Raw genomic sequence first — 49749 nt, 5'->3', positions numbered from 1 at the left:
CGCCTGATCATCGACGCGCTGCGGACCCCCGTCGTCGTCACGCGCACCAACGCCAGACGATCTTCGGCACTCAACGCAACCGGATACTTCTTCTGTGAGGACACGGCACCCCTGCCCGGTCGAACGGAAACGACAAAGGGAGCTTGCCCGACCCCAACTCCACCAACCAGAACAATCCTTAGCCGCGACGATCTACTAGTGCCGCGGCAGGCAACGTTTGCCCGTTGAGGAGCGGCGTCATGGGGGTCCCCCCTGCTCGAGCGGAGCCGAGAGCTTGGGGGCGCGTGCTCTCGGCGTGCCGGCCGGAAGCCCTCGTACTGGATGTACTTGGGCTTTCGGCCGGTGCGGCGAGTGGGGGTACCCCCTGCTCGAAGAGCTTGGGGGAGCGTGCCGGGCGTCGCGACGGGGCGAACGTTGCCTGGTGCGGCACTAGTGTTGCCTGCCGCAGCACCAGGGTCCTTCGTTCGGATCAGGCCGGATCAGGGCCCTTGAGCCGCGCGCTCTTCAGCGCCATGTGCAGCAGCAGGCGGGCCTCGCCGTCGTCCAGGTCCAGGCCGGTCAGCTGCTCGACGCGCGACAGACGGTAGTACAGCGTCTGCCGATGGATGCCCAGCGCGGCGGCCGTGCGCCCGGCCTGCCCCGCGCAGTCCAGGAACACCTCCGCCGTGTGGGCGAGTTCGCGGTGGGCGGGGGAGAGCAGCGCGCGTACGGCCGGGTCCTGGCCGGCGTCGGGAGGGAGCGCGGTCAGCAGACGGTACGGCCCGATGGACGTCCACTCGGCCACCGGGCCCAGCCGGGGCTCCGCCAGCGCCGCACGGGCCGCCCCCGACGCCTCCTGCCAGGCGGCGCCCAGCTCGGCCAGGCCGAGGCGCGCATCGGCAACCCCGGCAGCGGCACGGGGACCCTCAGCCTCCCGCAGCAGCCGGGCGGCGGCGCCCAGCGCCGGAGTCAGCACCTGGGCCGAGCGAAGCCGCACCAGCACGGCCAGGCACTGGCCCTGCCCGTCCCACGGCACCGCGCACAGCGCGGTCGCGGCCGGCAGCGTACGGACGGAAGGCGCCTCGTCGGGGTCGTCCGAGGGCCAGGGGGCGACACAGACCACCGTGTGCAGCCCGTCGGCGCGTGTGCCGAGCGCGGTCCGCAGTTCCGCGAGCGCCATCTCCTGCTGCCAGCCCCGCTCCGCCGTGAGCACCGCGCGCAGCTCGCGCGTAAGATCCGCGCCGGCCTGCGCCTCGTCCGCGAGCAGCGCGCCGATTCGGGAGGCGATCTCCATGGCCGCCGACAGCTGCCGCTCGGAGGGTCCGGGCTCGTCGGCCAGCAGCCAGACATAGCCGAGGACGACACCCCGATGGCGTACCGGCAGACAGATTCTTCCCCGGTAGACCCCCGCCTCCGGAGTGGGCGGAATGCGCACGGGACCGGTGGCCCGCGCGATGCCGAAGCCCTCGAACCAGCGGCGCACCGCCGCCGTGGAGCGGCGGGTGAGGATCGAGCGGGTGCGCACCGGGTCGAGGGACGCGGCGTCGAACTCCCCGTCGCTGTCGTAGGCGGCGAAGGCGATCAGCTCGAAGTCGCGGTTCTCGAGGGTCGCGGGCGCGCCGAGCAGCGCCGAGATCTCGTCCACGAGCTCCTGGTAGTCGCCCCGGCCCGCCTTGAAAACATCCGCCACACGGGCATTCTCCCGCATTGTCCCACCGCTCTCATACAGATGTCTGAGATCCAGGGCACGGATGCGTGACAGCTGTCGGTGGCAGACCATCGGAGGGATCCTTAGGTTTCACGGTGGTTCTCCGTGCCGTACCCGAATCGTCGGGATTCGGCCTCCTGTTGCCCTTGTGGAGGTGCCCCGTGCTGGGTCCCGTGATTCTCGCCGCGTCGCGCAGCGACCGGATGCGCCGACTGATCTCGGCGGCGCCGGTGACCAAGCAGGTCGTAGACCGCTTCATCCCCGGCGAGACCGTGGACGAGATCGTCCCGATCATCGAGGACCTCACCGGCAAGGGCCTCGAACTCACGATGGACGTCGTCGGTGAGGACATCACGACCCCGGAGCAGGCCACGACGGCCCGCGACGCCTACCTGAAGCTGATCGGCCGTCTCGGGCAGCTGGACCTCGGCACGAAGGCCGAGATGTCGGTCAAGCTCTCCATGTTCGGACAGGCGCTGGAGGGCGGCCATGAGCTGGCCCTCGCCAACGTCCGCCCCGTCGTGGAGGCCGCCGCCGCCATCGGGACGACGGTCACGCTCGACGCCGAGGACCACACCACCCTCGACTCGATGTTCGCCATCCACGAGGAGCTGCGGAAGGACTTCCCGCAGACGGGCTGCGTGATCCAGGCCTACCTCTACCGCACCGAGGAGGACGCCCGCCGCCTTGCCGCGAGCGGCAGCCGCGTGCGTATCGTGAAGGGGGCGTACAAGGAGCCCGCGTCGGTCGCGTACCAGCAGAAGTCCGAGATCGACAAGGCGTACGTCCGCATCCTGAAGACCCTCATGGAGGGCGAGGGATACCCGATGATCGGTTCCCACGACCCCCGGCTGATCTCCATCGCACAGGAGCTCGCCCGGCGCGCCGGGCGCAAGCCGTCCGAGTACGAGTTCCAGATGCTGTACGGCATCCGCAGCGACGAGCACCTCCGGCTCGCCGCCGAGGGCCACCGCATGCGCGTGTACACCGCCTACGGCACCGACTGGTACGGCTACTTCATGCGCCGCCTCGCCGAGAAGCCGGCGAACCTCCGGTTCTTTGTCCGCTCGATGGTCAGCAAGGGCTGAGCCTCACACACACCGCTCAATCAAGGAGAGTTACGGATCTCATGGACGCTGTGACCCAGGTCCCCACGCCCGTCAACGAGCCGGTGCACGGCTACGCCCCCGGTTCGCCCGAGCGCGCCCGGCTGGAGGCCAAGCTCAAGGAGCTGGCCGAGAACCCCGTCGACCTGCCGATGACCATCGGCGGCGAGAAGCGCATGGGCGGCGGCGAGCCGTTCCAGGTCGTGCAGCCGCACAACCACAAGGCCGTCCTCGGCACGCTGCGCAACGCCACCCAGCAGGACGCCCAGGACGCCATCGACGCCGCCCTGGCCGCCGCCCCGGCATGGCGCGCGATGTCCTTCGACGACCGCGCCGCGATCATCCTGCGCGCCGCCGAGCTGCTCGCCGGCCCCTGGCGCGAGACCATCGCGGCCTCCACCATGCTCGGCCAGTCGAAGACCGCCCAGCAGGCCGAGATCGACAGCCCCTGCGAGCTGGTCGACTTCTGGCGCTTCAACGTCCACTACGCCCGCCAGATCCTGGCCGAGCAGCCCCCGGCCAACTCCCCGGGTGTGTGGAACCGCCTCGACCACCGCCCGCTGGAGGGCTTCGTCTACGCGATCACGCCGTTCAACTTCAGCGCGATCGCGGCCAACCTGCCCACCGCTCCGGCCCTGATGGGCAATGTCGTGGTCTGGAAGCCGTCCCCGACGCAGACCCACGCCGCCGTGCTGCTGATGCAGCTCCTGGAGGAGGCCGGCCTGCCCAAGGGCGTCATCAACCTCGTCACCGGCGACGGCGTCGAGGTCTCCAAGGTCGCCTTGGAGCACCGCGACCTGGCCGGTATCCACTTCACCGGCTCGACCAAGACCTTCCAGTACCTGTGGAAGACGATCGGCAACAACATCGAGAAGTACCGTTCCTATCCGCGTCTGGTCGGCGAGACCGGTGGCAAGGACTTCCTGGTCGCCCACCCGAGCGCCGACCGCGCGGTCCTCAAGACGGCGCTGACGCGCGGCGCCTTCGAGTACCAGGGCCAGAAGTGCAGCGCCACCTCGCGCGCCTACGTCCCGGCCTCCATCTGGAACTCGGGCTTCAAGGAGGAGTTCGCCGCCGAGGTCGACTACCTCACCATGGGTGATGTCACCGACCTGTCGAACTTCATCGGCGCCGTCATCGACGACCGTGCGTTCGCCAAGAACAAGGCAGCGATCGACCGTGCCAAGGAGGACCCGACCTGCACGATCGTCGCGGGCGGCTCCTACGACGACTCGGTGGGCTACTTCGTCCGCCCGACCGTCGTCGAGTGCACCGACCCCGAGAACGAGGTCTTCCGTACGGAGTACTTCGGCCCCTTCCTCGCCGTGCACGTCTACGAAGACGAGAAGTACGACGAGATGCTGACCCAGATGGAGTCGGTGTCGGACTACGCGCTCACCGGCTCGGTCGTCTCGAACGACCGCGCGGCGGCCGCGTACACGATGGAGAAGCTCCGCTACGCGGCCGGCAACTTCTACATCAACGACAAGTCGACCGGCGCCGTCGTCGGCCAGCAGCCCTTCGGCGGCGGCCGTTCCTCCGGCACCAACGACAAGGCGGGCGCCCCGCAGAACCTGCTGCGCTGGACCCTCACCCGCGCCATCAAGGAGACGCTGGTCCCGCCGACGGACTACACGTACCCGCACATGGGCTGACGCCCCACTCCGAGTACTGCCCACCGCCCCCGCCCCGGGTCCCGACACCCGGGCCGGGGGCGGTCGCATATGTGTCCGATATGTCCGGCTGTCTCAGATAGTAGGAAGTCCGAGTAACTGTGGAGACAGATGCGCGCTCCTGTCTTAGCGTTGTAGGAGCCGAACGTTTCGCTCGATCAAGCGAATGGCGGTCATGAGCCGGGCCCTGTGCAGGTAACCCCTGCGGCACCGCTCCCCGCCCACCGGCGTCTCCCCCTTTCCGTGCTCCCTGGTTCTTCGAAGGAGTCGATTTCCCATGGCCGAGACGACCGCCAGCCGCCGAGTCCGTCACGTTTCCCGTACCGCCGACACCGACCGCCGCAAGGCCGCCGCCGCACTCCAGCGCGCCCTCGACCGCCGTGACAACGGCGGCGAGACCGGCCACTGAGCGACACCCTGACGACGGCACGGCATGTCCGTATGGCGGACGTGCCGTGTCATCCCATGGGACAAGGAGTACGGTGCCGTCATGTCGCGCAGCATCAACCTCGCAGTGATTCCCGGTGACGGCATCGGCCAGGAGGTCGTGGCCCAGGGACTCAAGGTCCTCTCCGCCGCTCTCCCGCAGGATGTGAAGCTGGAGACCAAGGAGTACGACTTCGGCGCCCGGCGCTACCAGGCCACCGGTGAGACCCTCACCGACGCCGACCTGGAGCAGCTGCGGCAGCACGACGCGATCCTGCTCGGCGCGATCGGTGACCCGTCCGTGCCCTCCGGTGTCCTGGAACGCGGCTTCCTGCTCAAGCTCCGTTTCGCCTTCGACCACCACGTCAACCTGCGCCCCTCGAAGCTGCTGCCGGGCGTCCAGACCCCCCTGGCGGGTCAGCCCGAGATCGACTTCGTCGTGGTCCGTGAGGGCACCGAGGGCCCGTATACGGGCAACGGCGGCACCATCCGCACGGGCACGCCCCACGCGGTCGCGACCGAGGTCTCCCTCAACACCGCCTTCGGCATCGAGCGCGTCGTGCGCGACGCCTACGCCCGCGCACAGGACCGCCCCCGCAAGAAGCTGGCCCTCGTCCACAAGAACAATGTGCTGGTGCACGCCGGTCACCTGTGGACGGACATCTTCAACCGGGTGGGCGAGGAGTTCCCCGAGGTCACCACCGAGTACATGCACGTGGACGCGGCGACCATCTACCTCGTCACCCAGCCCGAGCGCTTCGACGTGATCGTCACCGACAACCTCTTCGGCGACATCATCACCGACCTGGCCGCCGCCATCTCCGGCGGAATCGGCGTCGCCGCCTCCGGCAACATCAACCCGTCCGGCGAGTTCCCGTCGATGTTCGAGCCCGTGCACGGCTCCGCGCCCGACATCGCGGGCCAGGGCAAGGCCGACCCGTCGGCCACGGTCCTGTCGGTCGCCCTCCTGCTGCGCCACCTCGGCCATGAGTCCGAGGCCGCCCGTATCGAGGAGGCCGTCTCCGCCGACCTCGCGGAGCGCGTGGGCAAGCCCGCCCGCACCACCGACGAGATCGGCGACGCGCTCGCCGCACGAGTAGCCGGCTGACCCGGCCGCGCTCACATCCACTGAGAACGCCGCCGGGTCGTACGACACCCGGCGGCTTTCGTGTGCCTTCGCCGGGTGGTGACTCTCTTCCCATCTCTGGCAATCCAAAAGGACCGCATTCGCTGCGTTTTCTCCCTTAAATCCCGGCGCGGTATGCCGCACGGGGGACCTCCGATCGGTTCCCCGCTTGCGATAATCGAACGAGGAGCCGCGATATGAGGGAATGCTCGGACGTCCATGCACCCGCCACGGGCGATACGGACGTGAGCGCGGCCCGTCTCCACAACCGGTGAAGGACAACCACACATGACGACGCCCACGATCGAGCTGAAGCCCTCCGCCAACCCGCTCTCCGACGCGGAGCGGAAGGCGATCCTGGCCAACCCCGGGTTCGGCCGCCACTTCACCGACCACATGGTGACGATCAAGTGGACCGAGGGCCGGGGCTGGCACGACGGCCAGCTCGTCCCGTACGGCCCGCTCTCCCTCGACCCCGCCAACATGACCCTGCACTACGCGCAGGAGATCTTCGAGGGTCTCAAGGCGTACCGCCAGCCCGACGGCTCGGTCGCGACCTTCCGCCCCGAGATGAACGCCCGGCGCTTCCAGCGCTCCGCCCATCGCCTCGGCATGCCCGAGCTGCCGGTCGAGATGTTCATCGAGGCGTGTGACGCCATCGTCCAGCAGGACCAGGAATGGGTGCCCGCGCACGGCGGCGAGCAGTCCCTCTATCTGCGCCCGTTCATGATCGCCACCGAGGTCGGCCTCGGTGTGAAGCCCGCCAACGAGTACCTCTTCCTGGTGATCGCCTCCCCGGCGGGCGCGTACTTCGCGGGCGGGGTCAAGCCGGTCTCCATCTGGATCTCCGAGGACCGTGTCCGCGCCGTCCCCGGAGGCATGGGTGACGCCAAGACCGGCGGCAACTACGCGGCATCCCTGCTCGCCCAGGCCGAGGCCGCGGCCAAGGGCTGCGACCAGGTCTGCTACCTCGACGCCGTGGAGCACAAGTGGGTCGAGGAACTGGGCGGCATGAACCTGTTCTTCGTGTACGGCAACAAGATCGTGACCCCGGCGCTGACCGGCTCGCTCCTGGAGGGTGTCACCCGTGACTCCCTTCTCACCGTGGCCCGGGACCTCGGTTACGAGGCCGAGGAGGCCCGGGTCTCCGTCGACCAGTGGCAGGCCGACTCCGAGAACGGCACGCTCACGGAGGTCTTCGCCTGCGGCACCGCGGCGGTCATCACCCCGGTCGGCACCGTTGCCCGTACGGGGGCGGAGTGGAAGCAGTCGGGGGGTGAGCCCGGGGAGGTCACCCTGCGGCTGCGGGAGGCTCTGCTGGACCTCCAGCGGGGTGTCCGTCCGGACGAGCACGGCTGGATGCACCCGCTGTCGTAACACGCCGCGCCGGGCGAGCGCGCGTCGTCACCTGCGGGTGTGTTGTGGTTGCTCGCGCAGTTCCCCGCGCCCCTTGAGAGCGCGCTTCGCGCGCATCCAGCGGGTGCCCTGCGGATTCTGCACGCGAAGCGAGCTGACAGGTTCGCGGGCAACCGCGCGACAGCCACGACGCACCCGCACTTTGCGACGCGCAGAAGCCCGGCATTCGGGGGCGCGGGGAACTGCGCAAAACCCCCACGCACCCGCGGGTGAGGACGGGCGGAGGCCGGTGATCGGGGGCGCGGGGAACTGCGCAAACCCTCCACGCACCCGCGGGTGACGACGGGCGGAAGCCGGCAGACAGGGGCGCGGGGAACTGCGCAACCCCCCAACGCACCCGCAGGTGCCAAGGGGCCGGACCGGGGGCAACCCCGGGCGTGGTCATGGGCGCCCGCATCCTGAGACACCGGTGAGCGCGGCAAGCGCCATGTGCCAAACTTCCCCCGTGCTCTCGTTCGCCATGATTATTGGCAGCAGGCGCGCCGGTCCGCAGTGACCGCCACGTACGACCACGTACGGGCGGCCACCGTCGTCCTCGACCCGCGCGCAGACCTCTCGCACCCGCGAGAGGTTTTTCGTTTTCTGGCCCACCTTCAGCCAGAAGGCTCGCGCGAGGGACCATGGGGGGATGGTGGAGCCGGTCATTCCGGTAGACCGAGATCCAACACAGGAGCCTTGAGACCATGACGGCAACCAGCGAGCTAGACGATTCCTTCCACGTCTTCGACACGACGCTGCGCGACGGCGCGCAGCGCGAGGGCATCAACCTCACCGTCGCGGACAAGCTGGCCATCGCACGGTACCTGGACGACTTCGGCGTGGGCTTCATCGAGGGCGGCTGGCCCGGCGCCAACCCGCGGGACACCGAGTTCTTCGCCCGCGCCCAGGAGGAGATCGACTTCCGGCACGCGCGGCTCGTAGCCTTCGGCGCGACCCGCCGCGCCGGCGGAAGCGCGGCGGAGGACCCGCAGGTCAAGGCGCTGCTGGACTCGGGCGCGCCGGTGATCACCCTGGTCGCGAAGTCCCACGACCGCCATGTCGAGCTGGCCCTGCGCACCACTCTGGACGAGAACCTGGAGATGATCCGCGACACGGTCGGCCATCTCACGGCGCGGGGCCGCCGCGTCTTCGTGGACTGCGAGCACTTCTTCGACGGCTACCGGGCCAACCCGGAGTACGCGAAGGCGGTGGTCCGCGCCGCATCCGAGGCGGGCGCGGACGTGGTCATCCTCTGTGACACGAACGGCGGCATGCTCCCCGCCCAGATCCACGCCGTCGTGTCGACGGTCCTGGCCGACACGGGCGCCCGGCTCGGTATCCACGCCCAGGACGACACGGGGTGCGCGGTGGCGAACACGCTGGCCGCGGTGGACGCGGGCGCCACGCATGTCCAGTGCACGGCGAACGGCTACGGCGAGCGGGTCGGCAACGCGAACCTGTTCCCGGTGGTCGCGTCCCTGGAGCTGAAGTACGGCAAGAAGGTGCTGCCCGAGGGCAGGCTCCGCGACATGACGCGCATCTCGCACGCCATCGCAGAGGTGGTCAACCTGACCCCCTCCACCCATCAGCCGTACGTGGGCCTGTCGGCCTTCGCGCACAAGGCGGGCCTGCACGCCTCCGCGATCAAGGTCGACCCGGACCTCTACCAGCACATCGACCCCGAGCTCGTCGGCAACACCATGCGGATGCTGGTCTCCGACATGGCCGGCCGCGCGTCCATCGAGCTCAAGGGCAAGGAGCTGGGCGTCGACCTCGGCGGCGACCGGGAGCTGATCGGCCGGGTCGTGGAGCGGGTGAAGGAGCGCGAGCTCCGGGGCTACACCTATGAGGCGGCCGACGCCTCCTTCGAACTGCTGCTGCGCGCCGAGGTCGCGGGCCGCCCCCTCAGCTACTTCCGTACGGAGTCGTGGCGGGCCATCGTCGAGGACCGCCCCGACGGCACCCACGCCAACGAGGCGACGGTCAAGCTCTGGGCGAAGAGCGAGCGCATCGTCGCGACGGCGGAGGGAAACGGCCCGGTGCACGCACTGGACCGCGCGCTGCGGGTCGCCCTGGAGGCGATCTACCCCCAGCTGGCCACCTTCGACCTGGTCGACTACAAGGTCCGCATCCTGGAGGGCAAGCACGGCACACAGTCCACGACCCGGGTGCTGATCTCGACCTCGGACGGCAAGGGTGAGTGGTCCACGGTCGGTGTGGCGGACAACGTGATCGCGGCGTCCTGGCAGGCGCTGGAGGACGCGTACACCTACGGTCTGCTGCGGGCCGGGGCCGAACCGGCGAAGTAGGCGCCGGGCAGCGGTCCGTGGCGGGATCCCGGAACCCGCCACGGGCCGTGCGTCCGGGCCCGACGGCCGCCGTCCCGGCCACCGCGCTACCGCATCTGCCACTTCTGGTTCGCCGCTCCCGTGCACGACCAGATCTGGGCCCGCGCCCCGTTCACGGTCGACTGGTCCGTCACGTCCAGGCACTTGTCCGCCGCGACGTCGACCACATCGCTCGTCGACGGGTCGTACGACCATCGCTGCGCCCCCGTCCCATTGCAGTCGTACAACTGGACCTTCGCCCCGTCCGCCGTGGAACCCCCGGACACGTCCAGGCACTTGCCCAGGGCCTGCACCGATCCGCCCCCCTTCACCGTCCACCGCTGGGCGGTCGTCCCGTTGCAGTCGTAGAGCTGTACCGCGGTTCCATCGGCGTTCGACGCCCCCGCCACGTCCAGGCACTTGCCCGCGAGACCCACGAACTCACCGGACCGGTCGCCGGCACCCGACTGCGTACCCGACCACGTGAACGTCGCGGACGTCCTGCCCGGCAGCGAGTACGTCGCATGCTGCGTCCCCCAGTCGATCGTCACCGTCCTCGCCGACGCCGAGCCGTTGTACGCGATCAGCGCCTTCGAGCCGTCCGGATTGCGCCAGGCCACGTTCGGCACGGTCGAACTCGGCGTCGAGGCGATGCGCTGCGCGCCCGGCCGCACGAACTTCGTCAGATGGCCCATCGTGTAGTACTCGATCGTGTAATCCACCGTCCCGCTGTGCGCGTCCCCGTTGTGCACGGTGATCAGCCCGCTGCACGTGCCGCAGCCGCCGTTGTGCGGGCCCCGGTTCTGGTCCACGGCGAGCGACCACTTCGTCACCGACTTCGCCCAGTTGCGCGTGTAGTCCACGATGTCGAGCATGTCCTCGCGTTGCTGGTCGGCGATCCAGGTGCCGCCCGAGTGTTCCGTGCCGAAGGCGTCCAGCTGTGGGTACTGGTTGTGGACGGTGGTCTGCTCGGCCACGTCACCGCCGTAGCCGTGCCAGGCGATCCCCCCGAAGTTCGGGTGGGAACGGATCGCCGCGTCGTCCACCGTCTGCGCCGCGTAGCCGCCGTACATGTCCCAGTTCCAGTCGTGCGCCAGCACCTTCGTGGACAGGCCCGCCGCCTGGAGCCCGGGCAGCAGGTCGTTCTTGGTGAAGTACGCGAGCCCGGAGGCGTTCCAGCTCATCGAGGGATAGCCCGAACAGCAGGTCGGCTCGTTCTGGGCCGAGACGTACGAGACGGGGATGCCCTGGTCCCGGTACGCCTGGAGGTATTTCACGAAGTAGGACGCGTACACCCCGTAGTCCTCGGCCTTGAGCCGGCCGCCGTCGAGCCGGCCGCTGTCCTTCATCCAGGCGGGCGCCGTCCAGGGCGTGGCCATGACCGTCAGCGAGGGATCGAGCCGGAGCGCCTGCTTCGTCAGCGGGGCGACGTCCGCGAGGTCATGCGCGATCGAGAACCGTGTCAGGTCCGGGTCGCTCTGCCCGGCCGGCATGTCGTCGTAGGTGTAGCCGTAGCGCGCCAGGTCCGAGGCGCCCATCGGGTTGCGCAGGAACGACAGCCCGATCCCCTCCGCAGGCGAGAACAGCTTGCGCATCGTGGCGTCCCGGGTCTGCTGTGAGAGCGCCCCGCTGCTGTTCATCAGCCAGGCGGCGGAGTCCGTGAAGGACGCCCCGCCGCCGGTGAACGTCTGGTACCCGGTGTTCTCGTCGACGGTGATGTTCTCGCCTGCCCCGCTGCCGCCCGGCTGGAAGGCGAACGGGGTCTGCGCCTGGAGCCCCCGCACGACATGGCGTCCGCCGGTGTCGTCGGTCGTGGTCAGCCAGGCCGTGATCTGCTCCTGGGCGGCATGCGCGGCGGGCGCGGTGCCCGTGAGGGTCAGTCCGGCGGTGGCCAGCAGTCCGGCGAGAAGCATGCGTGTCGCGCGTGGGGGAGTTCTCATGGAGCGCCGCCCTTCTGGGGGTGGGGGATGGGGAGGGAGGCGTGCGAGGCGTGAGTAAATGACGGCGGCCGGGGCCCGTCAAGGGGGCGTGCGTTCAGATTCTGAAGAGACAACGCCCTTGACTCAGACGGGACTTGTGTCTGTACCTGTTCTGACGTGAAGTCTTGACGGTTCGAGGGCACCCCAGTTAACTCACGCCGTGATCTAAGTCGTAAGTCAATTGAGCCGATCACGGAGACCGCTGAATCCAGGAGACCGCTGAATCCAGAGGGAAGGTCCATGCGAAGAACCGCCCTGCTCGCCTCCGCCGCCCTGCTCACCGCCCTGATCCCGCTGACCGCCGTCGGCACGGCGTCAGGTGCCGGCGAGCCGCCCCCGGTGCCCGTCGACCGCTTCGAGGGCGAGGTGCCCTTCGCGGGCCAGCCCGCCGACGGCATCTTCACCTGGGGCAGCGACGCCGACGACCCGCCCACGCTGCATCTGGCCGACCGCGCGGACGCCCCGGAGGGCGCGAAGGTGCTCACCGGCACCTACGACATCAGCGGCTACGGCGGCTTCACCCACGACTTCGCCGCGGGCGTGCCCGCCCATGACTGGTCGGCCCACAAGGGCATCCGCTTCTGGTGGGACGGCCAGGACAACGGCAAGAAGGTCGCCTTCGAGATCAAGGACGGCGGAGCGAACGGCGAGGCGTCGGAGCTGTGGACGACCTCCTTCACCGACGACTTCACCGGCTGGAAGCAGATCGAGATCCCCTTCGCCGACTTCGTGTACCGCACGGACTACCAGCCCGTCGGCGGCATCGACCACGTCCTCGGCCTGACCCGGATGTGGGGATACGCCGTCACCCTCCCGGTCGGGGTCAAGGGGCAGTTCGCCATGGACGACGTCGAGCTGTACGGCGCGGCCGACCAGTCCCTGCGGGCCTCCGTCACCACCGACGCCGCCGTGTACCCGGTCAAGGGCGGCGGCACGGCCCGGGTGAAGGTCTCCGTGGCCACCACGGGCTCCGCCCCCATCGACGACCCTGTGACCGTCACCTACGAGACGGTCGGCGGCACGGCAGCGCCGGGCAAGGACTACACCCCGGTCACCGGCACCCTCACCTTTCCCGCCGGAACGGCCTCCGGGGACACCCGCACGATTGAGATCCCCACCCTCAGGGACAAGGCCGCCGCGCCCGCCCGGACGATTCCGCTGAAGCTGACCGTCACCGGCGCCAAGGCCCCGGCCGAGAACCCCCAGGTCGTCATCGACGCCCACGGGCTGCCGTATCTGGACAGCCGGCTGCCGGTGAAGAAGCGCGTCGCTGACCTCGTCTCCCGGATGTCCCTGGAGGAGAAGGCCGGTCAGATGACCCAGGCCGAGCGCGCCGGGCTCACCTCGGGGGGTGACATCGCGGGCTACGCCCTCGGCTCGCTCCTGTCCGGCGGCGGTTCGACCCCGACGCCCAACACCCCCGATGCCTGGGCGCGGATGATCGACTCCTTCCAGCTGAGGGCGCAGGCGACACGGTTCCAGATCCCGCTCATCTACGGCGTCGACGCTGTCCACGGCCACAACAACCTCGCCGGCGCGACGATCATGCCGCACAACATCGGCATCGGGGCGACACGAGATCCCCGACTCGCCGAGAACGCAGGTGCGGTGACGGCCAGTGAGGTCCGCGCCACCGGCATCCCCTGGGACTTCGCCCCCTGCCTGTGCGTCTCCCGTGACGAGCGCTGGGGCCGCAGCTACGAGTCCTTCGGCGAGGATCCGGCGCTCGTCCAGTCGATGGAGACGGTCATCCAGGGTCTCCAAGGACGCTCCGACGGACGGGACCTGAGCCGGAACGACAAGGTCCTCGCCACCGCCAAGCACTTCGTCGGCGACGGCGGCACGGAGTACGGCTCGTCCACCACCGGCTCCTACACCATCGACCAGGGAGTCACCAAGGTCACCAGGCAGCAGCTGGAGGCCGTCCACATTGCCCCGTTCCGGACCGCCGTCGACCGTGGAATCGGCTCGGTCATGCCCTCGTACTCCTCGCTCGACATCATCGGCGACGGACAGGGGCCCGTGAAGATGCACGCCCGCGCCGACATGATCAATGGGGTCCTGAAGGGCCGTATGGGCTTCGGCGGCTTCGTCATCAGCGACTGGAACGCCATCGACCAGCTCCCCGGCGACTACGCGTCCCATGTCCGCACGGCGGTCAACGCGGGCGTGGACATGATGATGGTGCCGTACTCCTACAAGGACTTCACCTCGACGCTGATCAGCGAGGTGAAGGCGGGCCGCGTCAGCGAGCAGCGGATCGACGACGCGGTCTCCCGCATCCTCACCCAGAAGTTCAAGCTGGGACTGTTCGAGCACCCGTACGCCGACACGAGCGGTGCCGCGCGGATCGGCTCCGCCGCACACCGGACCGTGGCGCGCCAGGCGGCGGCCGAGTCCCAGGTGCTGCTGAAGAACGCGAACGGTGTCCTGCCGCTGAGGAAGACCCAGAAGGTGTACGTCGCGGGGTCCAACGCCGACGACCTCGGCAACCAGACCGGCGGCTGGACCATCACCTGGCAGGGCGCGTCCGGCACCCACACCCAGGGCACGACCATCCTCCAGGGCATGCGCAGGGCCGCCCCGGACGCGACGATCACCTACTCCAAGGACGCCTCCGCCCCCACGTCCGGCTACGACGTCGGAGTGGTCGTCGTCGGCGAGACTCCTTACGCCGAGGGCGTCGGCGACGTCGGCAACGGCCATGACCTCCGGCTGTCCGCCGCCGACCAGGCCGCGGTGGACAAGGTGTGTGCCGCCATGAAGTGCGCGGTACTGATCGTCTCCGGCCGTCCGCAGCTCATCGGTGACCGGCTCGGCTCGATCGACGCGCTGGTGGCCTCCTGGCTGCCGGGCACCGAGGGCGACGGCGTGGCCGACGTCCTCTACGGCAAGCGCCCCTTCACCGGCCGGCTCCCGGTCACCTGGCCCAGGTCCGAGACCCAGCTGCCGATCAACGTCGGCGACACCTCGTACGATCCGCAGTTCCCCTTCGGCTGGGGCCTGACCACGCTCACCCACGTGCCGCAAGGAGGTACGGCGACCCTGATGGCCCTCGGCCGCGCCGCGGCCGTGGCCGAGAGGACACACTCGGCACGGGCGGGAGAGGAGATCGTCGCCAGGGCCCGGCTCCTCGTCCAGCAGAAGGCGGGATCGGGTCCGGGACCGGGGATCACGGAGGCGTTCGCCAAGCCGTTCGCGGACGCGGACCATCTCCTCCTGACCGCAAAGTACGCGGCAGCGGTGGAGATGCTGACCGAGGCGTACCGGGCGGCGTAGGGCGCGAGTAAGACGCCGGGCGCCATTGGACCGGGGCCACTGGGACTGTCCAGTGGCCCCGGTCGATCGGCTCGGCGACCAGCCTCACCGACGCGGCGCGTCTCAGTTGACGCAGCCGGTGACGGGTTGGGGGCTGAGGAGGCAGTTGGTGGGAATGTTGCTGTCGAACAGGTTGAAGCCGTTCGGGTCGCGGCGGATGGTCGCGTTGTTGCCGTGGATGATCAGCGGCTGCCTGATCGTCGGCAGTGAGCCGTCGGCGTCGGTGAGGGTGTAGACGCAGTACGACGTCAGGACCAGGGTGTCGCCCGAGCCCGCGTTGGCGTTGTTGATCGCCGTGATCAGGTCCCCGTCGAACAGGCCACATTCGTCACCGCATACGCCGGGGCCGTCGCCGCCCCCGCGAGCAGTACCCCCGCGGCCACGGCCGCCCCGACATGCTCGCCTCGCCGCCTCATCCCGCTCTTTCGGTGCCCCGTGCTGCCCGGCTCCGACTCGCACGGATCGCGCATGCGGATCGGCGGCGTAAATATAAACGGGATATATCGGAAGCGGGGCTGACATTCCGGCCTCACCGTCGGATCGTCATCCGGTCGGCCCACACCGGTGACGGGGATCCACCGGCTCAAGGCCGGTGCCGCCCGGCCGCGAGGGGCCGGGCGGGCGGTCGAGGGGAGCCCTCGGGTAGCGTCGAACATATGAGGGCAGTACTGATCCGCATCTTCGCCGTACCGCTGATGGCCCTGGTCATGGCGGCACTGACGGTCCTGTCCACCGGCGCGCCCAGCGCGCACGCGGACACCGGTGTCTCGGCCGTCGCCGCGGCACTGCGCAAGAGTCCGGTGTACGTCGATCCGGCCGCCTCCGGGCAGCTGTCCACCGCGGACGCCGATGCGCTCGCGAACAAGATCAAGAACGCGGACAAGCCGGTCTTCATCGCTGTCCTGCCCGCCGGCTACCCGACGCAGAACCTGTTCGCCGACCTGCGCACGGCCACCGGCATCACCGGCCTTTACGGCGTCCGCCTCGGTGACCGCTTCGACGCGCGGGCCGACTCCTCGGTCATGCCGCGCACAGCGGTGCGGAACCTGGTCGCCAGTGTGCGGGGCGAGTCCGCCAAGGCGCAGCTGAACGACTTCACCGACCGAGCCCTCGCCAATCTCCGGGGCCACGCCCCGTCCAGCTGGGGCGGCTCCGGCGGGGGCCATGGGGTCTCCTCCGCCGGGCTGATCACCGCCGCCGTCGTGCTCGTGGCCGCCGGAGCGGGCGGCTACGCGCTCGTACGCCGCTCCCGGCGCCGGCGTGAAGAGGAGGAGCGGGCGGCGCTGGAACGGCTGCGCGTGGTGGTCGACGAGGACATCACCGCGTTCGGAGAGGAACTGGACCGGCTGGACTTCCACCCGGCGGAGCCGGGCGCGGACGACGCGATGCGCGCGGACTACGAGCGGGCCCTGGACTCGTACGAGCGGGCGAAGTCGTTCATGACCTCGGCGCAGCGTCCCGAGGACGTCAAGGCCGTGACCCAGGCCCTGGAGGACGGACGCTTCTCCCTGGCGCTGCTGGCCGCCCGCCGCGAGGGCAGGCCGCTGCCGGAGCGCCGGGCTCCCTGCTTCTTCGACCCGCGCCATGGACCGTCCGTCGCCGACGCGACCTGGACGCCCCCGGGCGGCGCCCCGCGCCAAGTGCCGGTCTGCGCGGCGGACCAGGCTCGGCTTGCCGACGGCCGTGACCCGATGATCCGCGAGGTGGACACGGACTACGGCCGCCGCCCGTACTGGGACGCGGGCCCTGCGTACGCCCCCTGGGCGGGCGGCTACTTCGGTGGAGGCATGCTGCCCGGGCTGCTGGTCGGCACCCTGCTGGGCAGCGCGCTGTCCACCCCGGCGTACGCCGCCGACTACGGGTCCGGCTACGGCGACTTCGGCGGTGGCATGGACGGAGGTACGGGCGGCGATCAGTCCGGTGCGAATTTCGACCCCGGTGACTTCGGCGGCGGCTTCGGTGACGGGGGAGGGGACTTCGGCGGGGGCGACAGCGGCGACTTCGGCGGAGGCTTCTGACCCGCCGCCTCACCGGGCCGGACGGCAAGCGCCCGCCCTTCGCACAGGGGTGGCGGGGGGCGGGCGTGTTCCGGGCCGTGCGGGACGGGGGCGCACGGTCGGGTGAGCGGGCTGCGTCAGGCCTGCTTGATCGCGGAGATGTCGAAGACGAGCTTGATCTTGTCGGAGACCAGCACGCCACCCGTCTCCAGGGCCGCGTTCCAGGTCAGGCCCCACTCCGAGCGCAGCAGCTCCGCCTTGCCCTCGAAGCCGGCGCGCTCGTTGCCGAACGGGTCCTTGGCGACGCCGTTGAACTCCAGGTCGATGGTGAGCGGCTTGGTGGTGCCGAGGATCGTGAGGTCGCCGGTGATCCGGTAGTTGTCGCCGCCGAGGGCCTCGGTCCTGGTGGAGCGGAACGACATCTTCGGGTGCTCTTCGGTCTTGAAGAAGTCGGCGCTCTTCAGGTGGCCGTCGCGGTCGGCGGAGCCCGTGTCGATGCTGTCCATCGTGACGTCGATCGAGGCATTGGACTTCGCGGGGTCGGCGCCGTCCAGGTGCAGGCTGCCCTCGAAGTCGAGGAAGCTGCCCTTGACGTTCGTGACCATGGCGTGGCGGGCAACGAAACCGATCGTGGTGTGCGACGGGTCGACCGTGTAGACACCGGAGAGCGCGGCGAGCTCAGGGTTCACCGTCGCGACGGAGACGCCGGCGGTGTCGTTGTTGTTCTTGCGGCCGAAGATTCCCATGAGGTGCTCCTTGAGGGGACGGGTGCGGGCTATAGATGTTCAATGTTCAACGACATCAACACGACCGACCGTAGAGGCATTCCATTCAAGTTTCAACATTTTTGGGAGGGTGTCGTCCGCGTCACGTGATCCCGTGAGGGTGTGGAAGCATGGGGCGGTGGCCGTCCGGGCCGGTGCCGTGAAGCCGCCGTTCGGGGTTCCGTGTCACTCCGGGGAAGGCATGTGCGCCCCGGGAATGCGAGGCGTCTTCCCGCCGGGTGCGTTGTAGGGCCTCCACAACGCGCGGGCCCCCTGAGCAGTCAGATCGGCTGCATCCGGGTTGGGTTCTGTTCAGTGGTACCAGGAAAACGGGCCGGAGACTGTACGGAGTCGACGGCCCGCTTTGCTCGGCTGACTTCGTAAGGTCGCTACATGACCGTTTTGGATGAGGCTGTAGGTTCCGGGAGTGAGCCCACGGATGCGCGCGGGCGGGTCGCCGAACTGCACGAGATCCGTGCGCGGGCCCTGGCCGGGCCCAGCGAGAAGGCGACCGAGGCGCAGCACGCCAAGGGCAAGCTGACGGCGCGGGAGCGGATCGAGCTGCTCCTGGACCCGGGATCCTTCCAGGAGGTCGAGCAGCTGCGCCGCCACAGGGCGACCGGCTTCGGCCTGGAAGCCAAGAAGCCTTACACGGACGGTGTGATCACCGGCTGGGGCACGGTGGAGGGCCGTACGGTCTTCGTCTACGCCCATGACTTCCGCATCTTCGGTGGCGCGCTGGGCGAGGCCCACGCCACGAAGATCCACAAGATCATGGACATGGCCATCGCGGCCGGGGCGCCGCTGGTGTCCCTGAACGACGGCGCGGGCGCCCGTATCCAGGAGGGCGTCAGCGCGCTCGCGGGTTACGGCGGCATCTTCCAGCGCAACACCAAGGCGTCCGGTGTCATCCCGCAGATCAGCGTGATGCTCGGCCCGTGCGCGGGCGGCGCGGCCTACAGCCCCGCCCTCACCGACTTCGTCTTCATGGTCCGTGAGACCTCGCAGATGTTCATCACCGGCCCGGACGTGGTCAAGGCCGTGACCGGTGAGGAGATCACCCAGAACGGGCTGGGCGGTGCCGATGTGCACGCCGAGACCTCGGGCGTCTGTCACTTCGCGTACGACGACGAGGAGACCTGCATCGCCGAGGTGCGTTACCTGCTGTCGCTGCTTCCGCAGAACAACCGGGAGAACCCGCCCCGGGCGGAGTCCGCGGACCCCGTCGACCGGCGTGGCGACGCCCTGCTTGACCTGGTCCCGTCGGACGGCAACCGGCCCTACGACATGGCCAAGGTCATCGAGGAGATCGTCGACGACGGCGAGTACCTGGAGATCCACGAGCGCTGGGCGCGCAACATCATCTGCGCCCTGGCCCGTCTGGACGGCCAGGTGGTGGGCATCATCGCCAACCAGCCGCAGACCCTCGCCGGAGTCCTGGACATCGAGGCGTCGGAAAAAGCTGCGCGCTTTGTTCAGATGTGTGACGCTTTCAATATCCCGCTGATGACCTTCCTTGACGTCCCGGGCTTCCTTCCCGGTGTCGACCAGGAGCACGGCGGGATCATCCGCCACGGTGCGAAGCTCCTCTACGCCTACTGCAACGCGACCGTGCCCCGGATCTCCCTGATCCTGCGCAAGGCGTACGGAGGTGCCTACATCGTCATGGACAGCCAGTCCATCGGGGCGGACCTCACCTACGCGTGGCCCACCAACGAGATCGCCGTGATGGGCGCCGAGGGCGCGGCCAACGTGATCTTCCGCCGTCAGATCGCCGGCGCGGAGGACCCCGAGGTCATGCGGGCGCGGATGGTCAAGGAGTACAAGTCCGAGCTCATGCACCCGTACTACGCGGCGGAGCGCGGCCTGGTGGACGACGTCATCGATCCCGCCGAGACGCGCGAGGTCCTGATCAAGTCGCTGGCGATGCTGCAGTCCAAGCACGCCGACCTGCCCTCGCGCAAGCACGGCAACCCCCCGCAGTAACCGAGCGGACCCAACGCGGCAACCCCGCGGACCTCTTCCTCACGGAGACTGACATCCATGAACACCCCTGATATTCGCGTCGAGAAGGGCCACGCCGAGCCCGAGGAAGTCGCCGCCATCACGGCGATCCTTCTGGCGCGTGCCGCCGCGCAGGCGCCTGCCGCTCAGATCCACCGTGGTCGTGCGAAGGCCGGCTGGCGGCGGCTGGAGCGGGAGCCCGGGTTCCGGGCGCCGCACAGCTGGCACGGCTAGGCTCCGCCTGGGGCCGTTGATCGACTGCCGGTTCGTCGTGGCTTGTCGCGCAGTTCCCCGCGCCCCCAGGAGATGCGCAGTTCCCCGCGCCCCTTGGAGACGCGCCGGTCCCAGCTCCCTGAAGCAAGCCGTTCGTGCCCCTGAAGGCAAGTTGAAGGGCAAGGCCCCCTCCGCCTACGGAGGGGGCGTTGCCCTTTAGGGACGGCGATTGTGCGCCAAAGGGGCCCCTCCCGGCGGGAGGGGCCCCTTTGCGACAAACCTGGCCTACGCTACCGGAGCCGGGCCATCAGGGCGTGCTCCACCAGCGTGATCAGGGCGCTCTTGGCGTCCGCGCGGTGGCGGGCGTCCGTGGTGATGATCGGGGTGTCCGGTCCGATCTGCAAGGCCTCGCGTACCTCGTCGGGGTTGTACGGCTGGTTTCCGTCGAAGCCGTTGAGGGCGATGACGAAGGGGAGTCCCGAATTTTCGAAGTAGTCGACGGCCGGGAAGCAGTCGGCGAGACGGCGGGTGTCCACCAGGACGATCGCGCCGATGGCGCCGCGGACCAGGTCGTCCCACATGAACCAGAAGCGGTCCTGGCCGGGGGTGCCGAACAGGTACAGGATCAGGTCCTGGTCCAGGGTGATGCGGCCGAAGTCCATGGCCACCGTGGTGGTGGTCTTGTCCCCGGTGTGAGTGAGGTCGTCGATGCCTGCCGAAGCTGACGTCATGACGGCCTCGGTGCGCAGCGGGTTGATCTCCGAGACGGCGCCGACGAACGTGGTCTTGCCCACGCCGAAGCCGCCCGCCACCACGATCTTCGCGGACGTGGTGGAGCGGGAAGGACCGCCGCTAGAGCTTGCGAAGTCCACTGAGCACCCTTTCGAGCAGTGTCACGTCTGGCTGGCCGCCGGCGTTCTCGTCGCCGCCGGGCTGATGAATGGCGACCAGGCCCGCCTCCGCCAAGTCGGCGACGAGGATCCTGGCCACGCCGAGAGGGATCGTCAGGAGGGCCGAGACCTCGGCCACCGACTTGATTTCCCGGCACAGATGGCAGATCCGCTGATGTTCGGGCAGTTGGCCCTGCATCTGATGCGGCTGCGCGGTGGTGTGCACCAGCGCTTCGATGGCGAGCTGGTAGCGGGGCCTGGTGCGACCGCCCGTCATGGCGTACGGACGCACCAGGGGGTTGTTCGACGACCCCGTGGGCGCCGGTTCGGGTGCGCGGCGTTGCGGCTGCACGGGCTGGATGCGGGGTGCCGGCGGCTGATCGTACGGCGAGGGACCGGGGCCCTGGGGGCCCTGGGGCGCGTACGGCTGACGCCGCTGGCCGGGCGCGGAGGGGAAGTTGTACAGGTTCTGCTCACCCTGACCCTGACCCTGGTTGGGGCCGTAGGACCAGTTGCCCGCAGACGAACCACCTGGGGGTGTTGCCACTTTCTCTCCTCCTCCGACTGCGCCGGGCATCCGTCCCGTGGAAGCCGCGTCCCGAAACCTTACGGCCCCGGGACGCCTCCACGCACTGTCCGTTTGTTAGTTGAGAAGGCTTCCCTGAAGCTCCGCACGGAGGTCCGGAGTCAGGACCGTACCGGCACGGTCGACCAGAAGGGCCATCTCATACCCAATGAGGCCGATGTCCGCCTCGGGGTGTGCGAGAACCGCGAGCGAGGAACCGTCGGAGATGGACATGAGGAACAGGAATCCCCGCTCCATCTCCACAACCGTCTGGTTCACGGCGCCGCCCTCGAAGATGCGGGAGGCACCCGCGGTCAACGAGGTCAGACCGGAGGCGACAGCGGCGAGCTGGTCGGCGCGGTCGCGCGGAAAACCTTCGGACATAGCCAGAAGGAGTCCGTCGGCGGAGACCACCACCGTGTGGGACACCCCAGGGGTGTTGTCCACGAAGTTGGTGATCAACCAGTTCAGGTTCTGTGCCGCCTGGCTCATCGGGCTCACACTAACGCTCCTGGTTGTAGGTGCTGTCAGGACCGAAGCCCTGGCCGTTCGTTTCACTGCCTGCGTTGCGCCCTCGCTGAACGCCCCGGCGCAGGTTGCTCAGCCTGCCCCGCACGTCCTCGGGAGCGCGGGAGACCTGTGGGCCTCCCTGCGGGGTCGTCTCCGCGGCGCCCTCGATCAGGTTGGCCTTGGGCACCCGTCGGGGCAGACCGGAAGAGGTGACCCCGCCCGCCTTGGGTTTCCGGAGCTGCGAAGCCTGCTGCCACCGCTGATCGTTAGCGGAGCGCCAGTCGTCGCCCGGCTCCGTGGCCGGAGACGGCTCCTGCTGCACGGGCTGCGGTCGGCCGGCGGAGCCGCTCGCCGCGGAGCCGCGGCGGGGCAGACCGGCGTCGGTCAGATCGTGGGCGGCGGAGGAGGCCGGTCCCGGACGGTCGAAGCCTACGCGGTCCCGCTCACTCGCGTCAGGAGCCTGCCTGGATTCCGTATCCGGAGCGTAATCGGCACGGTAGGCGCCCTGGTAGCCGCTCTGCTGCGGCCAGTCGTCCTCGTAGGACGGCTGCTGGGGCCCCTCGAAGGCCGAGAACGACCCGGAGGCGGCGGCCTGGCCCGCGCCGCGGCTCTCCGGGGCCGGCTCCGCGTAGGCGGGTTCCGGGTAGCCGCCGTTCGGCGGGAAGGCGTCGCCCTGCGGCAGACCGCCGTTCTGCGGGTAGTACGTCTCGTCGTACGTGGACTGCTGGTTGTACGCCGTCTGCTGGTCGTAGGACGTCTGCTGCTCGTCGTACGGCTGCTGGTCGCTGCCGTAGGCGGGCTGCTGCGCGCCGAACCCGTCCTGGTACGACTGCTGCTGGTCCTCCTGCGGACGGCCCTGGCCCTGCGCCTGCGCCTCCAGCGCCGCTCGGCGCCCCTCGCGCATCAGCGAGCGGCCGACGGGGTCCAGGTCGCGGAGGTCGTCGGGGACCTCGGTGTAGCGGCTGTCGTCGAAGCCCAGCTCCGCCGCCGTCCGCATCGACTGCCCGTCGAAGCTCTCGGCCTGGAACGTCTGCTGCTGCGGGATGATCTGGGAGACGGTGAACTCGTCGCGCTCCACCGGCTGCTCGCCGCCACCACCGTGGGTGATGGCGTCCGGGAGCATGACCAGCGAGGTCGTGCCCGCCTGCTCGCCGGAGGGGCGCAGCTGGACGCGGACGCCGTGCCGGTCGGACAGCCGGCCGACCACGAACAGGCCCATGCGCTGGGAGATCGCGACGTCCACGGTCGGCGGGTTGGCCAGCTTGTGGTTGATGTCCGCGAAGTCCTCGGCGGTGAGGCCGATGCCCTTGTCGTGGATCTCGATCATGACGCGGCCGTCGGGCAGACGGGTCGCGGTGACGCGGACCTTGGTCTGCGGCGAGGAGAACGTGGTGGCGTTCTCCAGCAGCTCGGCGAGCAGGTGCACGAGGTCGGTCACGGCGCGGCCGTGGATCTCGGCCTCCGGGACGCCGGAGAGCTCGATGCGCTCGTACTGCTCCACCTCGGAGGAGGCTGCGCGCAGCACGTCGACCAGCGGGACCGGCTGGTCCCAGCGGCGGCCGGGCTCCTCACCCGCGAGGACGAGGAGGTTCTCGCCGTTGCGGCGCATACGGGTCGCGAGGTGGTCCAGGCGGAAGAGGTTCTCCAGCTGGTCCGGGTCGGCCTCGTTGTTCTCCAGGTTGGTGATCAGGGTCAGCTGGCCCTCGATCAGCGACTGGTTGCGGCGCGAGAGGTTGGTGAAGATCGCGTTGATGTTGCCCCGCAGCAGGGCCTGCTCGGCGGCGAGCCGCACGGCCTCGCGGTGGACCTGGTCGAACGCGCGGGCGACCTCGCCGATCTCGTCCGTGGAGGAGATCGGGATGGGCGCGACCCGGGTGTCGACCCGGCCGGGGTCGGTGCGCGAGAGCTGGTCGACCAGCATCGGCAGGCGCTGCTCGGCCACGCCGAAGGCGGCGTTGCGCAGCTGGCGCATCGAGCGGCTCATCTGGCGGGCCATGAGACCGGCCAGGATGAAGGCGGCGAGCAGGGCGACGACGACGATGCCGCCGGTGACGATCGCGGACTGCTTGGCGTCGTCGGCGATGCTCGAGGCGTCCGACACGGCCTTGTCGGCCAGGTCCGACTCGATCTGGCGGTAGGCGTTGTACTTGAGCGTGTTCACCGCCCACCAGTTCTGGGGGGTGACGCCGTGCTGCGCGAGCCCGGCGACCGCCGTCTGGGTCGGGGCCTCCAACGTGGCCAGCTGGGCGACCATGTCGTCCGGCGGCGGGACGTACGTCTCGCCCTTCTGCCGTGCCTGGGCGGCGGCCTGCTCGGCGAGGTTCTTGGCGTCCGCCTGGAGCTTCGCCTTCGCGTCGTCCAGCTTCTGGCCGTCGGCCTCGGTGCCGCCGCCGATGTACTCCTCGGAGGCGATGCCCTCGAGGTAGGCGTAGGAGGACAGGGCCACTCGCTGCTTGCCGAAGTCTTCGGCGCCGGGACCCGGCTTGACCAGCAGGTGCATACCGATGGAGCGCTCCAGGGAGAGCGCTGCCTTGGTGAGCGAGATGGCGTAGACGGTGCGGCCGTAGCTGGTGATGTTGCCGGTACCGAGGCCCAGCTCGTTGGCGAACTCCATCAGCGGGTGCGCGACCCCGACGTAGCCCTCCTCGGTCGCGACACCGTGCTGCTTGGAGGTGTACGCGACCTGGCGCAGCGCCGGGAGCTGCGTCTCGGCCTTGCGGAAGATCGACAGGCGCCGCTCCAGGCCCGCCTTGTGGGGCATGTTCTTCGCGGCCTGGTCGAAGGCAGCCGCCGCCTTGTCGGTGGCGGCCCTGACGTTGGTGACCGTCGACTTGTCCTCGGCCGACTCGTCCTTGCCCTTCAGGAGCGGCGCCGCGGAGACGTCGCGTTCCTGGTAGAGCGCGTCGGCGTAGGACAGCGACGCCTGGACCAGACGGGCGGTGTTCTCCGCGTCCTGCGCCTGCTGCCAGGTGTCGATCGAGCTCTTCACCTGGAAGCCGCCCATGACGAGGCCGACCAGGACGGGTATGAGCAGGATCGCGTTCAGCCTGGCCGGCACCCGCCAGTTGCGGGGGGAGAAGCGGCTACCACTGGGCGGGAGCGCAGCCGGCTCCGGTCCAGACACTTGTGCGGATGCCGCTCCGCGCGGCGGCGGGGTGAAGTTGCCCCGTGCCGACGGCTCGGGACCGTTCTTGCTTCGCCTCACTCGACCAACAACCTCTCGGCGACGGCACCTACGTCGTGCCGCGGTGTCTCCAGAGCCCTGTCTGAGACATGTACGTCCTTGACTCCTGGGCAGTTCAGGCATTCCAGCACGTCAGCCTGCTGATGCCAAACACTCGGAAGCGCACATTCCGCTGACACGAACCACCAGATAAAACGGTCATAAAGAGCGAGCCCCGCCAAAAGGCGGGGCTTTTGTGAACACAGCGGCACCACTCGACCGCGACGCGTGTCGGTGCCTCTGGATATCTCTTTCGAAACGTTATGAACAGCGGAGCCGACCGTGTCAAACGCCACAGCCGGCCTCCGCACATCTACGACAACTGCCGTATGGCGTCGACGACTTGATCTACCGCAGGCGTGCCATGAGCGCATGTTCGACCAGCGTGATCAGGGCACTCTTGGCGTCCGCGCGATGACGGGCGTCCGTGGTGATGATCGGGGTGTCCGAACCGATCTGCAGAGCCTCGCGTACCTCGTCGGGCGCGTACGGCTGGTGCCCGTCGAAACCGTTGAGGGCGATGACGAACGGCAGGCCGCTGTTCTCGAAGTAGTCGACGGCCGGGAAGCAGTCGGCGAGACGGCGGGTGTCCACCAGCACCACGGCGCCGATGGCGCCGCGGACCAGGTCGTCCCACATGAACCAGAAGCGGTCCTGGCCGGGGGTGCCGAACAGGTACAGGATCAGGTCCTGGTCCAGGGTGATGCGGCCGAAGTCCATGGCCACCGTGGTGGTGGTCTTGTCCCCGGTGTGAGTGAGGTCGTCGATGCCCGCCGAAGCTGACGTCATGACGGCCTCGGTACGCAGCGGGTTGATCTCCGAGACGGCGCCGACGAACGTGGTCTTACCCACGCCGAAGCCGCCCGCCACCACGATCTTCGCCGAGGTGGTCGCCCGGCCTGCGTCAGAGCTTGCGAAGTCCACTGAGCACCCTTTCGAGCAGTGTCACGTCCGGTGCGCCGCCGGCGTTCTCGTCGCCACCCGGCTGGTGGATCGCCACGAGTCCGGCCTCCGCGAGGTCCGCGACGAGGATCCGTGCCACACCGAGCGGCATGGCGAGCAGTGCCGACACCTCGGCCACCGACTTCACTTCGCGGCACAGGTGGCAGATCCGCTGGTGCTCCGGCAGCAGTCCCATCAGCTGGGCCGGGTCGGCCGTGGTGCTGATCAGCGCCTCTATCGCGAGCTGATAGCGCGGCCGGGTCCGGCCGCCTGTCATCGCGTACGGACGGACCAGCGGCTGGTCGCCCTCGTCCCCGTACGGCTCTGCGTACGGATCGTGAGAGGCGGTGGGCGGGGTCATGAATCCTCCGGGCGGGACAGCAAGTCGGTCAGTCGTGCCGTCTGACGGTGGCCGGTGGGGGGATTGTGGCGGCCGGACGGTTATTTGGTGTGGCGGGTGGTGCCGGGGCCGATCAGTGGAGCAGACTTCCCTGGAGTTCGGCGCGCAGGTCGGGCGTCAGTACGGCGCCCGCGCGGTCGACCAGCAGGGCCATCTCGTAGCCGACGAGGCCGATGTCGCACTCGGGGTGGGCGAGCACGGCCATCGACGAGCCGTCCGAAATGGACATGAGGAACAGAAAGCCGCGTTCCATCTCGACGACCGTCTGTGCGACGTTGCCGCCTTCGAAGATCCGGGAGGCGCCGGCGGTCAGCGAGGTGAGCCCGGATGCCACCGCCGCGAGCTGGTCGGCGCGGTCACGCGGGAAGCCTTCCGACAGCGCCAGCAGAAGTCCGTCGGCGGACACGACGACGGTGTGGGACACCCCTGGGGTGTTGTCCACGAAGTTGGTGATCAACCAGTTCAGGTTCTGTGCCGCCTGGCTCATCGGACTCAACTAACGCTCCTGCTGGTGAGTGGGGCTGGGGTAGCTGCCGGTCTGGCCGCCACCGGCCTGACGGCCCTGTGCGATGCCCCGTCGGAGATTGGTCAGCCGTCCGCGTACGTCATCGGGCGCACGCGAGACCTGCGGACCGGACTGGTGCTGCTGCTGCTGAGCCGTGCCCGCCACGAGGTTGGCGCGCGGGACCCGGCGCGGCAGTCCGGAGGTGGTGATGCCACCGGCGGCGGGCTGCCGTACACGCTCGGCCTGGCGGACGAGGTCGTCGTTGGGCGAAGTGCGCCAGGCCGCCGTGGGGGCCGGACGCTGCGGAGGAGCCGCAGGGGACTGCTGCTGGGGGGTCCCCTGCGCGGCCGGAGTCTGTGCCGCGGGACCGCTGCCCTGCTGCCGGCCCGGGCCCTGGCTCTGCGCCTGGCCCTGGCCGCCGCGGAACCAGTTGGTCTCCAGAGTGTCGTACAGCGGCGTCCGTCCGTCGCCGGGACCCGTCGCCGGCGGCAGGGCCTCGGGCTCCTGACGGCGCGGGGTCGCCTGCGGCTGCGGTATCCGCGGGGACCCGGGCCGAGTGGCGCCGTAGCCCTCGCCGCCCGTCTGAGGCCGCTCGAACTGGCCCGTGGAGGACTGGTCCTGGCGGTTTCCGTACGCGGGGGCGGCGAACTGCCCGGTGGAGGACGCGTCGTAGCCCGGGGCCGGGAACTGGCCGGTGGACGAGGCGTCGTAGCCGGGGGCGGCGAACTGGCCGGTGGAGGACGGGCCCTGGCCGCGAGCGGGGGCCGGGTACTGGCCCGTCGTGCCGTTCTGGTTCCCGCTGTTGTAGATGTCCGGGCGGACGAACTGGCCGGGGTCGCTCTGCCCGCCCTGGTTCTGGCCGCCGTTCGCGCCGGGGCGCGGGGCGTTGTAGTCCGGCCTCGCGAACTCGGAGGCGGAACCGGGGCCCTGGCGGTCGTCGACCCGGGGCATCGGGGCGGTCGAGTTCAGGGCGTCCGGCTCCTCGTGGCCACGAGGAGCGTCCAGCGAGGCACGCGGGACCGGCGGCTGGGCGTTCTCGTCGCTCCAGCTCGGACGCTGCTGCTGGGTACCGCCCGGCAGCTCGGCGCGCGGACCGCCGCGACCGGGCAGCTGCGGACGGCGGCGACCGCCGCGGTCCTTGGACTGCTGCTTCTGGGACTTGTCCGGCTGCTGCTGAGCGGCCGTACGGTCACCGTCGCCGAAGCCGCCCTGACGCGAGCCCGAGTCCGGGAACGCCTGGGCCGGCTGCGTTCCCTGGGACGCGCCCTGGCCGAAGGCACCCGCGCCCGCCGGGGCCTGTCGGCCCTGCTGCGGGGAGGCGGGGGCTCCGAGGCCCGGGCCGCCGGGACGCTGGCCGGGTCCGCTGCCCGGAAGAGCGGCGCGCGGGCCTTGCCCCGCGCCCACCTGACCGCGCTGCGGACCGGAGCCCAGTCCCTGACCACCGGTCGTGCCGGTACCGAAGGACGAACCGCTCTGCTGGGCCTGGCGGCGGGCCGCGGCCACACCGGCGGCGGCCTGCGCGGCGGCCGGGCCGCCGGACTGGCCGGCACCCTGGCCCGGCTTGCCGGGAGCGGGCTTCTTGCCACCCTGGGCGACATCGACCGGGAGCATGACGAGCGCGGTCGTACCACCGGAGTCCGACGGGCGCAGCTGGATGCGGATGCCGTGGCGCTGCGACAGACGACCGACCACGAACAGGCCCATGCGGCGGGAGACGGAGACGTCCACCGTGGGCGGCGCGGCGAGCCGCTCGTTGATCTGGGCCAGGTCCTCGGGGGAGAGGCCGATACCGGTGTCGTGGATCTCGATCAGCACACGGCCGTCGGGCAGCGCGTGACCGGTGACCTTGACCTTGGTCTGCGGGGAGGAGAACGAGGTGGCGTTCTCGAGCAGCTCGGCGAGCAGGTGCACGAGGTCGTTGACGACCCGGCCCGCGACCTCGGTCGCCGGGACCGCGGCCAGTTCGATGCGCTCGTACTGCTCCACCTCGGACGCTGCGGCGCGGAGCACGTCGACCAGCGGGACCGGGCGGGTCCAGCGGCGGCCGGGCTCCTCACCTGCGAGGACGAGGAGGTTCTCACCGTTACGGCGCATACGCGTCGCGAGGTGGTCGAGCTTGAACAGCGAGGAGAGCTGGTCCGGGTCGGCCTCGCGGGACTCCAGTTCGGAGATCAGCGACAGCTGGCGCTGGATAAGACCCTGGGAGCGGCGCGAGAGGTTGGTGAACATCGCGTTGACGTTGCCCCGCAGCAGGGCCTGCTCGGCGGCGAGGCGGACCGCCTCGCGGTGCACGTCGTCGAAGGCCGCGGCCACCTGGCCGATCTCGTCCCGGGAGTGCACACCGACCGACTCGACGGACGTGTCGACGTCCTGCGGGTCGGACTCGGACAGCTGCTTGACCAGCTCGGGCAGACGGTCCTGGGCGACCCTGGTCGCGGTGTCCTGCAGCCGGCGCAGCGAGCGGATCATGGAGCGGGCCACGACGAAGGCGCCCACGAGGGAGACGCCGAGCACGAGGAGCACCAGCGCACCGGAGATGATCGCCTCGCGCTCGGAGGCGCTGCGCAGCTCGCGGGCCTTCTGCTCCATGTCCTCGAGGAGCGTGCCCTCGATCTTCTTCATCTGTTCGATCTTGGCCGAGTCGGCGTCGACCCAGTCCTTGTACGAGCGCTTGTCCGCCTGGGCGAGGCCGCTCTTGAGGACGCGGTCGGCGTAGGAGTCGGCATCCTGGATCGTCGGGCTGCTGCCCTGGTCGATCGGCTTCGTGAGCTCCTCGGCGCCGTCGCCGTAGATGCTGTGGAAGCTGTCGAGCTCCGACTTCTGGCTGTCGAGGGCCGAGAGCGCGTACTGGCGGTCGGTCTCGGAGAGCTGGCCGGACGTGCGGTTGGTCTCGGGCAGCGCCGCCGCGATGACCGCGCGCTGCACGGAGGCGTACTCCTTGGCGTTGGAGAAGGCCGCCAGGGCACGGGTGCGCTGGATCATCTCCGGGTTGCTGGTCGCCTCCGCCATGTCCTGGGACAGGCTGAGCAGGTCGGTGATCAGGCGGTGGTACGCCTCGACCGTCTGCGTGGAGTTCTGCTGATCCTTGAAGGCGGCGGCCCGGATGGCGCTGAGGTTGTTGAGCTCGCTGGCGATACCGACGACGCTGTCGCGGACACCGGTGAGCTGGCCGCGGTCGGACGCGTCACCGATGCTGTCGGTGCCCTCGATGAACGACGCCCGGGCGCGGTCCGTCTTGTCGCGGACGCCCTTGACCGAGTAGTCACCGGCGCCCGCGCCGTGGGCGAGCGGGCCGGCGGACTCGTCGCGCTCCTCCTGGAGCGCCTCCGCGAGCTGCGTGGCCTGCTTGGTCATGTCCGTCAGCAGCTTCATGTTGTCGAGCTGCTGGATCTGGTCCATGTTGTCGCTGATGCGCAGGGCGCCCAGCGAGGTGGCCGCGACCACGGGGAGCGCGAGCAGCGACACCAGGCGCGTCGAGATGCGCCAGTTACGCAGATGCAGGCGTGCGCCGGGGTCTGTCGAAGGAGTGGTGGTGGATGGGGTGGCCGGTAGGGGAGCCGCGGTGCCATTGCCACGCCCGGCACGCTCGGGGCCGCCGCCGGACGGTGCCGATCCCGGGTTCTGGGCGTGCTGGGGCGAGGAACCGCGGTCGGTCCCGCCGTGCGGCTCCGGCTCCGCCGAAGCGCTGCCATCCCTCTTGAAACGTCCCTGCACTAGCGTCGCAACCTCTGGACCAGGCGTCCCTCCGCGTGAACGGCGGGACGGTGTCGGCGTGATGAGAAGCGTCCTGAATACGCCCCTCGGGTGGTCGTGAGTGACCGGCGCTGGCTCCCCCTCCCCGCCGCAGCTTGGCGCTGCGTTGCGCCCTTTGCGCGCCGGTGCGATCCCGCGGCGGTCCGTGGAATTCCAGCACAGTGCAGGATCTCCAACAAGGCCAACGGGTGAGCCTGTGACCACCGTGACACCTTGTGCAGGCTACGTCACGAGACGTAGAAAGTTATCTCGTACATAACGGACGTAAACGAGCGAATCTTTACCCTGAGCGGGGTGTCCCAGTCGCCATGATCAGGAGCGGAATGCTCGCTTCGATAGGGCAATGTCGGTTTTGCCGTGGTGGCACAGCAGTCTGAATTGCCCACTTTGTCTGTCGGTCAGTGAGCAAACTCACAGCGGGATCATGACCACTTCATGTCTTGGAGCGGGAATTGCATGTTTAGCCTGACGCTTTACAGGGATGGCGAATCCGACAACCCGCGCTACCGCGACAGCCCTTGAGGCCCGCCCGGCGCCCGTAACGACAAGGTCAACTACAACAGTGAAGACCACGATGATGTTCCGCAACATAGCCAACCCGCGGCGCACGACGCTGGCGCACCTCGAGGACGCCGCCGAGCTGCAGACCCCGGCGGTGCCGGAACTGTCCGTCGACCTTCCCACCCAGACCGCCAATCCCAAGCGCACCATCCTCATGGAGATCCCGGTCCAGGCCTCCGTCGCCGTGTAGTACGCGCCGGCGGCGCCGCCTGCTCAAAGCGGCTCACCCGAAGCGGTCCCGCCCGGAGCGGCCGCGCATACGCGGGGTGTGCGTCCCCTGTCGCGTTAGCCTGGAGCGTCAAACTCCAGTCGGCTCACTTAAGGGGCGCAAGCATCCCGTGCGCATCGCCAGATTCTCCATCGACGGCAACGTCGCCTTCGGCGCGGTCGAGGGCGAGAGGCCGGACGAGCTCGTCCTCGACATCATCAAGGGCATCCCGTTCGCGGACTTCGAGCTCTCCGGCACGAAGGTGCCGCTGAACAAGGTCAGGCTGCTGCCGCCGGTGCTCCCCAACAAGGTCGTGGCCTTCGGCCGCAACTACGCCGAGCACGCGCGCGAGCTGGGCAACGAGGCGTCCGAGGTCCCGTTCGCCTTCTTCAAGTCGTCCACCTCGGTGATCGGTTCCGGCGACGAGATCGTGTACCCCTCCTTCTCCCAGGAGCTGCACCACGAGGCGGAGCTCGCCGTGGTGATCGGCCGCCTGTGCCGCGAGGTCCCGCGTGAGCGCGTCAAGGACGTGATCCTCGGCTACACCTGCGCCAACGATGTGACCGCGCGTGACGTCCAGCGCCGCGAGAAGCAGTGGGCCCGGGCCAAGGGCTTCGACACCGCCTGCCCGCTCGGCCCCTGGGTGGAGACGGACCTCGACCCGGCCGACCTCACCATTCAGCTCACGGTCAACGGGCAGCAGCGCCAGCTCGGCCGCACGAGCGAGATGACCCACTCGGTCGAAGACCTGATCGTCAACATCACCGAGGCCATGACGCTGCTGCCCGGCGACGTCATCCTCACGGGCACCCCCGCGGGGGTCGGCCCCCTCAACGCCGGCGACGAGGTCGCCGTCACCATCGAAGGCATCGGCACTCTCACCAACAAGGTGATCAAGCGTGGCTAACGGATCCGTCCGCGTACGTTTCTGTCCCTCCCCGACCGGCAACCCCCATGTGGGCCTGGTCCGCACCGCCCTGTTCAACTGGGCGTACGCCCGCCACACCGGCGGCACGTTCGTCTTCCGCATCGAGGACACGGACGCGGCCCGCGACTCCGAGGAGTCGTACGTCCAGCTTCTGGACTCGCTGCGCTGGCTGGGCTTCGACTGGGACGAGGGCCCCGAGGTCGGCGGCCCCCACGAGCCGTACCGCCAGTCGCGGCGCATGGACATCTACCAGGACGTCGCCCGCAAGCTGCTGGACGGCGGGTACGCGTACCACTGCTACTGCACCACGGAGGAGCTCGACACCCGCCGTGACGCCGCCCGCGCCGCCGGGAAGCCGTCCGGGTACGACGGGCACTGCCGAGACCTGACCGCCGAGCAGGTGGCGGCGTACGAGGCCGAGGGCCGGGCGCCCATCGTCCGCTTCCGGATGCCCGACGAGACGATCACCTTCACGGACCTGGTCCGGGGCGAGCTGACCTTCACGCCGGAGAACGTGCCGGACTACGGCATCGTGCGGGCGAACGGCGCGCCCCTGTACACGCTCGTCAACCCCGTCGACGACGCGCTGATGGAGATCACGCACGTACTGCGCGGCGAGGACCTGCTCTCCTCCACCCCCCGCCAGATCGCCCTCTACAAGGCGCTGGTGGAGCTGGGCGTCGCCAAGTCCGCGCCGGAGTTCGGCCATCTGCCCTATGTGATGGGCGAGGGCAACAAGAAGCTCTCCAAGCGCGACCCGCAGTCGTCGCTCAACCTCTACCGCGAGCGCGGCTTCCTGCCGGAGGGCCTGCTCAACTACCTGTCGCTGCTGGGCTGGTCCCTCTCCGCCGACCGCGACATCTTCACCACCGAGGAGATGGTCGCCGCCTTCGACGTCGCGGATGTGAACCCCAACCCGGCCCGCTTCGACCTGAAGAAGGCCGAGGCGATCAACGCGGACCACATCCGGCTGCTGGATGTGAAGGACTTCACGGAGCGCTGCCGGCCGTGGCTGAGGGCCCCGTTCGCCCCCTGGGCCCCGGAGGACTTCGACGAAGCGCGGTGGGAGGCCATCGCCCCGCACGCCCAGACCCGTCTGAAGGTCCTGTCCGAGATCACGGAGAACGTCGACTTCCTCTTCCTTCCCGAGCCGGTCTTCGACGAGCCGTCCTGGACCAAGGCCATGAAGGAGGGCAGCGACGCGCTGCTGCGCACGGCGCGGGAGAAGCTGGAGACGGCCGACTGGACGTCCCCGGAGTCCCTGAAGGAGGCCGTCCTGGCCGCGGGCGAGGCCCACGGCCTCAAGCTCGGCAAGGCCCAGGCCCCGGTCCGTGTCGCCGTCACCGGCCGCACGGTCGGCCTGCCGCTCTTCGAGTCCCTGGAGATCCTGGGCAAAGAGAAGACGCTGGCCCGCATCGACGCGGCACTGGCGAAGCCGGCGGCCTGACCCGCTCGTGGCGAAAGGGGCACCCCTCGGGGTGCCCCTTTCGGCGCATCCGCGTGCGCCGCGGAACGAGCGGACATGGCCGCCCGCCCCGGGATACGGTCGGACCATGAGCATCAGCGCCGTGGTCTGGGACGTGGACGACACACTCTTCGACTACACCACCGCGGACCGCACCGGCATGCGCGGCCATCTGGCCGCCGAGGGGCTGCTCGAGGGGTACGGGAGCGTGGAGCAGGCCCTCGCCCGGTGGCGGGAGATCACGGACGAGCAGTGGGCGCGGTACGCGGCCGGGGAGACCTCCTTCGAAGACCAGCGCCGGGACCGGGTACGGGTCTTCGCGGGCGCCGAGATGGACGACGACGAGGCCGACGCCTGGTTCCGGCGCTATCTGGACCACTACGAGGCCGCGTGGGCCCTCTTCCCGGATGTGCTGCCCGTTCTCGACCTCCTCGCGGTCAGTCACCGGCACGCGGTGCTGTCGAACTCCAGCGGGCACGTCCAGGAGCGCAAGCTCCGCGTCCTCGGCGTCCGCGACCGCTTCGAGGCCGTGCTGTGCGCGGCCGAGCTGGGCGTCTCGAAGCCGGACGCCCGGGCCTTCCACGCGGTCTGTGACACGCTGGGACTGGCTCCGCACCAGGTGGCGTACGTCGGCGACCACCCGGAGATCGACGGCCGCGGCGCGGCCGAGGCCGGGCTGCTGTCCGTGTGGATCGACCGCCCCGGGCTGCGCGCCGCGGTGGTGGCGGGCACTCCGCCGCCGGTCGGAGCGGCCACCGGCCCGCGCCGGATCGCCACTCTCGCCGAACTCCCCTCGGTCCTCGGCGCGGATACCCGTTTTGGAGCGCCGTCCACCTTCGGGTAATGTTCTTTCTGCGCCGCCGGGGAGCGGGCCGAAAGGCCGGGATCCGGAGGCGCAAGCTAGAACAAAATCCCCGCAGGGGCTTGTGTTCCAGTGGCCTATGGTGTAATTGGCAGCACGACTGATTCTGGTTCAGTTAGTCTTGGTTCGAGTCCAGGTAGGCCAGCTCGCAGAGCTCATCTGCACCTGCGGATCTCATTCGCAAGCCCCCGTTGTGTAGCGGCCTAGCACGCTGCCCTCTCAAGGCAGTAGCGCCGGTTCGAATCCGGTCGGGGGTACAGATCCTTCCCGCGAAGGCAGCCGGGTCGCTCCCGTTGCCCTCGATGCAGGATCGCTAGGGCCCCCGTTGTGTAGCGGCCTAGCACGCCGCCCTCTCAAGGCGGTAGCGCCGGTTCGAATCCGGTCGGGGGTACGAACTGGTCTAAACCACATTGGTCTATGGTGTAATTGGCAGCACGACTGATTCTGGTTCAGTTAGTCTTGGTTCGAGTCCAGGTAGACCAGCTCGGATCTGCGGAAACGCACGATCCATGCCCCCGTTGTGTAGCGGCCTAGCACGCCGCCCTCTCAAGGCGGTAGCGCCGGTTCGAATCCGGTCGGGGGTACATACAGTCCGCAGGGCCCTCACTTCGGTGGGGGCCCTGCGGCGTTTCCGGCCCGGGGGCCGAACAGGCGCCCCGTGGAGTCACTCCAGGCCGTAGCGGCGGGCCGACTCCTCCTCCTGCGCCATCCGGTGCAGTGCGCGCAGCACGGGCTCGAAGAGCACCGTCGCCGCGACCGCCACCTCGACCTTTTCCCCCTCCGAGCCGTGCGTCTCCAGGAAGTCCAGGTCGCGCCGGGCGACCTGGTGCATCAACTCCGCGTACGCTGCCATCTGTTCGCCGTCCCGGGCGTAGCCCAGCCGGATCAGCGTGGCCACCGCGGTCACCAGGGAGCGGTGTACGGGGGAGAGGCCGGCGAGCTCGCGCGAGGTCTCCCAGCCGAGCCGCCGCAGCAGCGCGTCCACCTCCTGCCGGGCGGCCGCCACCGCTGTGTCCTCCTCGTCCGGCCCGGGATCCTGCGGCAGAGCCCACAGGGCCGCGCCCAGCCGGATCGTCCGGCCGAGGGAGTCGTCGTCGACGTGCTGGAGGACCTCCTTGGCCCTCGCCACCGGAACCCGGCCCACCTGGATCAGCGCCCTCACGAGCCGCAGCCGGCGCAGATGACTCTCGTCGTACTCGGCGGTGGTCGCGTTCACCTGGCGCCCCGGTGCCAACAGGCCTTCGCGCAGGTAGTACTTGATCGTCGCCGTGGCGACCCCACTGCGCGCACTCAACTCCGCCAGCCGCACGGCACCTCTCCTCGGTTGGCACCACTATCCAACGCTGCCATTAGACAGCACGGCTGACCAGGACGAGCCCTGACCTTGGGGCGGCACGAACGCCGACCGCCTCCGGCGCGGTGACGCCCCTGTCGGGTGGGTTCCGGTGCGTTGCAGGGTGCGGCTGCGTGGGTGGCCTGTCACGCAGTTCCCCGCGCCCCTGAACGGCGCACTCCGCGCGCACCCACCGCGCGAGCGCAAGCCACGACGCGCCCGCAGGCGACGACGTGCGGGAGTGGGCGGACGGATAGGGGCGCGGGGCCCTGTCGATATGCGGCTCCGCCGCGTGGGCGCAAATCCCGCGACGCGCCTGCGGTCGACGACGTGCGGGTGTGGGCGATAGGGGCGCGGGGAACTGCGCAAAAAATCCCGCGACGCGCCCGCAGGCAACGACGTGCGGGTGCGGGCCGATGGACAGGGGCGCGGGGAACCGCGCATACACGGCTCGGCCCGGAGGCGTAAACGCAACGCCCCCGGGGGCTGGACAGCCCGGAGTTCCGCCGGAAGGGCAAGCCGCGGCGTTGAGGCCGCCCTCCCGTGAAACCCCGCTCAGCCGAGCGCAGCGCCCGGTCAGCCGCTACGCCGCAACGCCTCGGAGAGACGAGCCGCCGCGTCGATCACGGCCTGCGCGTGCATCCGCCCGGGATGCCGCGTCAGCCGCTCGATGGGCCCGGACACGGACACCGCCGCGACCACCCGGTTGGAGGGTCCACGCACGGGCGCGGAAACGGAGGCAACCCCCGGCTCGCGCTCCCCGATGGACTGGGCCCACCCCCGGCGCCGTACGCCCGACAGGGCCGTCGCCGTGAAGCGGGCGCCCTGAAGACCCCGGTGCAGCCGCTCGGGCTCCTCCCAGGCGAGCAGGATCTGCGCGGAGGATCCCGCCTTCATCGTGAGGGTCGAACCGACCGGGACCGTGTCCCGGAGTCCGGACAGGCGCTCCGCGGCGGCGACACAGATACGCATGTCCCCCTGGCGGCGGTAGAGCTGCGCGCTCTCGCCCGTCACGTCGCGCAGATGCGTGAGCACCGGGCCCGCCGTGGCCAGCAGGCGGTCCTCGCCCGCCGCAGCGGCCAGCTCGGACAGCCGGGGGCCGAGGATGAACCGCCCCTGCATGTCGCGCGCCACCATCCGGTGGTGTTCCAGTGCCACGGCCAGTCGATGGGCCGTGGGTCTTGCCAGTCCGGTGGCCCCGACCAGACCCGCGAGGGTGGCCGGACCGGACTCCAGAGCGCTCAGGACAAGGGCTGCCTTGTCCAGAACGCCGACGCCGCTACTGTTGTCCATGCAACGATACTCCCGTCTCACTCTGTGAAACGCAAGTTCAATTTTCTGTGGAACGCGCAACCCTGGATGTCATAGCGGGGCCTGTGGACAGTGGGCCCGGCGGCGGACGCCGGTGATCAGGGGGCGCGGGCGCCGCACCCCAGGATCTCTAGTAGGGCCGGCACTCCCGTGCGGGCCGAAGGGAAAGCGATGGGTAGGACACTCGCGGAGAAGGTCTGGGACGACCACGTCGTCCGGCGCGCCGAGGGCGAGCCCGACCTCCTCTACATCGATCTGCACCTGCTGCACGAGGTGACCAGCCCGCAGGCCTTCGACGGACTGCGCAAGAACGGCCGCCAGGTCCGCCGCCTCGACCTCACCATCGCCACCGAGGACCACAACACCCCCACCCTCGACATCGACAAGCCCATCGCGGACCCGGTCTCCCGCGCCCAGCTGGAGACGCTGCGCAAGAACTGCGCGGAGTTCGGCGTGCGGCTGCACCCGCTGGGAGACATCGAGCAGGGCGTCGTGCACGTCGTCGGCCCGCAGCTCGGTCTGACCCAGCCCGGCACGACCGTCGTGTGCGGCGACTCGCACACCTCCACGCACGGCGCCTTCGGCGCGCTCGCCTTCGGTATCGGCACCTCCCAGGTGGAGCATGTGCTGGCCACCCAGACGCTGCCGATGGCGCGCCCGAAGACCATGGCGATCACGGTCGACGGGGAGCTGCCCGAGGGCGTCACGGCCAAGGACCTCATCCTGGCGATCATCACCAGGATCGGCACCGGCGGCGGCCAGGGCTACGTCCTGGAGTACCGCGGCCCGGCCATCGAGAAGCTCTCGATGGAGGCCCGGATGACCATCTGCAACATGTCGATCGAGGCCGGCGCCCGCGCGGGCATGATCGCCCCCGACGAGACCACGTTCGCGTACCTCGAGGGCCGCCCGCACGCGCCCGAGGGCGCCGACTGGGACGCCGCGGTGGAGTACTGGAAGACCCTGCGTACCGACGACGACGCGGAATTCGACGCCGAGGTCCGCATCGACGCCGCTTCCCTCTCGCCGTTCGTCACCTGGGGCACCAACCCGGGGCAGGGCGCACCGCTTTCGGCGTCGGTCCCCGACCCCGCTTCGTACGAGGACGCCTCGGAGCGGTTCGCCGCGGAAAAGGCCCTGGAGTACATGGGGTTGGAGGCCGGGCAGCCGCTGCGCTCCATCAAGGTGGACACCGTCTTCGTAGGTTCCTGCACCAATGGCCGCATCGAGGACCTGCGCGCCGCGGCCGAGATCCTCAAGGACCGCAAAGTCGCCGACGGCGTACGGATGCTGGTCGTCCCGGGATCCGCGCGGGTGGGCCTCCAGGCCGTCTCCGAGGGCCTGGACGTGGTCTTCAAGGAGGCCGGCGCCGAATGGCGGCACGCGGGCTGCTCCATGTGCCTCGGCATGAACCCGGACCAGCTGGCCCCGGGCGAGCGCTCCGCGTCCACCTCCAACCGCAACTTCGAGGGCAGGCAGGGCAAGGGTGGTCGTACGCACCTGGTCTCGCCGCAGGTCGCCGCGGCCACCGCGGTCACCGGCCGCCTGGCCTCCCCGGCCGACCTGTCCGACGTCCCCGCGCCCGCTGGAGTCTGAGAGCCATGGAAGCATTCACCACCCACACCGGACGGGCCGTCCCGCTGCGCCGCAGCAACGTCGACACCGACCAGATCATCCCCGCCCACTGGCTCAAGAAGGTGACACGGGACGGGTTCGAGGACGGGCTGTTCGAGGCCTGGCGCAAAGACCCTGAGTTCGTGCTCAACCGCCCCGAGCGGCAGGGTGCGACCGTGCTGGTCGCCGGCCCCGACTTCGGCACCGGTTCCTCCCGTGAGCACGCCGTCTGGGCGCTGCAGAACTACGGCTTCAAGGCGGTCGTCTCCTCCCGCTTCGCCGATATCTTCCGTGGCAATTCACTCAAGAACGGCCTGCTCACGGTCGTCCTGGAGCAGAAGACCGTGGACGCCCTGTGGGAGCTGACCGAGCGCGACCCCCGGGCCGAAGTCACCGTCGACCTCGAGGCGCGCGAGGTGCGCGCCGAGGGTGTCACCGCCTCCTTCGAGCTGGACGAGAACTCTCGCTGGCGGCTGCTGAACGGCCTCGACGACATCTCCCTCACGCTTCAGAGGGAGGCCGACATCGCCGCGTACGAGTCGGGGCGGCCCTCCTACAAGCCGCGGACGCTCCAGGGCTGACCCGCGGCACCCGCAAGGGCTGATTTCAGCCACCGCAACACCCCTCTGTACCCCCAATCGTGGACGGTTGGGGGTACAGCTGTGTCCGCGGTCGAACAGCCCCGGCGCGCCGCCTGGAAGAACGGCAACTTGCCTGGTTACAAAGGGTGTTGCACGGGTACCCGGTTGTCTGTGCGGCGAGTTGGGGGGACGCCCGAGCGGCCCGCGAACAGCGGCAGTTACCCCCAGCGCGGGCGACAACTCGCCCCAGATGGCACAATCTGTGCATGGACGACGACGGCCAACTCGAGCTCTATACGGCGGTCGCGGCCAGGCTCAAGGAAGCGCACGCAAGGGTGCGCACACTGCAAGTCCCGGAGGGCGTACGGATGGCGCTGACCCGGAAGCTGCTGGTCATTACGGCCGCGGCCAAGCACGATCCCGCCGAAGCGGCCAGGCGTCTCGAGCGGTTCACCAGCGACCTCGACGTGGGCCGAATCCCCGAAGAGGAACTCTGAGACAGCCGAGTCTGTTGCGGCACAAGGGTGATTAGCCCGTTTCGTGTTTGATTTGCGGTATATATCTGCCTAACGTGCGAAATAGCTTGAACACTTTCGTTCTGGCGATGTCTCCGAAGGGGAAGACGTGAACAAGGCGCAGCTCGTAGAAGCGATTGCCGACAAGATGGGCGGCCGCCAGCAGGCCGCCGATGCTGTCGACGCGGTCCTGGACGCCATCGTCCGCGCGGTTGTCGGAGGCGACCGGGTCTCGGTCACCGGCTTCGGATCGTTCGAGAAGGTCGAGCGTCCGGCTCGTTATGCCCGGAACCCCCAGACGGGCGAGCGGGTTCGTGTCAAGAAGACCTCTGTGCCGCGCTTCCGCGCAGGCCAGGGCTTCAAGGACCTGGTCAGCGGCACGAAGAAGCTGCCCCGCGGTGGAGAGGTCGCCGTCAAGAAGGCGCCCAAGGGCAGCCTTACCGGTGGTGCCGCGGCAACGGTCAAGAAGGCCGCGGCCAAGAAGACGACGGCCAAGAAGGCGACCGCCGCCGCCAAGAAGACCGCGGCGAAGAAGACGGCTGTGAAGAAGACCACGGCGGCCGCCAAGAAGACCACGGCGAAGAAGACGACGGCCAAGAAGACCACGGCGGCCGCCAAGAAGGCCACGGCCAAGAAGACGACCGCGAAGAAGGCGGCTGCCAAGAAGGCCCCGGCGAAGAAGGCCCCCGCCAAGAAGTCGGCGGCGCGGAAGACCACCGCCAAGAAGGCCACCGCCCGCGGCTGACCGGGGCGGACAGACACTCACGCGACGGGCCGGGCTCCCTGGTGGAGCCCGGCCCGCGGTCTGTCCCGAATCCTTGGAGGAGCCCCTCGCAAGAGCCGCTCGCGAGAGGTGTTCAGAAGGTCCCCAGCGTGACCAGCGTGATGCGCCTGGCCGGGCCCTCGCCCTCCGTCTCGATCCGCACCCGCTGTCCCGGCCGCAGCAGCCTGAGCCCGCCCGCGTCGAATGCCTGTGCGTCGAAGGCCACGGGGGTGCCGTCGTCGAGCAGCACCTGACCGGTGCGCGTGTCGGGGTCGTAGGTGTACGCGGTCGCCTGCATGACGGCAGCCTATCCAGTGCCCGGCGCCCGCCCGCTCTCCCGTTCCTTCCCTCCGGATCAGCCTGCCGGCTGCCCCGGGATGAGCAGCCGGGCCGCTGCCGCCGCCGTGCGCGGCCCCACGCCGAGTGCCAGCGCCGCGCGCAGATCGTCGCCGGTGTCCACGTCCTGGCGTACCGACTCCACCGCGTCCAGAGCCAGCTCCACGGCGCCCGAGGCTCGGTGTGCCATGCGTGAATGCGCGCCGAAAGCGGGGCGCAATTCCCGCCGAGGAGCCGCGGCCAGCAGCGTCGTACCGATTCCGGCGGCATCCGGCAGAAAAGCCCGGGGGAATTCGGCGGCGGCATCCAGGACCCTGGCCAATTCGGGCGGGCGCAGCGCGGGGAGATCGGCGTTGAGCGCCGCCACGGCGCCACCGGGACGCAGCCGCCGTACGACCGCCGCCGCGTGCGCGAGCGCGGCGTTCAGCCCGCCTCCCGGCTCGTCCGCGACGATCCGGGCGCCCAGGGCCGCGAGCTCGCGCCCGGCGAGCGGATCGTCCGTGACGACCGCCACATCACGCACCGCGGCACTGGCCAGCGCCGCGGCCACCGTGTCCTGTGCGAAGGCGAGCGCGAGATGTGGACGCAGTCCGGCCGATGCGGTGTCCGAGAGCCTGCTCTTCGCCTGCGCCAAGGGTTTCAGGGGCACGACCACAGTCCACTGCACGAGCGCTCCGTCCTCGTCTTGTCGCGTCCATTGTCACCTGATCCGGCCGGAGACAGGTGATGGACCACCCGGCCACCGGCATGGCGAGGCGTACCGTGTTCTCGACAGACGGGCGGCCCGGGGCGACACTTGTGCGGCCCACAGCTCCCGGCCCCGGGCCCGGTGCCGGGTCCCTAGAGGAAGGTGTCCGCGTGCCCCGCCGCAGAATCGGCTTCTGGTACCGCTTCGCAGCGGTCCTGTGCAAACCGCCGCTGGTGGTTCTGCTCAAGCGGGACTGGCGCGGAACGGAGAATATTCCGGCCGACGGCGGATTTATCACCGTGGTGAACCACAATTCCCACGTGGATCCGTTCGCCTACGCGCACTATCAGTACAACACCGGGCGCGTTCCCCGTTTCCTCGCGAAGAGCGGACTTTTCAAGAAGGGATTCGTCGGCGCCATGATGCGTGGCACCGGCCAGATCCCCGTCTACCGCGAGAGCACGGACGCGCTCAGCGCGTTCCGCGCCGCGATCGACGCGGTGGACCGCGGTGAGTGCGTCGCCTTCTACCCCGAGGGCACCCTCACCCGTGATCCGGACGGCTGGCCGATGACCGGCAAGACCGGCGCGGCCCGGGTCGCCCTGCAGACCAAGTGCCCGGTGATCCCCGTCGCCCAGTGGGGCGCCAACGAGCTGCTGCCGCCGTACGCCAAGAAGCCCAACCTGCTGCCGCGCAAGACCCACCACGTCCTCGTGGGCCCGCCCGTGGACCTCACGCGCTTCTACGACCGGGAGATGACCCCCGAGCTGCTGAAGGAGGCGACGGACGCCATCATGGCCGCCATCACCCGCCAGCTCGAGAAGATCCGCGGCGAGAAGGCGCCCGAGAAGAGGTTCGACCCGCGTGAGGTGCGCATCGAGCAGCGCCGCCGCAGCGCCGCCCAGGTGAAGGTGCAGGAAGCTGCGAAGGAGAAGGCACGGCAGAAGGAGGGGCAGGGCAAGTGAGCAAGCCGGTCAAGGCGGCCGTGTTCGGAACGGGATCGTGGGGGACCGCCTTCGGCATGGTGCTCGCCGACGCGGGGTGCGAGGTCACCCTGTGGGCGCGCCGCGCCGAACTGGTCGAGGCGGTCAACTCCACCCGTACGAACCCCGACTACCTGCCGGGTGTCGAACTTCCGGAGAACCTGCGGGCCACCACGGATGCCGCCGAGGCCGCGCGGGACGCCGACTTCACGATACTCGCGGTCCCCTCGCAGACCCTGCGCGGGAACCTCGCCGACTGGACGCCTCTGCTCGCGCCCGGCACGATCCTCGTCTCCCTGATGAAGGGTGTCGAACTCGGCTCCGCCATGCGGATGAGCGAGGTCGTCATGGACGTGGCCAAGGTCGGTCCGGAGCGCGTCGCCGTGGTCACCGGGCCCAACCTGGCCCGGGAGATCGCCGCCCGTATGCCGGCCGCGGCGGTGGCTGCCTGCACCGACGAGGCCGTGGCGCGGCGGCTCCAGGCCGTCTGCCACACGCCCTACTTCCGGCCGTACACCAACACCGACGTCGTGGGCTGCGAACTCGGCGGCGCCGTCAAGAACGTCATCGGGCTGGCCGTCGGCATCGCGGACGGGATGGGCCTCGGCGACAACGCCAAGGGCTCGCTCATCACCCGCGGGCTCGCCGAGACCACCCGGCTCGGACTCGCCATGGGCGCCGACCCCCTGACCTTCTCGGGACTCGCGGGCCTGGGCGATCTGGTGGCCACCTGCTCATCCCCGCTGTCGCGCAACCACACGTTCGGCACCAACCTCGGCAAGGGCATGACCCTGGAGGAGACCATCGCGGTCACCAGCCAGACCGCCGAGGGCGTCAAGTCCTGTGAGTCCGTTCTGGATCTGGCCCGCAGGCACGGCGTCGACATGCCCATCACCGAAACGGTCGTCGGGATCGTGCACGAGGGCAAGCCGCCGGTGGTCGCGCTCAAGGAGCTGATGTCGCGCAGCGCGAAGCCCGAGCGACGCTGAGCTAACCCGCCGGTCATACGCTGTCTCAGGCCGCTACCACCGGGTACTCTCGACGCGATATGAGCACCGAGAACCTCCCCCAGAGCCCTGAGCAGCCGTCGCACCGCAAGCCGCGTGTCGCCGTCGTCTTCGGCGGCCGCAGCTCCGAACACGGGATCTCCATGGTCACCGCCGGAGCGGTCCTGCGCGCCATCGACCGGACGAAGTACGACGTCCTGCCGATCGGTATCACCCGGGAAGGCCGTTGGGCGCTCACTGCCGACGATCCGGAGCGGATGGCGATCGTCGACCGCCGTACGCCCAGCGTCGAGGACCTCGCCGAGGACCACGAGGGCGGTGTCGTCCTGCCGGTCGACCCCGCCAACCGCGAAGTCGTCTACAGCGAGCCCGGTTCGGTGCCCAAGGCGCTGGGTGAGGTCGACGTCGTCTTCCCGATGCTGCACGGCCCCTACGGCGAGGACGGCACGCTCCAGGGCCTCCTGGAGCTGTCCGGCGTCCCCTACGTAGGCTCCGGCGTGCTCGCCTCGGCCGTCGGCCAGGACAAGGACTACATGAAGCGGGTGTTCACCTCGTTCGGGCTCAAGGTCGGCCCGTACGTGGTGATCAGGCCGCGTGAGTGGCGGCAGGACGAGTCCGCCGCCCGCAAGAAGATCATCGACTTCGCGGGCGAGCACGGCTATCCGCTGTTCGTGAAGCCCGCGCGTGCCGGCTCCTCGATCGGCATCACCAAGATCGATGGCCTTGCGGAGCTCGACGAGGCGATCGCCGAGGCCCAGCGGCACGACCCGAAGATCCTCGTGGAGGCCGCCGTGCGGGGCCGCGAGATCGAGTGCGGTGTCCTGGAGTTCGAGGACGGCCCGCGTGCCTCGGTACCGGCCGAGATCCCGCCGCCGGACACGCACGCGTACTACGACTTCGAGGCGAAGTACATCGACTCGACGCCCGGCATCGTGCCCGCGCCGCTCACCGAGGAGCAGACCGCCGAGGTCCGGCGGCTGGCGGTGGAGGCGTTCGAGGCGGCGTCCTGCGAGGGGCTCGTGCGGGCGGACTTCTTCCTCGACGAGGAGGGGGAGTTCGTGATCAACGAGATCAACACGATGCCCGGGTTCACGCCGATCTCCATGTATCCGCAGATGTGGCAGGCGACCGGGGTCCCCTACGGGGAGTTGGTGGACCGGCTGATCCAGGCGGCGCTGAACCGGTCCACCGGGCTGCGATAGGGCTCCGCCGGGGGGCGTTGTGATCTGCGGGGGCGTGGGGGTTCCGCGCGGTTCCTCGCGCCCCTTGAAGAGCGCGCTGCGCGCCCTTCTCCCGCGTGGAGCCGCATATCGATGCGGGGGGTGCTCAGGAGGCGATTCCGTCGGGGATCGCCTTCTTGACCGCGGGGGCCAGGTCGGCCAGGGGAGCCAGGCCGTCGGCTGTGTGGGCCTTGGGGAGATCTACCTCGACGTATGCCGTACGCAGCGTCGTCGTGAAGCGGAACGAGCCGTCGTCCTGCTTCTGCAGCAGCCAGCCCACGTCGTCGGCCTCCACGCCGTCCGCCTCGGGGTCGTTCATCTGCGCGGGCCGGGGTACCCCGCAGCGCAGTATGATCGCCGGGCTTCCCCAGCCCGCCGTGAGCGCGGACCGGGGCTCGGGATCGTTCCGGTCGAGGCCGTCCACCGTCCGCGGCAGCACCTTGTCCAGGTTCTGGCAGAGTTTTGCGACCTTTGCGTCCGGGCTGGGAACCGCGGCTCGGGGCCCGTCGTCGCTTGAGGAGCAGCCCGCCGCCGCGATCAGCAGGGCGAGGGTGGGCAGAGTGAGGAGCCGGTGACGCGAAGAGTGCACCGGCCCAGCGTAGACGGGGGCTACAGGTGGACGACCGGGCAGGTCAGTGTGCGCGTGATCCCCTCCACTTGCTGGACTTTCGCGACCACCATACGGCCGAGTTCATCGACGGTGTCTGCCTGGGCGCGCACGATGACGTCATAGGGACCCGTCACGTCCTCGGCCTGGATGACCCCAGGGATCTTGCTGATCGTCTCGGCGACGGTCGACGCCTTGCCGACCTCCGTCTGGATCAGGATGTACGCCTGTACCACGGAACCTCCAGGGCGGCCACGAGGATCATGTGGGGAGAAGGACCGCCACGGTATCGCGTCGCCACTCGCCGCGGGGAGACCCACGGGGACTGTGGCGTGCGAGCGGGGTACCGCCGGCGACACAAGTTGACGGTCGACTCGACCGTATCGAGGACGATGACGGCTCGCGACCGGGCCCGGCAGGCAAGAGAAGGGGACGTACGACGATGAAGGGCACCGTGGGCGAGCTTGGCGAGTTCGGGCTCATCAGGGAGCTCACCTCCCGGCTCACCACCACCCCGGCGGTCAGGGTCGGCCCCGGCGACGACGCCGCGGTGGTCGCCGCGCCCGACCGCAGGGTGGTGGCGAGCACCGACATCCTGCTGGAGGGACGGCACTTCCGCCGCGACTGGTCGACCGCTTACGACGTCGGGCGCAAGGCGGCCGCGCAGAACCTCGCGGACATCGCGGCGATGGGCGCGGTGCCCACCGCGCTGCTGCTCGGCCTCGTCGTCCCCGCCGAGCTGCCCGCCTCCTGGCCCACGGAGCTGATGGACGGCCTGCGCGACGAGTGCCAGGTCGCGGGGGCGGCCGTGGTCGGCGGCGATGTCGTACGCGGCGACACGATCATGATCTCGATCAGCGCGCTCGGTGATCTGCGCAACCATGAGCCGGTCACCCGGGCCGGTGCCCAGCCCGGCGACGTGGTCGCGGTCACCGGCTGGCTGGGCTGGTCCGCGGCCGGGCACGCGGTGCTCTCCCGGGGCTTCCGCTCGCCGCGCGCGTTCGTAGAGGCGCACCGGCGCCCCGAGCCGCCGTATCACGCGGGACCGGCCGCGGCGGGGCTCGGTGCGACAGCCATGTGCGATGTCAGCGACGGGCTCATCGCCGACCTCGGGCATATCGCGGAGGCGAGCAAGGTGCGGATCGACATCCGCTCCGGCGCCATCGACATCCCGTCCCAGATGCACGACATCGGGCAGGCGGTGGGCGTCGATCCGATCCAGTGGGTGCTCACGGGCGGCGAGGACCATGCGATCGTGGCGACCTTCCCGCAGGACGTGAAGCTGCCGGCGCGCTGGAAGGTGATCGGCGAGGTGCTCAACCCGTCGGCGCTTCCCCAGGTGACGGTCGACGGAGCGCCGTGGACCAGCAAGGGCGGCTGGGACCACTTCGGGGACATCGAGTCTTAGGGCGGGCGCGCGTGGGCCCCGGGAAGCTGCCGGGGCCCTCACACCGGGTACAGCCGGCGAGAACCTCTTGCGCGCGGCGGTGTTCCGGCGGTCGTTGGCGAGTTGCCCGGACCGCAGGAAGGCCACGGCCGTGCGGGCACAGCAAAAAGCCGGTCCACATGTGTGGACCGGCTCTGTGCAGCGAACCAGCGGTGGCCGCGCGCTTAACAGTGACGTCAGCGCGAGACCTTGCCGGCCTTGATGCACGAGGTGCAAGCGTTCACGCGCTTCGGCGTCCCGCCCACCACGGTACGTACACGCTGGATGTTCGGGTTCCAGCGGCGGGACGTACGGCGGTGCGAGTGCGAGATGTTGTTGCCGAAGCCCGGCCCCTTGCCGCAGACGTCGCAGTTGGCAGCCACGGGTCACTCCAAAGACTTCAGATGCACTAACGGTTGAACCCGGCATGCCGGGATCGAGATCATAGGATCTGAGTGGCTCTGCCAGGGATGAGCCCGAAGGGATCGGGCAACCGGAGCAGCATACAACGCCTGCTCCCGTAGAACGAAACTACCACGGGCGCTCCGGACCCCGCCGCCTCCCGCCCTGGCCCCGTGGCCGCTCCCCGAGGCCCTGTCCCGCCGCTCTCCAAGGCCCCGCTCCGCCGGTCCGTGCGGGCCCTCTTCCGGGCGGGCAGCGCTCTGGGTCTACGCTGCGTCCCACGTCCAGCAGCTCAAGGAGGCGCAGGTGGCGCAGGTGCCGCAGCCATTGGATGCTCTCGCGGTGCGCACCTGGTGCGGTCTCGCGCTTCAGGCGCTGGGACGGGCGCGTGAGGAGATCGACGCGATCAACGTCTATCCCGTGGCCGACGGCGACACCGGCACGAACCTCTATCTGACGGTGGAGTCGGCCGCCGCGGCCGTCGAGGCGGTCTTCGCCGGATACGAGGCGGGCGGCGACCAGCGGCCCACGCTCGCCGACGCCGTGCGGGCCATGGCGCACGGGGCGCTGATCGGGGCCCGCGGGAACTCGGGCACGATCCTCGCGCAGCTGCTGCGCGGCATGGCGCAGGTGCTCGCCGCCGAAGGTGAGACCCCTCACAGCGGCGCCCGGGAACTGCGGCTCGCGCTCAGGCAGGCCGCCGACTCCGCGCGCGCGGCCGTCGAGCACCCCGTGGAGGGGACGGTCCTCAGCGTCGCCTCGGCCGCCGCGGACGCGGCCGGCGGAGCCGAGGGCGACTGCTCCGGTGTGGCGCGGGCGGCGTACGAGGGCGCGCGTGTCGCCCTGGAGGCGACGCCCGGGCAGCTGGCGGTCCTGGAGCAAGCCGGAGTGGTCGACGCGGGCGGCCGGGGGCTCGTGACGGTGCTCGCGGCCCTGGTGGAGACGTTCACGGGAGAGGCGCCCAGGGTCCCTGACGGGCCCGGACGCGCCCTCCACGCGCGCGTGGACGACGTCACCCGCCCCGCCGCCCAGGAGTGCGCCGACACCGCGGCGGACGGCGGCGGCCCCGGCCCCGCGTACGAGGTGATCTATCTCCTGGAAGCCGGTGACGAGGCCGTGGCGCGGCTGCGGGAGCGGCTCGACGCGCTGGGGGACTCCCTCGTCGTGGTCGGCGGGGACGGGCTGTGGAACGTCCATGTGCACGTCGACGACGCGGGCGCCGCCGTGGAGGCGGGGGTCGAGGCCGGGCGCCCGTACCGGATCCGGATCACGCACTTCGCCGCCGGCGACGTACACACCGGGGGCGGCGGACGGCCTGCGCCCGAGCCGATCCAGCGCGCGGTGGTGGCCGTCGTACCGGGGGAGGGCCTGGCCGGGCTGTACCAGGAGGCCGGCGCCACCACCGTGCTCGCCCGGGCCGGGGAGCCCCCCGCCAGCGGGGAACTGGTGGAGGCGGTACGCCGGGCGCACGCGCGCGAGGTGGTGCTGCTGCCGAACGACGCGGACCTGAGGCACACCGCTGCCGCCGCGGCGGAACAGGCGCGGACCGAGGGCGTCCGGGTGGCCCTGATCCCGACGCGCTCCGCCGTGCAGGGCATCGCGGCACTGGCCGTGCACGAGCCGGAACGGCGTTTCGACGAGGACGTCGTGGCGATGACGTCGGCGGCGGGCGCGACACGGTACGCCGAGGTCGTGATCGCGGAGCGGCAGTCCTGGACGATGGCCGGCATCTGCCAGGCGGGCGACGTCCTTGGACTGATCGACGGCGACGTGGCGGTCATCGGCTCGGATGTCACGGAGACAGCCGAGGCGGTCGTGGACCGCATGCTCGCGGCGGGCGGCGAAATGGTCACCCTGGTGCTGGGCGATGAGGCCCCGGAGCCGATCGCGGCACACCTGGAGGCCCGGGTACGCGAGTCGTACCTGGCGGTCGACACGGTGATCTACCGGGGCGGCCGCCAGGGCTCCCTGCTACTGATCGGCGTGGAGTAGCAGCCACAACCGAGCGAACCACGCCGGGACGCTCGCCAGAAACGCGGAGCCCTGCCCATACGCGGCACAGTCACACGCCCGCAAAACCCGCGCCGCCCCCGCAGCCGAAGACGTGCCGGTGCGGACCGGCCGGATAGGGGCGCG

General features: G+C 70.0%; 42 protein-coding genes and 5 tRNA genes. 28 read left to right on the top strand and 19 right to left on the bottom strand.

Going from position 1 to position 49749, the window contains the following annotated elements; all coding sequences use genetic code 11:
* Positions 1–469: 469 nt before the first annotated feature.
* Positions 470–1687, bottom strand: coding sequence for a helix-turn-helix domain-containing protein (locus ABZ845_RS16815; RefSeq protein WP_360979466.1), 1218 nt, complete (start codon positions 1685–1687; stop codon positions 470–472).
* Positions 1688–1848: 161 nt separating this feature from the next.
* Here ABZ845_RS16815 and ABZ845_RS16810 point away from each other — a divergent pair, with 161 nt between their 5' ends.
* The 6 genes from ABZ845_RS16810 (at position 1849) to cimA (ending at position 9722) form a co-directional block, all read left to right on the top strand.
* A complete protein-coding gene (locus ABZ845_RS16810) occupies positions 1849–2775 on the top strand; it encodes a proline dehydrogenase family protein (protein ID WP_360979463.1) in 927 nt (308 codons plus the stop codon).
* Between the two features lie 41 nt (positions 2776–2816).
* The gene (gene pruA, locus ABZ845_RS16805) at positions 2817–4448 is read left to right on the top strand and encodes an L-glutamate gamma-semialdehyde dehydrogenase (RefSeq protein ID WP_360979460.1); all 1632 of its coding nucleotides are present in this window, start codon (positions 2817–2819) and stop codon (positions 4446–4448) included.
* 295 nt (positions 4449–4743) lie between these two features.
* A complete protein-coding gene (locus tag ABZ845_RS16800; protein WP_360979457.1) occupies positions 4744–4875 on the top strand; it encodes a hypothetical protein in 132 nt (43 codons plus the stop codon).
* An 81-nt stretch (positions 4876–4956) separates the two neighbouring features.
* On the top strand, positions 4957–6000 hold the full coding sequence (locus ABZ845_RS16795) for a 3-isopropylmalate dehydrogenase (RefSeq protein ID WP_360979454.1): 1044 nt from the start codon (positions 4957–4959) through the stop codon (positions 5998–6000).
* Positions 6001–6306: 306 nt separating this feature from the next.
* On the top strand, positions 6307–7395 hold the full coding sequence (locus ABZ845_RS16790; RefSeq protein ID WP_360979451.1) for a branched-chain amino acid aminotransferase: 1089 nt from the start codon (positions 6307–6309) through the stop codon (positions 7393–7395).
* A gap of 722 nt (positions 7396–8117) precedes the next feature.
* Positions 8118–9722, top strand: a complete 1605-nt coding sequence (cimA, locus tag ABZ845_RS16785) for a citramalate synthase (protein ID WP_360979448.1) — start codon at positions 8118–8120, stop codon at positions 9720–9722.
* Positions 9723–9808: 86 nt separating this feature from the next.
* Here the strand turns inward: cimA and ABZ845_RS16780 are convergent, their stop codons facing one another.
* On the bottom strand, positions 9809–11680 hold the full coding sequence (locus ABZ845_RS16780; protein WP_360979445.1) for a ricin-type beta-trefoil lectin domain protein: 1872 nt from the start codon (positions 11678–11680) through the stop codon (positions 9809–9811).
* 279 nt (positions 11681–11959) lie between these two features.
* On the opposite strand from ABZ845_RS16780, the gene ABZ845_RS16775 reads away from it, so the two are divergent.
* Positions 11960–14998, top strand: a complete 3039-nt coding sequence (locus ABZ845_RS16775) for a glycoside hydrolase family 3 N-terminal domain-containing protein (protein WP_360979442.1) — start codon at positions 11960–11962, stop codon at positions 14996–14998.
* A 102-nt stretch (positions 14999–15100) separates the two neighbouring features.
* Here ABZ845_RS16775 and ABZ845_RS16770 read toward each other — a convergent pair whose 3' ends face one another.
* Complete coding sequence (locus tag ABZ845_RS16770) at positions 15101–15496, bottom strand: hypothetical protein (protein WP_360979439.1); 396 nt, start codon at positions 15494–15496, stop codon at positions 15101–15103.
* A 197-nt stretch (positions 15497–15693) separates the two neighbouring features.
* Here ABZ845_RS16770 and ABZ845_RS16765 point away from each other — a divergent pair, with 197 nt between their 5' ends.
* Positions 15694–17055: a hypothetical protein gene (locus ABZ845_RS16765; RefSeq protein ID WP_360979436.1), complete on the top strand. Its 1362-nt coding sequence runs from the start codon at positions 15694–15696 to the stop codon at positions 17053–17055.
* Between the two features lie 116 nt (positions 17056–17171).
* Here ABZ845_RS16765 and ABZ845_RS16760 read toward each other — a convergent pair whose 3' ends face one another.
* Positions 17172–17780 (bottom strand): YceI family protein, encoded by a 609-nt coding sequence (locus ABZ845_RS16760; RefSeq protein ID WP_360979433.1) that lies wholly within the window; start codon positions 17778–17780, stop codon positions 17172–17174.
* Positions 17781–18191: 411 nt separating this feature from the next.
* Between ABZ845_RS16760 and ABZ845_RS16755 the strand changes: the two genes are divergently transcribed.
* Both ABZ845_RS16755 and ABZ845_RS16750 read left to right on the top strand, forming a co-directional pair.
* The gene (locus ABZ845_RS16755; protein ID WP_360979430.1) at positions 18192–19784 is read left to right on the top strand and encodes an acyl-CoA carboxylase subunit beta; all 1593 of its coding nucleotides are present in this window, start codon (positions 18192–18194) and stop codon (positions 19782–19784) included.
* 57 nt (positions 19785–19841) lie between these two features.
* Entirely contained in the window at positions 19842–20036 is a 195-nt protein-coding gene (locus ABZ845_RS16750; RefSeq protein WP_360979427.1) for an acyl-CoA carboxylase subunit epsilon, read from the top strand.
* A gap of 269 nt (positions 20037–20305) precedes the next feature.
* Here ABZ845_RS16750 and ABZ845_RS16745 read toward each other — a convergent pair whose 3' ends face one another.
* The 8 genes from ABZ845_RS16745 to ABZ845_RS16710 all read right to left on the bottom strand — a co-directional run bounded on the left by ABZ845_RS16745 (position 20306) and on the right by ABZ845_RS16710 (position 30764).
* On the bottom strand, positions 20306–20887 hold the full coding sequence (locus tag ABZ845_RS16745; RefSeq protein ID WP_026248371.1) for an ATP/GTP-binding protein: 582 nt from the start codon (positions 20885–20887) through the stop codon (positions 20306–20308).
* On the bottom strand, positions 20868–21452 hold the full coding sequence (locus tag ABZ845_RS16740) for a DUF742 domain-containing protein (protein WP_360979424.1): 585 nt from the start codon (positions 21450–21452) through the stop codon (positions 20868–20870). The genes ABZ845_RS16745 and ABZ845_RS16740 overlap by 20 nt, the downstream gene beginning before the upstream one ends.
* Before the next feature lie 96 nt (positions 21453–21548).
* Complete coding sequence (locus ABZ845_RS16735; protein WP_150472905.1) at positions 21549–21962, bottom strand: roadblock/LC7 domain-containing protein; 414 nt, start codon at positions 21960–21962, stop codon at positions 21549–21551.
* A 10-nt stretch (positions 21963–21972) separates the two neighbouring features.
* The gene (locus ABZ845_RS16730; protein ID WP_360979421.1) at positions 21973–25185 is read right to left on the bottom strand and encodes a nitrate- and nitrite sensing domain-containing protein; all 3213 of its coding nucleotides are present in this window, start codon (positions 25183–25185) and stop codon (positions 21973–21975) included.
* A 366-nt stretch (positions 25186–25551) separates the two neighbouring features.
* Positions 25552–26127: an ATP/GTP-binding protein gene (locus ABZ845_RS16725; RefSeq protein WP_360979418.1), complete on the bottom strand. Its 576-nt coding sequence runs from the start codon at positions 26125–26127 to the stop codon at positions 25552–25554.
* A complete protein-coding gene (locus ABZ845_RS16720) occupies positions 26108–26506 on the bottom strand; it encodes a DUF742 domain-containing protein (RefSeq protein ID WP_360979415.1) in 399 nt (132 codons plus the stop codon). The genes ABZ845_RS16725 and ABZ845_RS16720 overlap by 20 nt, the downstream gene beginning before the upstream one ends.
* Positions 26507–26618: 112 nt before the next feature.
* Entirely contained in the window at positions 26619–27032 is a 414-nt protein-coding gene (locus tag ABZ845_RS16715; protein ID WP_360979484.1) for a roadblock/LC7 domain-containing protein, read from the bottom strand.
* Between the two features lie 9 nt (positions 27033–27041).
* Positions 27042–30764, bottom strand: coding sequence for a nitrate- and nitrite sensing domain-containing protein (locus ABZ845_RS16710; protein ID WP_360979412.1), 3723 nt, complete (start codon positions 30762–30764; stop codon positions 27042–27044).
* Positions 30765–31365: 601 nt separating this feature from the next.
* Here ABZ845_RS16710 and ABZ845_RS16705 point away from each other — a divergent pair.
* The 9 genes from ABZ845_RS16705 to ABZ845_RS16665 all read left to right on the top strand — a co-directional run bounded on the left by ABZ845_RS16705 (position 31366) and on the right by ABZ845_RS16665 (position 35411).
* Positions 31366–31554 carry a hypothetical protein gene (locus tag ABZ845_RS16705; protein WP_360979409.1) on the top strand — a complete coding sequence of 63 codons (189 nt, stop codon included), beginning with the start codon at positions 31366–31368 and terminating at the stop codon, positions 31552–31554.
* Between the two features lie 148 nt (positions 31555–31702).
* Positions 31703–32479 carry a fumarylacetoacetate hydrolase family protein gene (locus ABZ845_RS16700; RefSeq protein ID WP_360979406.1) on the top strand — a complete coding sequence of 259 codons (777 nt, stop codon included), beginning with the start codon at positions 31703–31705 and terminating at the stop codon, positions 32477–32479.
* Positions 32472–33947 carry a glutamate--tRNA ligase gene (gene gltX / locus ABZ845_RS16695; protein ID WP_360979403.1) on the top strand — a complete coding sequence of 492 codons (1476 nt, stop codon included), beginning with the start codon at positions 32472–32474 and terminating at the stop codon, positions 33945–33947. Before ABZ845_RS16700 ends, gltX begins: the two co-directional genes overlap by 8 nt.
* 106 nt (positions 33948–34053) lie before the next feature.
* Positions 34054–34809, top strand: coding sequence for an HAD family hydrolase (locus tag ABZ845_RS16690; RefSeq protein ID WP_360979400.1), 756 nt, complete (start codon positions 34054–34056; stop codon positions 34807–34809).
* A gap of 91 nt (positions 34810–34900) precedes the next feature.
* Positions 34901–34972, top strand: a tRNA-Gln gene (locus ABZ845_RS16685).
* Between the two features lie 39 nt (positions 34973–35011).
* Positions 35012–35084 (top strand) — tRNA-Glu (locus ABZ845_RS16680).
* A gap of 61 nt (positions 35085–35145) precedes the next feature.
* A tRNA-Glu gene (locus tag ABZ845_RS16675) sits at positions 35146–35218 on the top strand.
* A 20-nt stretch (positions 35219–35238) separates the two neighbouring features.
* Positions 35239–35310: transfer RNA gene (locus ABZ845_RS16670), tRNA-Gln, on the top strand.
* A 28-nt stretch (positions 35311–35338) separates the two neighbouring features.
* A tRNA-Glu gene (locus ABZ845_RS16665) sits at positions 35339–35411 on the top strand.
* Positions 35412–35491: 80 nt separating this feature from the next.
* Here ABZ845_RS16665 and ABZ845_RS16660 read toward each other — a convergent pair.
* Entirely contained in the window at positions 35492–36136 is a 645-nt protein-coding gene (locus ABZ845_RS16660) for a MerR family transcriptional regulator (protein WP_360979397.1), read from the bottom strand.
* A gap of 600 nt (positions 36137–36736) precedes the next feature.
* Positions 36737–37453 (bottom strand): IclR family transcriptional regulator NdgR, encoded by a 717-nt coding sequence (gene ndgR / locus ABZ845_RS16655; RefSeq protein ID WP_067130667.1) that lies wholly within the window; start codon positions 37451–37453, stop codon positions 36737–36739.
* Between the two features lie 189 nt (positions 37454–37642).
* Here ndgR and leuC point away from each other — a divergent pair, with 189 nt between their 5' ends.
* The 4 genes from leuC to ABZ845_RS16635 all read left to right on the top strand — a co-directional run bounded on the left by leuC (position 37643) and on the right by ABZ845_RS16635 (position 40926).
* Entirely contained in the window at positions 37643–39067 is a 1425-nt protein-coding gene (gene leuC, locus ABZ845_RS16650) for a 3-isopropylmalate dehydratase large subunit (protein WP_360979394.1), read from the top strand.
* Between the two features lie 5 nt (positions 39068–39072).
* Positions 39073–39666, top strand: coding sequence for a 3-isopropylmalate dehydratase small subunit (leuD, locus tag ABZ845_RS16645; protein WP_360979391.1), 594 nt, complete (start codon positions 39073–39075; stop codon positions 39664–39666).
* A gap of 266 nt (positions 39667–39932) precedes the next feature.
* On the top strand, positions 39933–40163 hold the full coding sequence (locus ABZ845_RS16640) for a hypothetical protein (RefSeq protein ID WP_360979388.1): 231 nt from the start codon (positions 39933–39935) through the stop codon (positions 40161–40163).
* A gap of 127 nt (positions 40164–40290) precedes the next feature.
* Entirely contained in the window at positions 40291–40926 is a 636-nt protein-coding gene (locus ABZ845_RS16635) for an HU family DNA-binding protein (RefSeq protein ID WP_360979385.1), read from the top strand.
* Positions 40927–41038: 112 nt separating this feature from the next.
* Here the strand turns inward: ABZ845_RS16635 and ABZ845_RS16630 are convergent, their stop codons facing one another.
* Together ABZ845_RS16630 and cofC are read right to left on the bottom strand one after the other, a co-directional pair.
* Complete coding sequence (locus ABZ845_RS16630; protein WP_360979383.1) at positions 41039–41242, bottom strand: hypothetical protein; 204 nt, start codon at positions 41240–41242, stop codon at positions 41039–41041.
* Between the two features lie 57 nt (positions 41243–41299).
* Entirely contained in the window at positions 41300–41947 is a 648-nt protein-coding gene (gene cofC / locus ABZ845_RS16625; RefSeq protein ID WP_360979381.1) for a 2-phospho-L-lactate guanylyltransferase, read from the bottom strand.
* A 191-nt stretch (positions 41948–42138) separates the two neighbouring features.
* Here cofC and ABZ845_RS16620 point away from each other — a divergent pair, with 191 nt between their 5' ends.
* The 3 genes from ABZ845_RS16620 to ABZ845_RS16610 are packed head-to-tail and all read left to right on the top strand — an operon-like array spanning position 42139 to position 45160.
* Positions 42139–42933: a lysophospholipid acyltransferase family protein gene (locus ABZ845_RS16620; RefSeq protein WP_360979379.1), complete on the top strand. Its 795-nt coding sequence runs from the start codon at positions 42139–42141 to the stop codon at positions 42931–42933.
* Positions 42930–43940: an NAD(P)H-dependent glycerol-3-phosphate dehydrogenase gene (locus ABZ845_RS16615; RefSeq protein ID WP_360979376.1), complete on the top strand. Its 1011-nt coding sequence runs from the start codon at positions 42930–42932 to the stop codon at positions 43938–43940. Before ABZ845_RS16620 ends, ABZ845_RS16615 begins: the two co-directional genes overlap by 4 nt.
* Positions 43941–43999: 59 nt before the next feature.
* On the top strand, positions 44000–45160 hold the full coding sequence (locus ABZ845_RS16610) for a D-alanine--D-alanine ligase family protein (RefSeq protein ID WP_360979373.1): 1161 nt from the start codon (positions 44000–44002) through the stop codon (positions 45158–45160).
* A 124-nt stretch (positions 45161–45284) separates the two neighbouring features.
* Here ABZ845_RS16610 and ABZ845_RS16605 read toward each other — a convergent pair whose 3' ends face one another.
* Complete coding sequence (locus ABZ845_RS16605) at positions 45285–45767, bottom strand: DUF3515 domain-containing protein (protein WP_360979371.1); 483 nt, start codon at positions 45765–45767, stop codon at positions 45285–45287.
* A gap of 20 nt (positions 45768–45787) precedes the next feature.
* The gene (locus tag ABZ845_RS16600) at positions 45788–46021 is read right to left on the bottom strand and encodes an Lrp/AsnC ligand binding domain-containing protein (RefSeq protein WP_360979368.1); all 234 of its coding nucleotides are present in this window, start codon (positions 46019–46021) and stop codon (positions 45788–45790) included.
* A 206-nt stretch (positions 46022–46227) separates the two neighbouring features.
* Here ABZ845_RS16600 and ABZ845_RS16595 point away from each other — a divergent pair, with 206 nt between their 5' ends.
* Positions 46228–47193, top strand: a complete 966-nt coding sequence (locus tag ABZ845_RS16595; RefSeq protein ID WP_360979365.1) for a thiamine-phosphate kinase — start codon at positions 46228–46230, stop codon at positions 47191–47193.
* 215 nt (positions 47194–47408) lie between these two features.
* On the opposite strand, the gene rpmB is transcribed toward ABZ845_RS16595, so the two are convergent.
* Positions 47409–47594 (bottom strand): 50S ribosomal protein L28, encoded by a 186-nt coding sequence (rpmB, locus tag ABZ845_RS16590; RefSeq protein ID WP_003993230.1) that lies wholly within the window; start codon positions 47592–47594, stop codon positions 47409–47411.
* A 325-nt stretch (positions 47595–47919) separates the two neighbouring features.
* On the opposite strand from rpmB, the gene ABZ845_RS16585 reads away from it, so the two are divergent.
* Positions 47920–49605: a DAK2 domain-containing protein gene (locus ABZ845_RS16585; RefSeq protein ID WP_360979362.1), complete on the top strand. Its 1686-nt coding sequence runs from the start codon at positions 47920–47922 to the stop codon at positions 49603–49605.
* Positions 49606–49749: the final 144 nt, after the last annotated feature.

Origin of the sequence: Streptomyces sp. NPDC047022 (genome assembly GCF_040644155.1) — a bacterium.
In the GTDB taxonomy this organism is placed as follows: domain Bacteria; phylum Actinomycetota; class Actinomycetes; order Streptomycetales; family Streptomycetaceae; genus Streptomyces.
This window is presented reverse-complemented; position numbering and strand designations above follow the sequence as displayed.

Coding starts and splice junctions, on each gene's coding strand:
- ABZ845_RS16735 (WP_150472905.1), bottom strand. CDS start 21,962: ATGAGCCAGGCGGCACAGAACCTGAACTGGTTGATCACCAACTTCGTG.
- ndgR (WP_067130667.1), bottom strand. CDS start 37,453: ATGGACAACAGTAGCGGCGTCGGCGTTCTGGACAAGGCAGCCCTTGTC.
- ABZ845_RS16595 (WP_360979365.1), top strand. CDS start 46,228: ATGAAGGGCACCGTGGGCGAGCTTGGCGAGTTCGGGCTCATCAGGGAG.
- leuD (WP_360979391.1), top strand. CDS start 39,073: ATGGAAGCATTCACCACCCACACCGGACGGGCCGTCCCGCTGCGCCGC.
- ABZ845_RS16780 (WP_360979445.1), bottom strand. CDS start 11,680: ATGAGAACTCCCCCACGCGCGACACGCATGCTTCTCGCCGGACTGCTG.
- ABZ845_RS16715 (WP_360979484.1), bottom strand. CDS start 27,032: ATGAGCCAGGCGGCACAGAACCTGAACTGGTTGATCACCAACTTCGTG.
- ABZ845_RS16630 (WP_360979383.1), bottom strand. CDS start 41,242: ATGCAGGCGACCGCGTACACCTACGACCCCGACACGCGCACCGGTCAG.
- ABZ845_RS16775 (WP_360979442.1), top strand. CDS start 11,960: ATGCGAAGAACCGCCCTGCTCGCCTCCGCCGCCCTGCTCACCGCCCTG.
- ABZ845_RS16690 (WP_360979400.1), top strand. CDS start 34,054: ATGAGCATCAGCGCCGTGGTCTGGGACGTGGACGACACACTCTTCGAC.
- ABZ845_RS16790 (WP_360979451.1), top strand. CDS start 6,307: ATGACGACGCCCACGATCGAGCTGAAGCCCTCCGCCAACCCGCTCTCC.
- ABZ845_RS16640 (WP_360979388.1), top strand. CDS start 39,933: ATGGACGACGACGGCCAACTCGAGCTCTATACGGCGGTCGCGGCCAGG.
- ABZ845_RS16795 (WP_360979454.1), top strand. CDS start 4,957: ATGTCGCGCAGCATCAACCTCGCAGTGATTCCCGGTGACGGCATCGGC.
- cimA (WP_360979448.1), top strand. CDS start 8,118: ATGACGGCAACCAGCGAGCTAGACGATTCCTTCCACGTCTTCGACACG.
- ABZ845_RS16750 (WP_360979427.1), top strand. CDS start 19,842: ATGAACACCCCTGATATTCGCGTCGAGAAGGGCCACGCCGAGCCCGAG.
- leuC (WP_360979394.1), top strand. CDS start 37,643: ATGGGTAGGACACTCGCGGAGAAGGTCTGGGACGACCACGTCGTCCGG.
- ABZ845_RS16800 (WP_360979457.1), top strand. CDS start 4,744: ATGGCCGAGACGACCGCCAGCCGCCGAGTCCGTCACGTTTCCCGTACC.
- ABZ845_RS16610 (WP_360979373.1), top strand. CDS start 44,000: ATGAGCACCGAGAACCTCCCCCAGAGCCCTGAGCAGCCGTCGCACCGC.
- ABZ845_RS16755 (WP_360979430.1), top strand. CDS start 18,192: ATGACCGTTTTGGATGAGGCTGTAGGTTCCGGGAGTGAGCCCACGGAT.
- ABZ845_RS16760 (WP_360979433.1), bottom strand. CDS start 17,780: ATGGGAATCTTCGGCCGCAAGAACAACAACGACACCGCCGGCGTCTCC.
- ABZ845_RS16765 (WP_360979436.1), top strand. CDS start 15,694: ATGAGGGCAGTACTGATCCGCATCTTCGCCGTACCGCTGATGGCCCTG.
- ABZ845_RS16815 (WP_360979466.1), bottom strand. CDS start 1,687: ATGCGGGAGAATGCCCGTGTGGCGGATGTTTTCAAGGCGGGCCGGGGC.
- ABZ845_RS16720 (WP_360979415.1), bottom strand. CDS start 26,506: ATGACCCCGCCCACCGCCTCTCACGATCCGTACGCAGAGCCGTACGGG.
- pruA (WP_360979460.1), top strand. CDS start 2,817: ATGGACGCTGTGACCCAGGTCCCCACGCCCGTCAACGAGCCGGTGCAC.